Here is a 56449-nt window from a genome sequence, read left to right on the forward strand (position 1 = left end):
ATGACATCACCTGCCCAGCCCGACGTCCCGATCTGGACCACGGTGCAGGAGCTGCTGGCCGACGACGATCGCGTCACCCCCCAGCTGCAGGGCTTCCTCAGCCTCGCCGTCCCGGCCGGCGTCATGTCCGCGACGCTGTACCTCGAAGTCCCGAACGATCTGACCGCAGCGCAGATCAACAAGCGTCTCCGACTCCCGATCATGGAGGCCCTTTCGCACATCGGCGAAGAGGTCACGTCCTACCGCGTCGTCGTGAACCACGAACTGGCGGAGCAGCAGACGGCCCCCATCGCCGTCGGAGACTTCGGACGCACCGAGCAGAGCCGGGTCGAGTCTCCGATGGAGCAGCCCACACAGCTGCGTCACGAATCACGGCTGAACCCGAAGTACACCTTCGACAACTTCGTCATCGGCCAGTCCAACCGATTCGCCCACGCTGCGGCGGTCGCCGTGGCCGAGGCGCCGGCCAAGGCGTACAACCCGTTGTTCATCTACGGTGACTCCGGACTCGGCAAGACACACCTCCTCCACGCGATCGGTGACTACGCGCAGTCGCTCTACGCCGGAGTCAAAGTCCGCTACGTCTCGAGTGAGGAGTTCACGAACGACTTCATCAACTCGATCGCGAACAACCGCGGTGCCGCGTTCCAGGCCAGGTACCGCGACGTCGACATCCTCCTCATCGACGACATCCAGTTCCTGCAGGGTCGCGCCGAGACCCAGGAAGCGTTCTTCCACACGTTCAACACGCTGCACGATCACAACAAGCAGGTCGTCATCACCAGTGATGTCGCGCCGAAGCACTTGACGGGCTTCGAGGATCGGATGCGGAGCCGCTTCGAGTGGGGCCTCATCACAGATGTGCAGGCACCGGACCTCGAAACCCGCATCGCGATCCTCCGCAAGAAGGCGCAGAGCGAGGCGCTCCACATCCCCGACGAGGTGCTCGAGTACATCGCGACCGTCGTCTCCTCGAACATCCGCGAGCTGGAGGGTGCACTCATCCGCGTCTCCGCGTTCGCGAGCCTGAACCGCTCTGCCCTCGACATCTCCCTCGCGCAGACCGTGCTCCGCGACATCATCGACACGGCGGAGGACAACATCATCTCGCCGACCGACATCATCACGGCCACAGCGCAGTACTTCAAGCTCACCGTGGACGATCTCTACGGTTCGAGCAGATCGCAGCAGATCGCCACGTCACGACAGATCGCCATGTATCTGTGCAGGGAGCGAACGAGCCTGTCGCTGCCGAAGATCGGTCAGCTGTTCGGCAACCGCGACCACACCACGGTCATGTACGCCTACAAGAAGATCAGTGAGCTCATGAAGGAGCGTCGCTCCATCTACAACCAGGTCACCGAGATCACGACGCAGCTCGGCCGACGCTGACACGCCGCACCTCCGAAAAAGTGGAGGACCGCACCCGAACGGATGCGGTCCTCTACTTTTTTGTGTGCCTGACAGGGATTCTGATCTCTCGATAGATGCCTCTATGCACATGTGGATAACTTGTGGATGATCGTGGATTCCATCGGGACGAATGTGAGCTGAACACCCAAACCTGTGGATAACTCGGACAACACCTCGGTTGTCCCCAGGACCGGGATCCCGCGGATTCCTCAGGGTTTCCACAACTGACAAGCGTGTAGTTCCCTACTCGCTCCTGATATCCACCGACTTATCCACAGTATCCACAGCTGTTAACACCGTTAAGGAGTTAAGTCATTCAAGGCGCGATCCGATCACCAGACGGTGGGGAGAACCGGCGAACGGATGACAGGAAACCTCGGCGTAGGGATACGCAGGACTGTGGGGCTAGCATGGGAAGCCCTGCACCGGCAGGGCCGACGACGACGCGTCACAGTTCGACGACAAGGGAGCACCCGTGAGGTTTCAGGTCAACCGCGATGTCTTCAGCGAGGCTGTCTCGTTCGTCGTCAAGCTTCTGCCGCAGCGCAATCCGCAGCCGATCCTCGCCGGAGTGTTGATCGAAGCAGACGGATCCAGCCTCACGCTCTCCGCCTTCGATTACGAGGCCTCCGCTCGGACGACCATCGAAGCCACGGTCGAGACCCCCGGCACGATCCTCGTCCACGGCCGTCTTCTCTCCGACATCGCCAGCCGCCTCCCGAACGCTCCGATCGAGATCGCCGTCGAGGAAGACGGTGGGATCGCCGTCACCTGCGGTTCGGCCCGATTCACACTCGCCGCCATGCCGGTCGAGGAATATCCGTCCATCCCCGAGGTGAACGGATCCTCCGGCGTCGTTCCGGCTGAGGAATTCGGCACGGCGATCGCACAGGTCGGCTTCGCCGCATCACGCGACGACGTCACACCCGTCCTCACCGGTGTGCAGCTCGAAGTCTCCGGTCACACTCTGAGCCTGGTCGCCACGGACCGCTATCGGGTATCGCTCCGCGATGTGCCGTGGGACGGCGAGTCCGTCGAGGCGACAGCGCTGGTGCCGGCACGCACCCTGCTCGAGGTCGGGAAGACCTTCGGTCACGCCGGCAACATCCAGGTGGCCTTCTCCGGCGCGGGCGATCGCGAGATCATCGCCTTCACCGCCGGCAACAAGACCGTGACCTCGCTGCTCATCAAGGGCAACTTCCCCCCGGTCCGACGCCTTTTCCCCGAGCAGACCGATCACTACGCGGTCGTCAACACGGCCGACCTCGTCGAAGCCGTCCGCCGTGTCTCGCTCGTCCTCGATCGTGCGGCGCCGCTGCGATTCACGTTCTCGAGCGACAGCGTGACCATGGATGCCTCCGGTGGAGACCACGCGCGCGCATCCGAGTCGGTCGACGCGATCCTGTCCGGCGGCGACGAGGTCACGCTCGGCCTCAACCCCCAGTACCTGATCGAGGCTCTCGGAGCGGTCAAGAGCGAGTTCGTCCGCGTGACGTTCACGTCGAGCGACAACGCCAACAAGCTCAGCCCCGTGCTGATCACGAGCCAGACCTCGGTCGACCAGGCGGGCCTCGACTCCTTCAAGTACCTGCTGCAGCCGAACCTCCTCCTTCGCTGATCCCGCACCTCGCCCCGCATTCGTTGTCAGACCTCGAAGGTAGGCTGACTCCGTGATTGTGGAGCACCTGAGCCTGGTCGATTTCCGCAACTACGCGACCGCGGAACTCACTCTCCACCGGGGTCCGAACGTGCTCGTCGGACGAAACGGGCAGGGAAAGACGAACCTGGCGGAAGCGGTCGTGTTCCTGGCCACCCTCGGTTCACATCGCGTGTCGTCCGATGCACCCATGGTGCGTGACGGGCAGGAGTTCGCGGTCATCCGGGCGCGGCTCTCGCACGGCGAGCGTCGAGTGCTCGCCGAGGTGCAGGTCAACAGGCAGGGGTCGAACAAGGCACGCATCAACGGCTCTCCGTCCAAGCCGAACGAGCTGCCCCGCTACGCGCACGTCGTCCTCTTCGCGCCGGAGGACCTGCAGATCGTCCGGGGAGACCCGTCCGCTCGCCGCCGGTTCAGCGACCAGCTCCTCATCCAGCGCACTCCACGGATGGCGGGCGTGCTCGCCGACTACGACCGTGTGCTCAAGCAGCGCAATGCCCTGCTGAAGTCGGCGCGAGCCCGCGGCATCCGGGGCGAAGGTCTGAGCACCCTCGATGTGTGGGACGACAAGCTGGTCTCGCTGGGGTCCGAGATCATCACGGCTCGACAGCGGCTGGCCGTCGATCTCCAACAACCCGTCGCCGATGCATACGAAGCGATCGCCGGTGCAGATCATCGTCCGCAGTTGGAGTGGGCGCTCTCGGTCGGTGGCGGCGACCCCGAAGAGGGTGAGGGAGGACCCGAAGAGGTCTCCCCCGCCGACAGGCTCAGCGATCCGAACCGCATCGCGGACCTCTTCCGGGCCTCTCTCGCGGCGAAGCGTTCCAACGAACTCGACCGCGGCCTCACTCTCACCGGACCGCATCGGGACGATCTCGTGCTCCGTGTCCGCGACCTTCCGGTGAAGGGGTACGCCTCGCACGGGGAGTCCTGGTCGGTCGCGCTCGCGCTCCGGCTGGCATCGGCGGAGCTGTTGCGCAGTGAATCCCCCGCCGGCGATCCGGTCCTGATCCTCGACGACGTGTTCGCCGAGCTCGATGCGGACCGGCGTCGACGACTCGCAGCCCTGACCGCAGGGTACGAACAGGTCGTGGTGACCGCGGCGGTGGAGGAAGATATCCCTGAGGTGCTGCACGCGCATGTGGTGCGCATCAGCGCCGGGACGATCAGTGATGAACGGGAGGCAGCCGATGACTGACGCCGCACCGACTCCCGCTGCCGATGTCCCCGAGACGGTAGGCACCTACCTGCGTCTGCGCGGTCTGCAGCCGAGCTCGAAGAGCTGGGAGCGCAAGCGTCGCATCACGACCGATGACGACAACGCACCGTTCACACCCGGGCGGGACCCCGGGACCCTCGGCGCGGTCCTGGACAAGCTGAGCCGCGACTCGGGGTGGCAGATCACTCTGGCCAGGGAAGACCTCGTCCGTCAGTGGGCGGATCTCGCGGGCGCCGACACGGCGAAGCACTCCGAACCCGTCTCCCTGGAGCGAGGATTGCTCACCGTGAAGTGCGACTCGACGGCGTGGGCGAAGAACCTGCAGTTCATGCGCGCGACGATTCTCACCGAGATCGGCCGCCGCTATCCGGAGGCCGGCGTGGAGAACCTGCGCTTCATCGGACCGGACGTCCCCTCGTGGAAATGGGGTCCCAGAGCCGTTCCAGGGCGGGGCCCGCGCGATACCTACGGGTAGGACACCACGCAAGGGGTCCGAAACGCTCAGAGGGCCACACACGGCCGTAGAGCGGTGTTTCCCCACGAAACTCCGCTAGAATGGCAGTTCGTGATATCGATGTGGAGAATGCCCTCTGATGACGCCTGAATCCCCCGCTGACGAGACGGAATCGAACATCGGGGGAACCCCCGAGGCCCAGGGCACCATTGCACCCAAGGCGAAGCAGCCTGGGGACTACGGCGCCGACTCGATCCAGATTCTCGAAGGCCTCGAAGCCGTCCGCAAGCGTCCCGGTATGTACATCGGTTCCACGGGACCGCGCGGTCTGCACCACCTCGTCTACGAGATCGTCGACAACTCGGTCGATGAGGCCCTCGCCGGATACGCCGACACGATCTTCGTGACGATGCTCGCCGACGGTGGCGTGCGTGTGGTCGACAACGGTCGAGGCATCCCGGTGGACCCGCACTCTTCCGACCCGAACAAGTCGACGGTCGAGGTCGTGCTCACGATCCTGCACGCCGGCGGAAAGTTCGGAGGGGGCGCCTACGCCGTCTCCGGTGGTCTGCACGGTGTCGGATCCTCGGTCGTGAACGCGCTCTCGACGCGGTTCGACGTCGAGGTCAAGCAGAAGGGCTTCGTCTGGCGGCACAGCTTCGCCGACGGCGGCATCCCGCAGCAGAAGCTCGAGAAGGGCGAGGCGACCGAGGAGACCGGAACCAGCATCACGTTCTGGCCGGACGCCTCGATCTTCACCGAGACGATCGAGTTCGACTACGACACGCTGCGCACACGATTCCAGCAGATGGCGTTCCTCAACAAGGGACTGCGCATCGAGCTGCGTGACGAGCGGGAGTCGTCTGCGTACGAGGTCGAGGAAGACGGCGCGACCGTCACCAAGCAGCCCGGCGACGTGTTCTACTACGAGCGCGGACTCGTCGACTACGTCGAATACCTCAACAAGGTGCGTCACGCCGAAGTCGTGAACGACGAGATCATCGCCTTCGAATCGGAGGACACGGAGCGCAAGATCTCGCTCGAGGTCGCGATGCAGTGGACGACGTCCTACACCGAGAACGTCTTCACCTATGCGAACACGATCAACACCCACGAAGGTGGGACGCACGAGGAGGGCTTCCGGGCAGCTCTGACCACACTGGTCAACAAGTACGCCCGGGCGAACAACCTCCTCAAGGAGAAGGACGACAACCTCTCCGGTGACGACGTGCGTGAGGGACTGACCGCGGTCATCTCGATCAAGCTCGGCGAGCCGCAGTTCGAAGGTCAGACCAAGACCAAGCTCGGCAACACCGAGGCGAAGGCATTCGTGCAGAAGGTCGTCGGCGATCAGCTCGGCGACTGGCTCGAGCGCAACCCGAACCAGGCGAAGAACGTCGTCCGCAAGGCGATCGATGCCGCGACCGCTCGTCTCGCCGCTCGCAAGGCCCGCGAGACCGCTCGCCGCAAGAGCGTGTTCGAGTCTGCGGCCATGCCGGACAAGCTCAAGGACTGCACCAGCAAGGATCCCTCCATCAGCGAGATCTTCCTCGTCGAGGGTGACTCGGCCGGTGGTTCCGCGGTGCAGGGTCGCGACCCGCACACGCAGGCGATCCTGGCGCTCCGGGGGAAGATCCTCAACGTCGAGCGTGCACGTCTCGACAAGGCGCTGGGCAACAAGGAAGTCCAGGCGATGATCCAGGCCTTCGGCACGGGGATCGGCGAAGAGTTCGACATCGAGAAGGCTCGCTACCACAAGATCGTCCTGATGGCGGATGCCGATGTCGACGGCCAGCACATCACGACTCTGCTGCTCACCCTGCTGTTCCGCTACATGCGCGGACTCATCGAGGCCGGCTTCGTGTACCTCGCGATGCCGCCGCTGTACCGCCTGAAGTGGTCGAACTCCGCTCACGAGTACGTGTTCAGCGACGCCGAGCGCGACGCCCTGCTCGCGCACGGTCTCGAAAACGGCAAGCGGATCCCGAAGGATGCCGGCATCCAGCGCTACAAGGGTCTCGGAGAGATGAACCCCAAGGAGCTGTGGGAGACGACGATGGACCACACCACGCGCACCCTGCAGCAGATCACCATCGAGGATGCGGCCGCGGCCGACGAGATCTTCAGTGTGCTGATGGGCGAAGACGTCGAGTCCCGACGCAGCTTCATCCAGCGCAACGCCAAGGACGTCCGCTTCCTCGACATCTGATGCCCGCGGGCTCAGACCAGATGTGTGACAGAGAGATTGATTCATGACTGACGAAGAACGCACCGAACCGGAACACGATCACGGCAAGATCGACCAGGTCGACCTGCAGTCGGAGATGCAGCGCAGCTACCTCGACTACGCCATGGCCGTCATCGTGGGGCGCGCCCTCCCCGACGTGCGCGACGGACTCAAGCCGGTGCACCGCCGTGTGATCTACGGCATGTACGACGGAGGTTTCCGCCCGGACAAGTCGTTCTCGAAGTGCGCGCGTGTGGTCGGCGAGGTCATGGGCCAGTACCACCCGCACGGCGACTCGGCGATCTACGACGCCCTCGTGCGACTGGTTCAGCCGTGGTCCCTCCGCTATCCGCTCGCTCTCGGGCAGGGCAACTTCGGTTCCCCCGGGAACATGGGCGCCGCGGCTCCGCGATACACCGAGACGAAGATGGCTCCGCTCGCGCTCGAGATGGTGCGCGACATCGAAGAGGAGACCGTCGACTTCGCCGACAACTACGACGGCCAGACGCAGGAGCCGACGGTTCTCCCCGCCCGGTTCCCGAACCTCCTCGTCAACGGTTCCGTCGGTATCGCGGTCGGAATGGCCACCAACATCCCGCCGCACAACCTGCGCGAGGTGGCGGATGCGGCGCTCTGGGCGCTGGACAACCCCGGCATCCCCCGCGAGGAGCTGCTCGACGGTCTGATCCAGCGCGTTCCCGGCCCGGACTTCCCGACCGGCGCGCAGATCCTCGGGACGAAGGGCATCCACGAGGCGTATCGGACCGGTCGCGGCTCGATCACGATGCGCGCGGTCGTCAACGTCGAGGAGATCCAGGGTCGTACCTGCCTCGTCATCACCGAGCTGCCCTATCAGGTCAACCCCGACAACGTCGCGGTCAAAATCGGCGACCTGGCCCGTGACGGCAAGATCACCGGCATCGCCGACATCCGTGACGAATCCTCGGACCGCACGGGTCAGCGTCTGGTCGTCGTGCTCAAGCGCGACGCCGTCGCGAAGGTCGTGCTCAACAACCTGTACAAGCACACGCAGTTGCAGGAGAACTTCGGCGCGAACATGCTCGCGATCGTGGACGGTGTGCCGCGCACGCTCGCGATCGACGGGTTCATCACGCACTGGATCTCCCACCAGATCGATGTCATCGTGCGGCGCACCGAGTTCCGGCTGCGCGAGGCCGAGAAGCGGATGCACATCCTGCGCGGATATCTGAAGGCGCTCGACGCGCTCGACGAGGTGATCGCGCTCATCCGACGGTCGCAGACCACGGCGGATGCGAACGAGGGTCTCCAGAAGCTCCTCGACATCGACGAGATCCAGGCCGATGCGATCCTGCAGATGCAGCTGCGTCGCCTCGCAGCTCTCGAGCGTCAGCGGATCATCGATCAGGCGAACGAGCTCGAGGCCCAGATCGCGGACTACAAGGCGATCCTCGCCGACGAGGGTCGTCAGCGTGTGATCATCCGCGAAGAGCTGACCGGCATCGTCGACCGCTTCGGTGACGAGCGTCGCACGCACATCCTGCACGGCTTCGACGGCGATGTGTCGATGGAAGACCTCATCGCCGAAGAAGAGATGGTGGTGACCGTCACGCGCGAGGGCTACATCAAGCGCACGCGCAGTGACAACTACCGCTCCCAGCACCGTGGCGGCAAGGGCGTCAAGGGCGCTCAGTTGCGGGCGAACGACATCGTCGAGCACTTCTTCGTGACGACAACGCACCACTGGCTGCTGTTCTTCACCGACAAGGGCCGGGTCTACCGCGCGAAGACCTACGAGGTGCCGGAGGCCGGACGCGACGCCAAGGGCATGCACGTCGCGAACCTCCTCGCACTGCAGCCCGACGAGAGCATCGCCCAGGTGCTCGACATCCGTGACTACGGGGTGGCGGACTACCTCGTGCTCGCCACCCGAGAGGGCCTCGTCAAGAAGACCCGGCTCGACACGTACGACACCAACCGTCAGGGCGGCGTCATCGCGATCCGTCTGAACGACGAGGACGAGCTGGTCAGCGCGCTCCTCGTGAACGCGGAAGACGACATCCTCCTCATCAGCCGGCACGGGATGTCGGTGCGCTTCGAGGCCACCGATGAGGCGCTGCGTCCGATGGGTCGCGCGACGGCCGGTGTTCGGGGTATGAAGTTCAAGATCGACGACGACTCCCTGCTCTCGGCCTCCGTCGCCGCCCCGGGGAAGTTCGTCTTCGTCGTCACCGACGGCGGCTACGCGAAGCGCACCGCGATCGAGGAATACCGGGTCCAGGGACGCGGCGGGACAGGCATCAAGGTCGCCAAGTTGAACGACGATCGGGGCACTCTCGCGGGCGGTCTGATCGTCGCAGAGGACGACGAGGTCTTGGTGGTTCTGTCCAGCGGCAAGGTGGTACGCTCTGCCGTGGCCGAGGTCCCCGCCAAGGGTCGCGACACCATGGGAGTGGTGTTCGCCCGGACGACGGAGGCCGATCGCATCCTCGCCATCGCCCGTAACGGTGAGCGTGGCCTCGCCGAAGAAGAGGCCGAAGCGGAGGATGCCGAGATCCAGGCACCTGAGACGACAGAAACCCCCGAGGATACAGACGCATGAGTACAGTGGCCGACAAGCTGGCGAAGAAGTCGACACGCAAGACAGGCGGCAAGCAGGTCCGGCTTCGTCTGGTCTACGTCGACTTCTGGTCGGCGGTGAAGCTGTCGTTCCTCGGAGCCGTGGCCCTCGCGGTCGTCACGATGGTGTCGTTCTTCCTCATCTTCCTGGTGCTCCAGGCGACGAACGTCATGACGACGGCCGAGAGCTTCCTGGTCGGCATCACCGACAACGCTTTCGTGCTGTCCGAGGTGGTCGGACTGCCGCAGGTCATGGCCTTTGCAGCGGTCGTCGCCATCCTGAACCTCATCGTCTTCACGGTGCTCGGCGCCGTGGTCGCCGGCATCTACAACCTCGCCGTGAAGGTGACGGGCGGATTGCTCGTCGGGTTCATGTCGAACTGATCCCTCACACGGACATACGAAGGGCGGATGCTGCGGCATCCGTCCTTCGTCGTTCCATCGAGCGGTTGCTACACGACGCCGGTGGTGCCGAGCAGCGTGCCGCATGCGGGAGATCCGGAGCACGCGTTACGGAAAACCCGAAACAGAGTGTCCGGGTGACTCGGTGCCGCGCGCAACGGCCCCGCCGTACCTTGGAAGCATGACCACTCAGACTGCGACCCCGGCTTCCGCAACCGCGGTGAAGCCGCCGTTGCGCATCTTCCTCACGATCCTGCATCTGGCAGGCGTCGGCGTCCTCGGCGGCGTCATCTTCGGCATGCTCGGCGGCCTTCTCGGCACCGGCATCGGCCTCCTCTTCGCCGCCGGCATCGGCGTCGTCCTCTTGGTCGGACTCGTCTACGCCCTTTACGGACTCGGCTGGTTCGAAGTCGCTCGTGTCGGCGCGCTCTACCGCACGCCGATCGCGCCGCTGCGCGTACAGCCACGTGATCGTCCCGGATTCGGCGGGTGGTTGCGGTCCCTCGGACGGCAGGCCATCGACGGCCGGATGTGGCGGGCAGTGGCGAACTTCGCCATCTCCGCCGTGCTCGGTTTCGTCGTCCTCCGACTGTTCTGGGGACTGGTGTGGTCGATCATCATCTCGTTCGCCCCGCTCACGGCCGCGGACTCCGTGATCGGACCGTTCGGTGGCGGGGGAATCCCCGTGGCCTGGGCTCCGCTGATCGGCGTCCTCGGCCTCGCCGCCTGCGTCGTCGGGATGATCGGGTTGGCACTGCTGCATCGAACCCTCTCCCTCGCGATCGTGATCCGCAGCAAGGAGACCGAGCTCACCGAGCGCGTCCGCACGTCGACCGCCCAGCGTGAGGGTGCGGTGCGCGCCGCCGATGTGGAGCGCACCCGGATCGAGCGCGATCTGCACGACGGGGTACAGCCGCGGCTGGTCTCGGTCGGGATGACGCTCGGACTCGCGCAGCAGAAGATCGACAACGATCCGGAGGCCGCCAAGGAGCTGATCAACGAGGCTCACACCTCGACCAAGGCAGCGATCACCGAACTCCGCCAACTCGCTCGCGGCATTCACGCCTCGGTGCTCGATGACCGTGGCCTCGACGCCGCCCTTTCCGCTCTGGCCGGGAGATCGCACATTCCCGTGCACCTCGATGTCCGGATGGACGGCCGGTGCAGCCGCGAGGCCGAGGCCGCCGTGTACTTCTCGATCGCGGAGTCCCTGACAAACGCAGCCAAGCACTCGCGGGCCAGTGAAGCCCGGGTGACCGTGCGCGTGCGTGAGGGCAACACCCTCTGGGCCCGCGTGGAGGACAACGGCATCGGAGGCGCTCAGGTGCAGCCCGGTGGGGGTCTGGACGGCATCGCCAACCGCATCCTCGCCGCGGGAGGGACCTTCCGCCTCGACAGTCCGCAGGGCGGACCGACCAGCCTGGAGGTGAACGTACCGTGCGCATCCTGATCTGCGAGGATTCGGTCCTGCTGAGAGAAGGCCTCGTTCGCCTGTTGGAGGACGCAGGGCACGAGGTGGTCGCTGCTCTCGCCGACACGGTGGAGCTCGAGCAGACGGTGGCCGGTAGTGCACCGGATCTCTGCATCCTCGACGTGCGGTTGCCTCCCACCTTCACCGACGAGGGCATCCGCGCCGCGCTCGGTCTGCGGGCCTCGCGCCCGTCGCTCGCGATCCTCGTGCTCTCGCAGTACGTCGAGGAGCGATACGCCTCGGATCTGATCGCGGCGCAGGGCGGTCCGCTCGGATACCTGCTCAAGGACAGGGTCGCCGATGTCGAGGAGTTCCTCGGCTCGGTGGAGCGCATCTCGGAGGGAGCGACCGTTCTCGACCCCGAGGTCGTCGCTCAGCTCCTCACGCGCCGCAATCGCGACGACAAGATGATGCGACTCACCGAGCGGGAACGCACCGTGCTCGCGCTGATCGCCGAGGGGAAGTCGAACCAGGCGATCGCCGGTCTGCTGTTCCTCTCGGAGGCCAGCGTCGAGAAGCACATCACCTCCATCTTCCAGAAACTGGGCTTCGACCCGGACGAGTCCGGCAATCGCCGCGTGCTCGCCGCGCTCGCCCACATCGAGAACACGGGCGGCCCGACGCCGCCGACCGGCCAGACAGGAGTGGCACGATGACCACCGACAACAACGGCTTCCGGGGCGAGCACACCCCGCTCACCCCGCCGCCCGCTTCCCCGCCCGCCTCTCCGCCGCAGCCATCGGCGGCGCAGGGGGCACCGACACCTCCGCCGCCCAGCCCCACGGGAGGGCGTTCGTCCGGAGCCACGGCCGTCCTGGTCGTGACAGCGGTGGTGGGCGGGATCGCCCTTCTCGGAACCGGCGGCACAGCGGTCGCCGCTGCAGCAGGTTCCGTCATCTCCGCGAGCCGGCCGGATTCCGTGCAGACCGCGAACGCACAAGGCATCGAGGGCATCGACCTGGATGCGGATGCCAGCAGCATGCGCGTCGAATTCGGCGACGTGGATCAGGCAGAGCTGGCGATCACCAACGGGCGAGGACCCGCGTGGACGTTTGAACGTGACGGCGACGAACTGATCGTGCGGAGCCCGGACAGCGTGTTCGGGTGGTGGTTCGGCAGCTGGTTCGGGGACGAGCAGATCGCCGTGCTCACGTTGCCGGAGAGCCTGCGGGACGCGGAGCTCGATGCCGACCTCACACTGGATGCCGGCAGCCTCGACGTGGACGGCGACTTCGGGGTGCTCGACGCCACCGTGAGCGCCGGCGCACTCGACGTCACCGGCTCCGCCACGGAACTCGACGTGGAGATGAGCGCCGGTCGCGCCGACATTCTCCTCGATGGCGTGACCGTGGCCGATCTGGGTGTGTCCGCGGGTGACCTCACGGTCGAGCTGACCGGTACACCGCCGTCGCAGACCACGATCGATGTCAGTGCCGGGTCGCTCGATCTGACCCTGCCCGATGTCGAGTACGCCGTGAGCCAGGACATCAGCGCCGGCACCCTCAACTCGAAGGTGCAGGAGGCATCGAGCGCGCGGCGGACCATCGAGGTATCGCTCTCCGCGGGCACGGCGACGATCCGCCCGGGTCGCTGAACACGGTCGAGGGCGAGGACACTCCCGGGTCGTCGCCCTCGATTCGGAAATTCCGTCTTTCTCCGGTAAAGTCTTGGAGGTTGACGGGGCTATAGCTCAGGCGGTTAGAGCGCTTCACTGATAATGAAGAGGTCCCAGGTTCAAGTCCTGGTAGCCCCACTCCTCAACTCAAGAAATCCCTCACGGGGCCTTAGCTCAGTTGGTAGAGCGCCTGCTTTGCAAGCAGGATGTCAGGAGTTCGAATCTCCTAGGCTCCACACTTCGTGCTCGGTCTCCCGCATCGGAATGATCAGGACTGCTGGTCTTCGCGCTTTCGGGCACGGTAGGCGTGTGTCTTCTGGCGGTTGCCGCATTCCCTGATCCGAGGTCGAGGAATTCCGTCGCCGGCGAGCGCGTTCGTCCCGGAGAGGGTTCCCCGCATCGGTGCGGGAACCGACGAGGAGGCCGCATTAATGACCGTCTACTGGGTGAACACCTTCACCGCGATCCGCGATCCGCAGCGTGTGAGAGAATACGCGAGCCTCGCAGGGCCGGCCATGGAGGCGGCGGGCGGTGTCTTCCTCGCCAAGGGCGATCCCGTCGCGGTGCTCGAAGGTGCCGATCTCCGGTCCACCATCATTGCCTTCCCCGACCGGGATGCGGCGATCGCGGCCTATGCATCGCCGGCTTATCAGCGGGCGCTCGAGGTTCTGGGGGACGCTGCCGAACGCCAGATCCGGGTGCTCGCGGCGGTCGGCGATTCCGCGCGATGAGTGAGCCTCGCGAGACGATCCGGCGGCTGCGTGCGGATGAGCCGGGGCTGGTGCTGCGTCTGCTCGATGAAGCGGTGGAGTGGTTCGTATCGATCGGCAACACCGGCCAGTGGGGCGCGGAGCCTTTCTCCTCCCGGCCGGCCGCAGTGGAGCGCGCGCAGAAGTGGTGCGAGGAAGATGAAGGCTGGGTGCTCGAACGGGATGCCCGTGCCGTCGCGGTCCTCGTGCTCGGCGACCGGACCGACTATGTTCCTGCCGTCGACGAGCCCGAGCTCTATGTGCGGCTCCTGGTCGGGTCGCGACGTGCGCGCGGCGCCGGGGCGAGGCTTCTCCAGCACGCTGTCCTTCGCGCGGAGCAACGCGGCGTGCCGCTCCTGCGGGTCGACTGCTATGCCGGCGGAACGGGCGATCTCGTGCGGTACTACGAGGCGCACGGTTTCGTCAGGCAGGAGGAGTTGGATGTGCGGGGATGGCCGTGTCAGGTTCTGGGGCGGAGGCTGATGCCGGAGAGTGCATCCCGACGTTGATGACGCGACCGTCGGAGTCGCGGTAGAAGAAGCGTGTGACGCCCCAGGGCTCCTCGGTGACTGGATGCACGATGTCCAGGCCCGCAGCCCCGGCGCGGGCGAGAGCGACGTGGACGTCGTCGACGAACACCGACACGTCGGGATTGACCTCTGCCGTCGCGTCTCGGGTCAGCAGGCTGAGCTGGTGCCCCTCGTCGTCGCCGAGCGTCACGATCCACCCGTGGTCCATCAGCACCCGAAGACCGAGCACCGCGCGGTGCTCGGCGACCGCGGAAGGAAGATCGGTCACAGTGAGATTGGGAACCACTCTCTCGACGCGCATGCTTCTCATCATCGCCGCGTCAGGTCAGATCTATCTGGTAATGGATCATCCCCGACCGGGAGGCGACGCGATCGTAGAGCCCGCGTGCGGTGGCGTTCGATTCGGCGGTGAGCCAGTAGACCTTCGCCGAGCCGTGCTGTTCGGCCCACGCTCGCACATGCGCGATGAGTTCCCGCCCGACACCGCCTCCGCGGGCGTCTGGCGCGACGAACAGGTCTTCGAGGTAGCAGTAGTCCGTGGTCGTCCACGTCGCGGCATGCGTCAACCAGTGCACGATGCCCACGGCCGTGCCCGTCTCGTCGCGGGCGATGGCTCCCTGGATACCGCCATCAGGGTCGACCAGTCGCTCGAAGGTGGAAGCGGTGATCGTCTCGTCGAGGTCGGTCTCGTAGAAAGCGAGGTACCCCCGCCAGAGAGCGAGCCACTCGGGCTGGTCCGCGGCGGTGAGGGGCGCGATCGTCGTCATGAGTCGAGACTAGTGACTAGGGGAGCGCGGTGCCGTCCGCGGAGGGCCGCAAGGCGCGCAGGATGGTGGCATGACGGACGAGGAACGTCCGCTCATCGAGCTTCTTCCGTCGCAGCCACCCGGTCACCTCGTCATTGTGCTTACTGGCATTGCAGGACGCGCACGCCGGGACCACGTTCTCGAGGGTGTAGCGACCGCCCCGCGACACGGGCTGGATGCAGTCGCGCTGCAGAGCTGCGCCGTCACCGCCGCAGTAGGCGCATCCGCCCCAGGCTTCCATGAGGTCGTACCACTGCTCGTCGGTGAGGTCGTTGTCGACGCGGGCGAGTCGATTCTGGCGGCGTTTCGCGTACCGTGCTCGGGTCGCCGGTGATGCGGTGGCGGAAGAGACCTTGCGGCGGCGACGCATGCGCTGATCGTATCGCGGGAAGTGCGCGCGCTCGGTCAGCGCGCGAGGTCAGCGGAGGCCGACCGCGGTGAGACCGTGCGGCGCGACGTTGAGCCGCTCTCCACCCTCCGCCGTGACGACGACGATGTCCTCGATGCGGGCACCCCACTCGCCGGCGAAGTAGATGCCGGGCTCGATGCTGAACGCCATGCCTTCGCGCAGGACCAGGTCGTTGCCCGGAGCGATGTACGGCTCCTCGTGCACCGAGACGCCGATGCCGTGGCCGGTGCGATGCAGGAACGCCTCCCCCAGACCCGCGTCGGTGAGCACGCTCCGGGCGGCGGCATCCACCTCGGCCGCGGTGGCACCGGGACGCACGGCGTCGACCGCTGCCTGCTGCGCCCGCACGAGCACCGCGATCCGTTCGGCGGCTGCGGGGGCGGGAATCCCCACCACGTAGGTCCGCGTGCTGTCCGAGTTGTATCCGCTCGGGACCGCACCGCCGATGTCGACCACGACGATGTCGCCCTCCTCGATCACCCGATCCGACACCTCGTGGTGCGGGTCGGCGCCGTTCGGACCCGACCCGACGATCACGAACTCGACCGTGCGATGGCCCTCCGCGACGATGGCCTCGGCGATGTCGGCTGCCACTTCGCGCTCGGTGCGTCCTGCCCGAAGCCACTCGTGCACCCGTCGATGCACCGCGTCGATGGCTTCTCCGGCCCGGCGCAGTTCGGCGATCTCCTCGGCGTCCTTGATCATCCGCCCTTCGCGCAGCACCGGAGTCGCGAGCTCGAGGCGCACCCCGAGACGATCCCCGATCGGGAGGACGTGCAGTGCGGGGAGGGCATCGGAGACACCCACACGGGCGGCGTCGCCCACCGCCGAAGTCACCAGCGCATACGGGTCTTCTCCATCGACCCAGTCGGCGACCGCGAGACCCAGCTCGCCGACAGCCGTGCTGCGCACCTTTGCGAGTTCCATGCGCGGCACCACGACCGTCGGCGTCGCGCCGGGGTCGATCACGAGGGCCGTCAGCCGTTCGATCGTGTCGCCCTCCACTCCCACCAGATACTGCAGATCCGGCCCGGGACCGACCACGATGGCGTCGAGCCCCGCGTCGGCGGCGAGGGAAGCGGCGCGGCTGAGCCGGGCGGAGTAGACGGAGGCGGGGAACGGGAGTGTGCTCACGACATCCACGCTACTGCGCGGTCCCCGCCGGGTCGACGGTCAGCTGATCGCGACGCGGATGCGTTCCGCGAGGAACTCCAGATCGGCGTCGGTGAGTGCGGTCACGGCGTACGCGGTCGGCCAGACCGTGCCGTCGTCGAGGTTCGAGATCGGTTCGAAGCCGAAGGTGCCGTAGCGCACCTTGAACTTGCTCGCGGGCTGGAAGAAGCAGAGCACCTTCCCGTCACGACCCCACGCCGGCATCCCGTAGTACGTGCGCGGCACCAGCTCCGGGGCGACCTCCGACACGAGGGCATGCAGCTTCTTCGCCAGAGCCTGGTCCTCGGCGGTGAGCTTCTCGATGGCCTCCGTGATGTCGGCCTCCCCTGCTGCCCGCAGCTCTTCCGGTGACTTCTTCGCGCGGGAACGCCGGGTGCGGGCCTCCTTCGCGGCGGCCTGCATCGCCTCGCGTTCTTCGGCGCTGAAGTTCTTCTCTTTCTCGGCCATCTTCGGTCCTCTCGGTGTGCTGCCGGTATGGACTTCACACTACGGAGGAGAGACGCGGGCGTGCTTCTCGATTCCTGATCGATCCCCGCCGTGGCGTCGACGCCTGACAGACTGACGCCATGACGACAGTCTTCATCGGCCGCATACGTCCCTTCGCGCCGAGCACCGACATCCAGGCCGAAGCCATGGCCGTCGACGACGCCACCATCGTGGCCATCGGCTCGGCGGAAGAGGTTCGCCGCGACCACCCCGACGCCGACGTGGTCGCGCTGGACGGTTGGGTCATGCCCGGGCTGATCGAGCCGCACGGGCATCCCGGATTCGCGGCGATCCTGCTGTCCGACCTGGTCGTCGACCTCCGGCCCGTGGTCGTTCCCCAGGCCGAGGGCGTGCTGGCAGCTCTGCGCACGGCGGTCGCGGAGGCCGATGGGGAAGCCGTCTTCGCGAACGGCTGGGACGCGCTGCTGCAGCGCGGACTCCCTGATCCCGACATCCACTTCCTCGACGAGCTGGCCGGCGGCGTTCCTCTCGTCGTGATCCACAACTCCGGCCACTCCGTCTACTTCAACACCGCTGCGGCGCTCGCCGCAGGCATCGACCGGACCACCCCCGATCCCGCCGGTGCCTCGTTCGGACGGGACGCCGACGGGGAGCTCACCGGTGTCGCCCTCGAGGCTGCGGCGGTCGAGATGGTCGTCGCTCCGATGCTCGCGAAGGCACAGGAGCAGCTCCCCCGTATCCTTCCTGCACACCTGCGCGACCTGGCTTCGCGGGGCATCACCACCGTGGCCGACCTGTCGTGGAATCCCGGACTCGGTCCGCTCATCGACGCCCTGCGTGCGAAGGGTGAGATGCCGGTGCGCCTCCGGTGGTACGAGATGTCCCGTCCGGGCGGGATCCCCTCCGCACGAGGCGGCGACGACCCGTTCTTCCGGCAGACGGGCGTGAAGACGTGGTCGGACGGCTCTCCCTGGGTCGGCAACATCGCCACCTCCTTCCCGTACCTCGACACCCCGGCGACCCGTGCGCTCGGACTCGAGCCGCACCACATCGGCCGGGCGAACTACACCTCGGACGAGCTGTCGGCCATCGCCGAGCCCTATGCCGGTGCGGGGTGGCAGCTGGCGTGTCATGCGCACGGCGACCTCGCGATCGACGCGACCCTCGATGTCTTCGCGCAGATCATCGCGCGGCACGGGCTCACCGATCACCGGTTCCGGCTGGAGCACTGCGGCGCGATGACGTCGGTGCAGTTCGAGCGCGCCGCATCGCTGGGGGTCACGGTGAGCCTGTTCGTCGACCACATCACGTACTGGGGCGAAGTGCTCGTCGATGATCTCTTCGGTCCGGAGCACGGGGGTGCCTGGGCGGATGCCGGCGCCGCGTTCGCAGCCGGACATCGCGTGACGTTCCACAACGACGGGTGGGTCACCCCGAACGAGCCTTTCCGCAACATGGCGGTCGCCGAGACCCGCACCACCCGCAACGGGTATCGGATGCCCGGCGGCACACCGGTCACCAGGGATCAGGCGCTCCTCGCGCACACGGCGAACGCCGCCTGGCAGCTCTTCAGCGAGCGGGAGGTGGGCGTCCTCGCTCCCGGACTCCTCGCGGACTTCATCGTCGTGGATCGCGACCCGGTCACGGTTTCCGCTGAAGACCTCGCCGCGACGCAGGTGACGTCCACCTACTTGGCGGGTGTGCGGGTCGTCTGACACGCGGTCATCGACCGCCCTCGTCGGCGGATAGTGTGTGACGCATGGACCTGCGTGTCGCGGCGTATGCGGTCGTCACCGATGACGACGGCCGCCTGCTCCTGGCGCGCTGGACCGAAGGACGGCGGGTGGCGTGGACCATGCCCGGTGGCGGGCTCGAGCCCGGGGAGTCGCCGGAAGACGCGGTGCGGCGCGAACTCCGTGAGGAGACGGGCTACAGCATCAAAGTCGGCGAACTCCTGGGGATCCACTCCCGTGTGATCCCGGCCGGCCGGCGTGTGCACAAGGCCGCCGAGCCGCTGCACACCCTGCGCATCGTCTATCGCGGCGCGGTCACCGGCGGCAAGCTCCGCTTCGAGACCGACGGTTCGACCGACATGGCGGAGTGGTTCCCGCTGACCTCCGTCGCCGAGCTGCAGCGCGTCAAGCTGGTCGACATCGCGATGCGCATGGCCGGCCTCCTCTGAGCCGAGGCCGAGCGTCAGCGTGCGGCGTCAGCGCTCTTCGGGTACGGAGATGTCGGCGACGGTCGCCCCGTATGCGGCGATGAGGTCGTCGGCTTCGACGAACAGGCTGAATCCGTGCGTCCCCGCACCCATCGCGATGCGCTGTCCGACGATGGACTCGTCGGCGTAGACGGGCCAGTCGGTGGTGCTGCCGATCGGCACGATGGTGCCTCGTTCGTAACCGGTCGCCGCGAGGGCGAGTTCTGGTTCCGGGAGCCGTAGCTTGTTGACCCCGACCAGCGCACGCAGCTTCGGCCACGAGATCGAACGTCCGCCCGGCACGAGGGCGAACAGGAAGGTGTCGTCCGAGCGCTTCACCACGAGGGTCTTCACGATGCCGGACGCGGGGATGCCGAGCAGCTCCGCCGCCTCGAAGAGGCTGCCGGCGGCCGGACGCTCGCGGATCTCGATGTCGAGACCGCGGGCTTGCGCGGCCTCACGCACCCGCGCATGCGGACCGCCTCCGCCACCGGAGGCGACGGAGGCGGGAGCCGAAGTGTTCACGCGTCGGGGGCTGCGAGCGGGTCGTCCGCGACCCAGAGCTCGTCATCGGCACGCAGCGTCTGCCAGGCGGCGTAGAGGACACCGATGGCGGCAGCGGCACCGAGGACGATCGCGATGACCGATCCGAGGCCGGGGCCCGACTTCTGCTTCTTGCCGAAGGCGCCGCGCGGAGCGGGAGGCGTGACGCCGTAGCGCTTGGCGTTCGCGACGTCCCAGGCGGTCAGCGCGGATCCGACGACTCCACCCACGATCGGGACGACCTTGTCGTCGACGACGTGCCGACCCATCTTGACGCCACGGTCGACGACCGGTGCGACACGACGGTTGTACGTGTCCTGGATGACAGGCACGACCTGCTCGCGATTGATGCTGCCGAGCTGACGGCCGGCTTCGCGTGCGACCTCGGCGGCGTGGCCGACGAGCACCTGCTGGTTCTCCCAGAGCTGGTTCGCGTCTTTCTGAAGACGACGCAGTTCCTTCTTCCGCTTGCGGCTGAGGCTCACGATGCTCTCCTGTCCATTGGAGTACGGGTTCCCCATCTTGCCACGAGAGCCTGGATGCCGGGCGGGAATCACCGGACCCTTGCGCCATCATCGGATCCGCGGTACACCGGGCGAACTCACCGGAAGCTCTGCGAGAATAAGGACATGGCTCACGCTTCCCACGTCGCAACCCTGCACACCAACCACGGTGACATCGTCATCAACCTCTTCGGCGACCACGCCCCCAAGACGGTCAAGAACTTCGTCGGCCTCGCCGACGGCACTCAGGAGTGGACCGATCCCGCCACCGGCAAGCCCGGCGAGGGTCCTCTCTACAAGGACGTCATCTTCCACCGCATCATCCCGAACTTCATGATCCAGGGCGGCGACCCGCTCGGACAGGGCGTCGGAGGCCCCGGCTACAACTTCGACGACGAGATCAACATGGAGCTCAACTTCAACGAGCCCTACATCCTCGCGATGGCCAACGCCGGCCTCCGCCGCAACGCCATCACCGGCAAGCCGGAGGGCACCAACGGCTCGCAGTTCTTCATCACCACCGACCCGACGCCGTGGCTGCAGGGCAAGCACACGATCTTCGGCGAGGTCGCCGATGACGCCTCCAAGGCTGTCGTCGACGCGATCGGCGCCGTGCAGACGGGCCCCGGCGACCGCCCGGTCGAGCCGGTCGTGCTGCAGTCGATCGACATCGTCGCGGCCTGACGACAGCTGCGGCCGATCCGGATGACCACGCCTGAGTTCACGAGCAATCGCGACAACTTTTGCTATCGCCATCCGGATCGGCAGAGCTTCGTGCTCTGCCAGCGGTGCATGCGCACCATCTGTCCCGAGTGCCAGACCCAGGCACCCGTCGGCGTCATCTGCCCGGAGTGCATGAACGCCGAGCGGAAGAACAGGACGCCCGCGCAGAAGAAGGCTGAACGTCGTTGGCGCGGTAGTCGGGGCGGTGCCCTGGCCGTGACCCGCGGCGGGCGACCCGTCGTCACCTACGCGCTGCTCGCCATCACGTCTTTCATCGGGCTGGTGCAGCTGATCCCCGGGTTCAAAGACCCGCTCATCCAGGCTCTGGGGTTCTTCGCCCCCTTCCTGTACCCGAATCTCTTCGCCGTGCCCTTCGAGCCCTGGCGTCTTCTCACCGTGCTGCTCGTGCACGGGAGCTTCATCCACCTGGCACTCAACATGCTCGCGCTGTGGATGCTGGGGCAGAGCCTCGAGCCCATGCTCGGCCGCACCCGCTACCTCGCCCTGTATCTGATCAGCGGCCTCGGGGGATCGGTTATGGTCGCCATCCTCGCGCCCGGTTCGTGGACGGTCGGAGCATCCGGGGCGATCTTCGGGCTCCTGGCGTCGCTGCTGATCATCGGTCGCCACATCGGCGCCAACGTGACGGGAATCCTCGTCATCCTCGGAATCAACTTCGCGTTCGGTCTCTTCGTCGGGGGAATCTCCTGGCAGGCGCACCTCGGCGGTGCCGTCGTCGGAGCGCTGGTCGCTCTGATCTACGTCAAGACGAAGCGTCGAGAGCAGCGGACCCTGCAGATCATCCTGCTGTCCGCGCTGGTCGTGCTGTTGATCGTGGTCGTGGCTTTCGTACCACCGCTGATCCTTTTGTCCTGATCCGAAGTTGTTAACAGGGTTGTAACCCCTGTGAATAACACCGGTGTAATTCTCCCCAGGCTGTGGAGGGGGCTGTGGATAACTTTCGCTCTCGGTGACCCTTGTGGGGTCGGGGCGGGGTTGTTCCCTTCGCTCGCAGAACGGGTGCCCTCCCGCTTCGCGGGTCCCTCCCGATGCTCGCTCCGGGAACAACCCCGTCCCTCGCGGCACAGCTCGCCTTTCGCTCGCAGAACGGGTGCCCTCCCGCTTCGCGGGTCCCTCCCGATGCTTGCTCCGGGAACAACCCCGCCCCTCGCGACACAGCTCGCCTTTCGCTCGCAGAACGGGTGCCCTCCCGCTTCGCGGGTCCCTCCCGATGCTTGCTCCGGGAACAACCACGCCCCTCGCGGCACAGCTCGCCTTTCGCTCCGGACATGACGAAGGCCCCCTCGCGATGCGAGGGGGCCTTCGTCGAAAGTCGGGGCCGTCAGCGCCAGCGCGTGGTCATCAGGAAGCCGATGAGCGCGATGCCCAGACCGATCGCCAGGTTCCAGTTGTCGAGTCCCGGGATCGGGAACTGCATACCCGAGATGTAGAAGACCAGGATCCAGGCGAGACCGAGCAGCATGAAGCCGATCATCACCGGCTTGAACCAGACGGCGTTGGGAGCGGCTTCGCCTTCGGCGCGCTCGACGGCGGGTTCTTCGGTCTTGCGGTCACGTGCCATGCCGTCATTGTACCCGGGACACCCATGAGCTGCCGAGCCCACATCGCTCGATCACCGGCATGCGTTCAGCGATCCCGGATATGATCGCGCCATGACTGCTTCCGTCGTGCCTGGGGGGCGACGCCCGCGTCGCGCGAGACCACGTTCTCGCGCGACGTTCGCGAGTGTGCTCGGCGAGCTGCTGCTGACCGCAGGAGTCATCGTCCTGCTGTTCGTCGCCTGGCAGATGTGGATCGGCGACATCATCATCAGTGCGCAGAAGAACGAAGAGGGCGCGGAGATCTCGAGAGAGCTCGCGCAGGCCGAAGCCCCCGCGCTGCCCCCGGTCGTCGAGGCGGAGGACGGCACCACCACCTACGTTCCGCCGGTGCCGGCGGCGCCCGCCGACGCGGAGTGGTTCGGGCAGATGCACATCCCGCGATTCGGCGCCGACTACAACTTCGGAATCTACGGGGGCACGTCCCGTGCACGCACCCTCGACCAGAAGGGGATCGGCGTCTACACCGACTCCAAGATGCCGGGCGAGGTCGGCAACTTCTCGATGGCCGGGCACCGCACGACATGGGGCAAGCCCTTCAATCAGCTCGACAAGCTGCAGCTGAACGATGCGATCGTGGTCGAGACGCCCGACGGCTGGTACACCTACCGCTTCCGGACGCTGGAGTACGTCAAGCCGACGCAGACCGACGTGCTCGCCGACGTGCCGCAGATGCCCGAGCAGCAGACCGGAGAGCAGTACATCACGCTCACCGCTTGTTCCCCGCTGTACTCGCTCGCCGAGCGCATCGTCGCCTACGGGGTGTTCGAGAGCTTCCAGCCTCGCGCCGAGGGGCCTCCCCAGGCTCTGACCGACCCGCCGCCTCCGCCGGCCGCCCCGTCGGTGTGATCATGGACATCCACGAGGGAGAAGACTGATGTACGCCGCACTCTGGCGCCTGCTGCCCGGCCCGTGGTGGCTGCGCGTGCTCATCCTGCTCGTCGTCATCGCCGCCGTCCTGTACGGCCTGTTCTGGTACGTCTTCCCGTGGGTGAGCCCGATCGTCGCCCCCGGCGAGGTCGACGTCGAATGACCCGAGTGCTCGTGGTCGACAACCACGACAGCTTCGTGCACACCCTCGTCGGCTATCTGCACGAACTGGGGGCGGAGACCCTGATGGTCGAGTCCGATTCCCTGGACTCCGATGCCCTCGAGTCGATGCTCCTCTCGCACGACGCCCTGCTGCTCTCGCCAGGACCCGGAGCGCCGGCCGATGCCGGGGCATCGATCGCCGCGGTCCGCATCGCCGCTCGGCTCGGAGTACCGACGCTCGGCGTGTGTCTGGGGCACCAGGCGATCGGCGAAGCCCTCGGCACGACGGTCAGCGAGGCGCCGGAGCTCATGCACGGGATGGTCTCGGCCGTCAGGCACGACGGATCCGCCTTGTTCGCCGGCATCCCCTCACCGTTCTCCGCCGGCCGCTATCACTCGTTGACGCTCGCGGAGGCCGACCTTCCTCCGGAGGTCACGGTCACCGCATGGACCGAGGACGGCACCGTGATGGGGCTCGCACACCGCGAGCTGCCGCTGTATGGCGTGCAGTTCCACCCCGAGAGCGTGCTGACCGAAGGCGGCTACCGGCTTCTGGCGAACTGGCTGGAGCTGTGCGGTGCGACGAGCGCCGTCGCCCGATCGGAGCGCCTGCACCCGCTCTCACGCTGAGGTCGGCGCGCCGACGCCTCGGAACCAGATCAGCTGCCGCTGCAGTACCGCAGTTCGACGGTGGAGCCGACCGGGACATCGCCCGGAGCCGCCGACATCGAATTCACGGTCGTCGGGTCGGTGGCGGGACACTCCGCGTCTTCCACCGCCACCGGGTTGAGACCGAGGTCGGTGAGGTTCGTCGTGGCGGCGTCGACGGTCCAGCCGACGACATCGGTCAGCGTGACCTTCCCGCTCGCCACGACCAGGTTCACCACTGTGCCCGGAGAAACTTCAGTCTCGGCCTTCTCGCTGGCGGAAATGACGGTGCCCTCGGCCAAGGCCTTGTCGTTGCGCTGGACCACGGTACCGAGTTCGAGGCCCGCCGCCGTCAACGCCTTCGTGGCATCGTCCAATCCCATGCCCTCGATCTTCGGGACGGTGACCGTCTCGACGCCGGAGGACACGTGGAGGGTCACGGTGGTGCCCTCCTCCACCGAGACGCCGGCTTCGGGATCGGTGCGGATGACGTTGCCTTCGCCGATCTCGGGACTCGACTCGATCACGATCTTCGAGGTCAGGTCGAGTTTCGCCAGCTCATCCTGTGCGCGCTCCGCGGAGACGTTCTCGAGGTTGGGGATGATGCGCGAAGTGCTGGGCACCTCGGGCGGTCGCATGCTGATCGTGACGACCCAGAACAGCACGGACGCCAGCAGCACCGCGAGGAGGGCGACCCCCGCCCAGATCCACGCCACCGGAGGGCCGGACTGGGTACGGGTCATCGTGGTGTCGGAGCTGAGCTGGCGCAGGGACCGAGCCGTCTCCTGTGCCTGTCGCGGGCTCGGGCCGTACAGCTCACTCGTGAGCGCTCCGAGCTGCTTGCGCGTCGGTGCGTCTCCGGCGACGGCGGCGTCCAGGGCGGCGCGGAAGTGCGCGGCATCCGGGTAGCGCTGGTAGGGATCCTTCGCGAGGGCACGGAGGACGATCGGGTCGAGGGCGCCGGGGGCGTCTTCGTTCACCTCGGTCGGCGGGACCGGTGTCTCGCTGACGTGCTGGTAGGCGACCGCCACCGGCGACTCTCCGCGGAACGGCTGGCGTCCCGTGAGCAACTCGTACAGGACGACGCCGGTCGAGTAGAGGTCGGCACGCGCGTCGACGGGCTCGCCCTTGGCCTGCTCCGGCGAGAAGTAGGCGGCGGTCCCGATGATCTGGGTGGTCTCGGCCACGGTGGACGACGAGTCGGAGACGGCTCGGGCGATACCGAAGTCCATCACCTTGACCTGACCCTTGTCGGTCACCATCACATTGCCCGGCTTGATGTCGCGGTGGACGACTCCTGCTCGGTGCGAATAGTCCAGAGCTTCGAGGATGCCGTCGACGTAGCGGACCGCGTCCTCCACCGGCACGGGGCCTGCAGAGATGATGTCCTTGAGGAGGGTGCCCTTGACGAGTTCCATCACGATGTACGGCGGCTCGTCGGACGAGGAGTCGGTCGCGGACGGATCCCCGGCGTCGTACACGCGCACGATCGAGGGGTGGGACATCCGCGATGCCGCCTGCGCTTCCAGGCGGAACCGTGTGCGAAACGTGGTGTCGCGGGCCAGCTCGGCGTCGAGGATCTTGATCGCGACCTCGCGCCCGAGGGTGAGGTCATAGCCGCGGTAGACCTTGGCCATACCGCCATGCCCGATGAGCTCGTCGACGCGGTAACGTCCCGCGATGACTCGTGGCTCTGTGGACACGTACTACCCCCCTGGAAACGACTGCTACTGCGCTGAACTACAGATTACTCGGCGGAATCGCCGCCCTCATCACCGTCGCCCGGATCGGGTGCCGCGACGATCGGGACCGAGAGCGGGGGCGATGCGGCCGACGTGCGCTGGTCGCCGCCGGAGCACAACCCCTGGTACGTGACGATGAGCTGCTGGCCCACGGCGTCCGCGACCTTCACCTGGGTGTTGCGCTGCGTGGGCTGGAAGTTCGGCCCGCCCGACACGAACGTGCCGTTCTGCAGCGAGACCACGTAGCCCGAGAGCGTCGTGCCGCTGGGGCAGGTGAAGCCGGTGCCCCAGGCGATCGTCACGGTGCTGCCGGCGATCGGGTCACCGGTGATGGTGGGAGCGTCGGTCGGGGTCGGCAGGGCGGCGCGACCGGCGTAGATCGTGAGCGTGATCGGCTGCGTGGTCTCGACGTTCCCCCGGGGGGAGACGTCGTAGACCTTGCCGACCTCGGCGTCGGTGGGAGCCGCGTCGCCTTCCGGGCAGGTGATCTCGCTGTCGAAACCGGCCTCGGTGAGCGTGGACGTCGCCGTCGCGCAGTCCATGCCGACGAGGTTCAGTGCGGTCACGTTGACGCGCGTCACCTCGGGCGTCGGAGACTCCGACGGCGTGTTCGGCGGGGTGGAGCTCTGCGTCGGTGAGCCCGTGGGATCCGCCTCGCCCTGCTGATTCGCCAGCATCGCCCACACCGTGCCGCCGAGGACGATCACCAGCAGCGCGATCAGCGCGATCAGCGGCCAGGTCCAGGGGCTGCGCTTCTTCTTCTTCTCCTCCTCCGCGGCTTCCTCGGTGGGGAGCTGAGCGGTGGTGGGAAGGATGCGGGTGGTGCCGTCGTCGCCGGAAGCCGTCAGCATCCGGGTGGCGTCGTCGTCTCCGGCGATGCCACCGGTCGCGATGGCCGGGACGGCGATCGCCGCGGAGTTCAGGTCACCGCGACGCAGCGCCTGGGCGGCACGCGCCACCGTCGCGGAAGAGGACGGGCGGTCGCTGGGCTTCTTGGCGATCATCGCCATGACCAGGTTCTGCACCGGGATCGGAACGGTCGGCGGCAGCGGCGGAGGCTGCTCGTTGATCTGCGCCATGGCGATCGCCACCTGCGACTCACCCGTGAACGGACGCTTGCCCGCCAGGCACTCGTAGGCGACGATGCCCAGTGAATAGGTGTCGGTCGCCGGAGAGGCCGGGTGACCCGACGCCTGCTCGGGCGACAGGTACTGCACGGTGCCCATGACCTGGCCCGTCGCGGTGAGCGGGACCTGGTCGGCGATGCGCGCGATGCCGAAGTCGGTGATCTTGACGCGGCCGTCGGGCGTGATGAGCAGGTTTCCCGGCTTGATGTCACGGTGCACGAGGCCGGCCGCGTGGGCCGCCTGCAGAGCGGATGCCGTCTGGGCGACGATGTCGAGCGTCTTGTCGGCACTCAGCGCGCCGTCGCGTTCGAGCACGGTCGAGAGCGCCTCGCCGGGCACGAGCTCCATGACGAGGTAGGCGCTGCCGTTCTCCTCGCCGTAGTCGAAGACGCTGGCGATTCCCTCGTGGTTGACGAGGGCGGCATGCCGAGCCTCAGCGCGGAAGCGCTCGAGGAACCCGGGGTCCCCCATGTACTCGTCCTTGAGGATCTTGATGGCGACGGTACGTCCGATGACGTGATCCGTCGCTTCCCACACCTCGCCCATGCCACCGATCGCGATACGCGACTGCAGCTCGTAACGACCACCGAACGACACACCCTGCGTCGGCCTCATCTGCCCAGCACCGCCTCTATGACCTTCTTCGCAATCGGAGCGGCGATGGTGTCGCCACTTCCTGATTGTCCCTGTCCGCCGCCGTCTTCGACGACGACCGCTACTGCGACCGCGGGGTCGTTCGCCGGTGCGAAACCGGTGAACCACAACGTGTGCGGCCTGTTTCCGTTCTCTGCGGTGCCCGTCTTACCGGCCACGTCGATCCCGTCTATTCTTGCACCCTGGGCCGCGCCCGTAGCGACGCTCGCGACCATCGCCGCGGTGACGTCGTTCGCCACGTCGGCATCCATCGCCCGGCCGAACTCGCTGTTCTCGAACGCCTTGATGACCGACAGGTCGTTGCCGATGACGGCATCCACCATCCGCGGGTTCATCACGACGCCGTCGTTGGCGAGGCCGGCCGAGACCATCGCCATCTGGAGCGGCGTCGCGGTGACCTGGCCCTGGCCGAATCCGGTCAGCGCGGTCTGCGCGTCGTCGAGTGCTCGCGGGTAGCTCGACGGCGTCGACTCCAGCGGTGTCTCGAAGGACTTGTTGAACCCGAGCTTCTCCGCCATCTCGCGGATCGTGTCGTCGCCGAGCTCGACCGCGAGCTCCGCCATCGGGATGTTGCAGCTGAGTCGGATCGCCTCTGCGATCGTGACCGTCGTCCCCGGACCGCACTTGCCGCCCCACGCGTTGGACACGCGGTTCGAGGATCCGGGGAGTGTGTAGGCCACGGGGTTGGGCAGGGTCGAGGTCGGGGTCCAGTCCCCGCTGGCGTAGGCAGCCGCGGCGACGACGACCTTGAACGTCGAGCCGGGAGGATTGAGGTCGCCCGCGATGGCCCGGTTCGACAACGGCTTCGACGGGTCCGCCTTGAGCTGCTCGTACGTGGCGTTCGCCGCGTCCGCATCATGGGTCGCCATCAGGTTGGTGTCGAACCCCGGGCTCGAGACCATCGCGAGGATCCGGCCGGTCTTCGGCTCGATCGCGACGACGGCACCCTGGAGATCGCCCAGTGCGTCGAAAGCGGCCTTCTGTGCCGCCGTGTTCAGCGACAGCTCCACGCTGTAGCCGCGCTGCGGCTGGCCCGACAGGATGCGCTCGACCTCACCGAGGAATGCGTTCGCCCCGGTGCCGGAAAGGTCGGCGTTCATCGCCTGCTCGATGCCCGTTCGCGAATCGAGTGCCGCATTGAAGTAGCCGGTCACCGGCTCCCACATCGGCGCATCCGTGTAGACCCGCTGGAACTGGTACTGGTCGTCGCTGGGCACCGAGTTGGCGATGGTGGCGCCGTCGACGATGATCGCGCCCCGCTGGATCTCGTAGCTGTCGAGCCGGGTGCGCTTGTTGTGACTGTTCTGGGCGAGGCTGTCGGCCTCGACGACCTGGATCCAACTCGTCGCGGCGAACAGCGCGACGAACATGAACAGCATCAGGATGCTGAGTCGGCGCAGTTCCTTGGTCATCCGATCACCACCCTCGGCTGGCGGCGGACACCGTCGGAGATGCGCAGCAACAGCGCGACGATGAGCCAGTTGGCCACGAGCGAGGATCCGCCGGCAGCAAGGAACGGCGTGGTGAGGCCGGTCAGCGGGATGAGCCGGGTGACGCCGCCGACCATGATGAACACCTGCAGCGCGATCGTGAACGACAACCCGGTGGCGAGCAGCTTGCCGAAGTCGTCCTGGCCGGCGAGGCCGATGCGCATGCCCCGACTGACGAACACCATGTACAGGCAGAGGATCGCGAACAGCCCGATCAGGCCGAGCTCTTCACCCAGGCTGGTGATGATGTAGTCGCTGTGGGCGAGCGGAGTGACCTCGGGGCGTCCCTGCCCCCATCCGGTGCCGATGAGTCCACCGCGCGCGAGCCCGAACAGGCCCTGCATCGGCTGGTAGCCGGCACCGTCCGGGTCGACGCGGCCGGCATCGAAGAGGAACAGCCAGTTGGTGAAGCGGCCCTGGACGTAGCTGAGGATCTGCGTCGCGAGTGCGACGCCCGCGACCACCAGGCCGAGGCCGATGAGCACCCAGCTCGTCTTGCCGGTCGCGACGTAGAGCATCGCGACGAACATCCCGAAGATCAGGGTTCCGGTTCCGAGGTCACGCTGGAAGACGATGATGCCGAGCGAGATGAGCCAGACCACCAGGACCGGCCCGAGCTCGCGCATGCGGGGCCAGGTGATGCCGAGGACACGCTTGCCGACCGACGTCAGACTCTCGCGAGTGCGCACCAGGTACCCGGCGAAGAAGATCGCCAGGCAGATCTTGGCGAGCTCTCCGGGCTGGAAGGCGAAGATGCCGCCGAGCGAGACCCACACGGCCGCGTTGGCATCGGCGATCCGCAGCCCCGGGACGAACGGCAGCAGCAGGAGGAGGATTCCGGCCAGACCGAAGATATACGTGTACCGGAACAGGATCCGGTAGTTGCGCAGCAGGATCACGACCGCGATCGCGCCGGCGAGTGAGATCGCCGTCCACGCGAGCTGCTTGGTGGAGTAGGCGTCCCAGCCGGTGTTCTTGAACGCGATGTCGATCCGGTAGATCATCGCGATGCCGAGGCCGGTGAGGAGCGTGGCGATCGGGACCACGAACGGGTCGGCGTCCGAGGCCACGAAACGCAGCACGATGTGGAGCGCGAAGGCGAGGGCGGCGAGGCCACCGCCGATCGCGAGGATCATCGGGTCGATCACACCCAGGGCGCCCAGTTGCACGAGCGTCAGGGCGCCGCCGCTGATCGCGCAGGCGAAGAGCAGCAGCCAGAACTCGCGATTGCGTTGCGTCTGGGGCATGCGGAGGCGCTTGAGGGCCTTGATGACGGTGGTGTCCGCCTGGACGTCGGTGCTCATCCCTCACCTCCGGCGGGCGTCTCGCTCGGTGTGGGCATCGGTGTGGGCAGAGGGGTCTGCGGGATGACGTTCGCTTCGGCGCCCGTGCGGAGGCGGTCGACGATCGCCATGGCGTCGGACAGGGAGCGGGCGGTGATGGTGCGCTCGACCGAGGCGCGCTGGTAGGGCGGGAGGTCGGCGAGGAGGATGTCAGTGTCTTCGATCGGTGTCGACAGGGTGATCGGGCCGATGTTCTGCTGCACGCCCTGGAAGATCACGACGCTGTCTTCGTCGGCGCCGATGAAGTAGCGCGTCTGCGTCCAGCTGTAGGCCGCGAACGCAGCGAAGGCGAGCATCGCGACGACCAGCAGCGCGGCCGCGATCCATCCGACACGTCGACGTTTCGCGCGCCGACGGTCTTCTTCGATGAGTTCCTCGAGGTACTCCGGGGCCGGTTCGAAGTGGCTGGGCTCGTTCGCGGCCTGGCGCACCGGGTGCAGCCAGTTGCTGCGCGGAGGGCGTACCGGGGGCACATAGACGCCGTCGGGGTTCGACGCCGAGCCGACGATCGTGGGCGTGCCCGAGTGGATCGGATGCTGTCCGCCCACGTCGACCAGCACGATCGTGACGTTGTCGGGCGCGCCTCCGTCGAGGGCCTGCTTGAGGAGGTTGTCTGCGGTGCGACCGGGCGCGAGGCCGAGCTGCATCGCCTTGAGGATGTGGGGTTCGTCGACCACGCCGGAGAGTCCGTCGGAGCAGAGCAGCCAGCGGTCACCGGGCTGCGTGTGCATGACGAACATGTCGAGCTCGGGATCGGAGTCCATGTCGCTGAGCACCCGCATGAGGACCGAGCGACGCGGGTGGTAGCGCGCCTCCTCCGGCGTGATACGGCCCGAGTCGACGAGGCGCTGCACGAACGTGTGGTCTGCGGTGATCTGCGTGAGTGCGTCGTCGCGGTACAGATAGATGCGGGAGTCGCCGATGTGGCCGATGACCGCGTACTCGTCGACCATGATGATCGCGCTGAGGGTGGTGCCGAGGCCGGCCAGTTCCGGGCGATCCTTCGCGGCGCGGATCAGGTCGCCCGCCGCGGTGGTCGCAGCGGCCTGCAGCGAGGCCTGGGCGTCCTCGGTCGACTCGTACGGCTGGTCGAGGGGCTCCAGGCGTTGGATCGCGATGCTCGAGGCGACGTCTCCGCCCGCGTGGCCGCCCATGCCGTCGGCGACGACGAACAGGTTCGCCCCGGAGTATCCGGAGTCCTGGTTGTTGGAGCGGACCTTCCCGGTGTGGGAGATCGCGACGCTCGAGCCTTCGAAGACCATGCCGGCGTCAGGCTCGCAGCTCGAAGGTCGTGGCGCCCACCTTGATGGGTGTGCCGAGCGAGAGGGCGACGGGCGATCCGCTCACGCGCTGGCCCGCGACGTAGGTGCCGTTGGTGGAGTCGAGGTCCTGGATCGCCCAGGCGTCGCCGCGGAGCATGAGCCGGGCGTGGTGGCTGGACGTGTAGTCGTCGCGGATCACCAGGGCCGACTCGCTGGAACGACCGATCGTGAGGGAGTCGGCGCTCAGCGGAAGCTCGAGCCCCGCCTTCGGGCCAGACGTGATCACGAGGCGCTTGGCCGTCGCGACCGTGGCGGGACCGGTCGAGGGCCGCGACGATGCCGGCTTCGACGTGGGCGCCGGTGTCGGTGCGGGGGCGGATGCTCCCGCAGTCGCCTCGGCCGGGAGCTTGCGCACGCGCACCCCGAACAGGTCGGCCCGGAGCGAGTACACGACCCCGAACACGAAGAACCACATCAGGACCAGGAACCCGATGCGGAGGAGAAGGAGGATCAGTTCACTCAACCGAGGGCTCCGAACGCTCGGGTGGCGTCGTCACCGCGAGGCGCAGGGCGCGACGGGGCGGCCACGGGGACGATGCGGAACACCAGGTCGGTGCGTCCGATCGTGATGGTGGTGTCGGTGGGGAGGGCGGCCTCGCGCAGCTTCTGGCCGTTGACCTTCGTGCCGTTGGTGGACCCGAGGTCGCGCATCATGGCGCGCTCGCCGTCCCACAGGATCTCGACGTGCTTACGGCTCGACCCGGCATCCGCGATGGTGATGTCGGCATCCGAGCCGCGACCGATGACCGTCCGGGCGCGGGTGATCGCGTGGCGGCGACCATCGACGTCGATCACGGCCTGCCAGCTGACGCGTCCCTCGACCGAACCCGAGCTCACGCGCACGGTACCGGTGGCGACCTTCTCGTCGGCTTCGAGGTTGATCGCGAGCGGCCCGGCGAAGCTGTAACCCTGCGAGGTGGCGTGCTTGGTCAGCAGCGCGAGCAGCTCATCGGTCAGGGCGCCGCCGAGCCCGCGCATCCGCTCCGCATCGTCCGCGCTCAGGCGCACGACGTAGCTGTTGGGCGCGATGATGCGATCGCGGCTCACGACAGCCGCCTTCGTATCGGCTTCGCGCCGCAGCGCAGAAGCGATCTCCACGGGCTGAATGCCGCTGCGGAAGGTCTTCGCGAACGCGCTGTTCACTGCGCGCTCGAGACCCTTCTCAAAGCTGTCAAGTAGTCCCACTGGGCTCCTCTGGCATGCCGACCGGTAGGGACATCGTAGCCAGGTGTCCTGGGGGAACGCCGCCGACCGGCCTTTCGGGGTGTGCAACAGGGGGTGAAATCGCGTGATATCCTCGGGAAGTTGAGTTCTTCGGAACGAGACACTCGCGCGAGTGGCGGAATGGTAGACGCGCTGGCTTCAGGTGCCAGTGTCCGTAAGGACGTGGGGGTTCAAGTCCCCCCTCGCGCACAGTGTGTGATGTCTCAGGACATCGTGAACGGCTGAACCCCCGGTTTCGGGGGTTCAGCCGTTTTTGCGTTGGTAGTTCTAGGTGGGGTTGCTGCCGCACGACCCCTGGTGAGCCAATCGGTGCTGGGTTAGAGGTTCTGAACACAGCAAGAGGACCTCGAGCGTTGGAACGAACGCCACTCGCCCTCGTGGTGGGCAGTGAGCGGGTGAGCCCTCGCCAGCTGTCGCGGGCGTCGGTTGCAGTTACGCCTATCAAGAATGTGCAGACGATCCAGCACCCGGCCGCGGTGCCGTCGAGTACGGTCTTGACGGCGAGGGCGCAGGCAAGAGGTAGGAGCGACGACACCGCCGTTGCGGTCCAAGGCGGTTCAATTCTTCGGCTGTTGAAGTCGTCGTTCATGTTCGCCCGACGCGAGGCCACGTCGGTTCAGAACGTCCCGTCTCCAAAGTACGCCAGATTCGTCCCGTTCGTGAGGAACCTCTTGTAGGTAGTCCCGTGCGGCAGTGTGAATGTGCTCCACCCTGTTGGCGCGCAAGCGAGAGCGATCTCACGAAAGTCCCCGCCGAGGCTATCGAGGTTGGGCGCGGATGTGTGGTTCTCAACAAGCAAATCCATCGACCTGCCGTCAGCAAGGTGAAGACGAACGCTGAAGTTTAAGAGACGCTCTGGAGCCAGGTAGATCGCGTCAATCAATGGCCCCGAGGGCGCTCGAGGCGTGGGCACGAAAGCTACTAGGGCTTGCGGTAGTCCGCCCGCGGCAAGCAACACTCGCCCAGGCTGACGGTACCGAACCGACTCCTTAGAGAACATCACCGGCGCGACGCTGGCGCTGCGCGCGGCTTCCGCAACGTCGAACGCGCCAATGCATACGCCCGATGTGGGCGCTTGAGATCGCGCTACTGCGTCCATGAAGACGAAGGGAAACGACAGGACGTCTACTCGCGTAATCGGAAGGTCTGTCCCGCCCCCGTTCCAGATCGCGACTCGTTGTGATAACCAAATCCCGGGCATAGATTCGACGCCACCGACCAGCATGGCTCTTGGTCGCGCCTCCCGTTGTTCTCGTCTGGCGCGTCTGGCCGGGACGACGACGCCCGCGATTGTCACAACAAGCGTCGCAGCAGCTATGCCGACGCCTGCTATTAGTTGGATGAAGTCTCCCTCCATGCCCACCTCAAACGCCGCGGCGGTCGGACGAGCCAGACTCACCGCGCTCGGCCGTGGCTGCCCGCCAATAGCTTGAGCCATCAACGCTGCGATCCAGAACACCGTGCACGACGAGGTATCGCCGCAATGTCGGGATGTCGTCGGTGAGCGAGGCAAGCCGGTCGTTCAGCTCGGATTCCGAGATTCGCTCGCGAGTTCGGACCACCTGTACCCCGAGTTTCTCGAGGAACTCTGCTCGCTCGGCGGGGCGACGAGGAAACCGCTTGATGCGCCCGTTCTCATCGAGCCACGGCGAGGCGCCGTCTGACGTTGCGCTCCGTAGCGCTGCTAGTGCCGCCCGGATCTCGACGACGTTCAGTCGGCTTGCAGCGGAATCATCAGTAGTGATGAGACCGCTCTGTACGAGCGATCTCATGGCCTTCTCCTTGCGAGCGGGAGAGAGGCTTTGCTCTGGTCCATTGGCGAGCACGAGCGAGGCGAACAAGCGGGCAACTTCCTCGTTAGCCAGGCAGGCCAGCATTGCGCGAACGTCACTCATGATGCCCCAACCCTCTCAGACGCTTTCGTGCGAACTCGCATGGGGCCGACGTACGCGAGCGCGACGACGATCCCATAGAGGACGCAAGACGTGGCGATGGCCCACTCGATCCCCCACACGTCCCCGAGCACCATCGTTACTGGCGCAGTGGCCCGGTGGCCACACGCTATGGCGCAGTAGTGCGGTCCACGGATGAATCTCGACCCGTTGAGTGCCTGCGGGAGGAGCATTAGGTACCTGGAACGATGGCTCTGAGTGGCAGGAGAACTCGCCCGTGCATCACCAACTGGGAATGGTTGCGCCGAAAGTTGTGAAAGCAGCGGAAGGGGTGTTGGGGAAGTCCCACCAGTTCACTGGGGCGCTACCGCCGCTAGGCTTCTCGGATGCGCTGAGACGATTGGCGGACCAGTGACAGAGAGGACGCCGCTGATGGACTCCTCACCTGAACACCTCCGCGGAAGCGGGACCATGGTCTCGGAGTCCGGCCCCACCGCGGCGCTCCTCGGGTGCATCCTTGTCTCCGTGCACCTCGTGCTCGGCGGAACAGCGTCTCTTGCGCTTTCCGGGATCAACCCGTTGGCGGCGTGGCCATACATTGTCGGGTTCGCGCTCGCGGCGGCAGGTACCTTGCTCAGCGCGTCACAGCTTCGCACGTCGAAAAGCCGTGCCGCTATCACCGTTAGCGCGGGTGTGCTGGGCGTGTTGACGTTGCCCATCGCATGGTTGTACTTCGGTTTCGCAGGAATCGGGGTGGAGACGGACGCACAATTGGCAGGGCTCCTGGCAGCGTTCATCGCCGCTGTGGTTCCGCTCGTGATGGTTTTCGTCGGTGGCCTCGTCTCGTGGCGGAACGCGGAATGGACGCGTCGGACCCTACTACGGCTGACGACGGTGCTCGTTCTCGTCGCGGTCGCGGTAAGCATAGGATGCATCGTCTTGGCGCGAGTCTTGGTCTCTGGCTCCGGAGCAAGTTGATGGTGGCAGAGGGGAATGAGGGCCCTGTTTGATGAGCGTGAGTGAACTCCGGCCACATCCACAGCTCTCGAATGCGGAGCATGTCCTCACCGCGGGGGCGACCGTCGCCATCTTTGCGGGCGTGATCAGCCTCGTCAGCTGGGCGGCGGCCGGGGCCCCGTTGACCGCCTACTCGTCGGCAGCGACTGCGGCCATGTCCGCGTTCGCTGCCGGAGCAGGCATACGAGCATTGGGTGGGCTGATCACGCGATTTTCGCGTCGCGTCGCGGTCATTCTGCTCGGTGATGTGGGGGCGATCCTCATCGGCGCAGCGGTCGTGCTGGCGGTGGGCGCCATCCACGATTCGTCGGGATCCGGGCTGCTCACGGTCGTCACGACACTCGGGTTCCTCCTGCCGGCCGTCGTCGTTCTGTCGCCGTTCGTGACGCTTCTGGCCCGGAACGCAGCTGCTCGCCGTGTTCTGTTCACGCTGGCGGCATTGCTCTTCCTCGTCGCCTTGACGGGGTACGGTGCTTCGTTCTGGCGCTAGAGGTCACCGCGGTCTGGCGTACGCGTTCCAGATCCCCGCAGCCCACGGAACGTCAGCAGGTTGCAGAGGTCCCGGAATCGACATCACGCTCAGGCGAGCGGGCCCTCGAGCACGGTCAGCACATCCGCCTCCTCGAAGCCGAAGGAGCGATTGAGTGCGAGCATCGGTGTGTTCGTCGGCTCGGTGTAGGTCTGCAGGATCCGTGATCCGGCGCTTTCCGGAAGGCTCATGAGCAGACGGGCGTTGGCGACTTTCAACGCGCGTCCGACGCCGCGACCGCGAACCCGCTCTTCGACGAAGGTGTCGTCCTGATGCACGATCTCGGGATCAGAGCGGGAGAGCAGGATCTCCGTGTACCCGACGGCTTCCTCGCCCGCACGCGCCAGACTCCGCACCAGGATGTATCCCTGTTCGGACATACGTTGCTCGTTGCGGCGGACGGCTTGGACATCAGGGCGCATCGTCGAGCGGGTGAGAGTGCCCATCGGCACCTCGTCCGACATGCGTGATCGGAGTCGCGCCCACCCTTCGAGCAACTCATCGGGACAGGGCCCGGACCACGAGCGGATGTCGATGTCGTCAGGACGTTCGTCCTGTTCGGCAAGTGTTCCCTCGGATATCGGAAGGCCGACGATCTGCCGGCTCTCGCGGCTGCCGGCCCTCAGTCCAGCGGACAAGGCGAAAGAGACTCCGTCATCGGAATACGTCTCGGCGCGGATCACCGTGGCCGAGGATCGCAGCGCTTCGCTCACGGCGCGAAGCAGTGCCCGGCCGACCCCGCGCCGCCGGCGGTCATCGCGGACAGCGATCTCGACCTCGGCGGGATCGCCAGGGTGCACGTGCGCTTCGGCCGCGCCGACCGCGACCCCGTCGATGCCTGCGAGCAACAGCACCGATCGGCGGGTCGGATGCGGGTTCTGGAACTGCAGTCGCGTCGCATCGTCACTGCGGGACCACACGTGCCGACGGCCGCTCGCGTAGCCTTCGCGCAGGAGAGCGTTCCATCGGAGGAGTCGAGCGTCGTCCTGCGGATCGACCACTTCGATCTTCACTTCACCCACAGCCACCTCGTGTCGCTGACCCAGGATCGATCAAGCGACATCACCCGCGCGGGGCGTCGTTCCAGGACCAGATGTCGTCTCCGCGGAGCACGGCGTCGGCCCCGCCGTCGCAGTAGATCGTCTGTCCCGCCATGTGCGTGTTCGCCGGGCTCGTCAACCACACCAGGAGCTCGGCGATCGAGGAGGCCGGCTGGTGGTAGTTGAGCGGCATCGGCACCGCGGCGTCGACCTGAGCCAGGCCCTCCGGGCTCGCGAGCAGGCCCGCGGTCATCGCCGTGGTGACGGTGCCGGGTGCGACCGCGTTGAGGGGAATGCCGGCGCCGGCCCAGGCCTCCGACACGGACTCACGGCGAACCCAGCGGGAAAGGGCGCGCTTGCTCGAGGAGTAGTTGAGGAAGCCGGCCTCAGGAGTAGTCGCGAGCTGGCCGCCGATCTCCAGCGCCAGTGCCTCATCACCGCTGAGGGCGGCGTCGACGAGCTCGGCCGACACGGGCTGCAACGATGCCATCGAAGAGACCACCGCGGCGCGCGGCTGGTCGGCGAGGCTGAGTTTCGGCAGCAGCGCGGTGAGGAACTCGGTGACGCCGAAGTAGTTGATCGCCATGGTCTTCGCGATGGGAGCGGCGATTCCGGCACACGCGATGACCGCATCGATGCTGCCCCCGCTCTGATCGATGGCGGCTTCGGCCGCCGCGACACGGCCCTCGGGAGTCGACAGGTCGCCGGAGACCTCCACGCCGGCCAGGTCGACACCGACCACAGTGTGTCCGTGTGTGCGGAGCAGTTCGGCGGTCGCGGCGCCGATGCCGGATGCGGCGCCGGTGACGACATAGGTGCGGGTCATGATTCCTCCTATAGGGGTGAGACGGGCTCGGGCGGGGTAGGTGACGCGGCCGCGCGGGTCGCCCGGGGGAGAGCGGCGACGAAACGGCTCAGGTGCGTCTGGAACTGTGTGATCTCCTCCGGGGCCCAGCCGGAGAGGGCTCCGTCGACCATCTGCTGGCCCGCGGCGACGAGTCGCGCATAGGTTTCGGCGCCGGCGGCCGTCAGCAGCACCTCGACCGTGCGACCGGATCGGACCCGGTCCACCAGACCGTGCGCCGACAGGCGCGAGATCAGCTTCGACGTGGTCGGGTTGGACAGGGCGGCGCGCTCGGCGAGTTGGCCGAAGCCCAGCGCTCCGCCGTTCATGCCGACCAGGTACAGGGCGCGGGTCTCGGCGGCGTCGAGCGAATCGTCGACCGTCGCGGCGACCTTGACCTGCAGCTCGCCACTGGTCCATTCGGCGACCACACGTACGAGGGCGTCGCGGATGTCGTCGATCTCACTGTTCTCGTCGTCGACGGCCACAATTGCACGATATCAGTTCAGTTGCTTGAGGCAACTGTTTCTCGCGCTTCAAGGCGCCCTCACCCCTGCCGGGTGAGAGAGCGTCCACAACCTCTGGTAGAGAACCATCTCTGCTCCTAAACTCCAGACGACACGCACTCCTTCGTCGCCCCTGCGGGGCTTCCCCACGAATCGAGCACCATGTCCACGAAGTCTCGACCCGCTGAACACCGACTGCGCCGCCTCCTGCTCGCTCTCGTCGCGGTCTTCGGTCTCATCGGGGCCGGGCTCGCCGTTCCCCTCGCCGCACAGGCAGCGGAATCGTCCTTGCGGATCGACAAGCGCGTCGACGACCTGGAAACGCAGGACACTCTCCAACCAGGCGACGAGTTCACGTACACGGTCGACCTGGTCTGCGACGACGTGGACTGCCTCAATGTCGTCCTCACAGATACGCTCCCCGCCGAGTTCGCGGGGTTCGAATACGTCGGCTCTTCGTACACTCCCTCCACGCTCCCGTTGACCACTACGACGACCGGGTGCGTCGAAGAGGGTGGCGTGCCGGTCGAGGTCAGCGACGACTGCACGGTCCAGGTCGTCTTCGAGCAGCCGGTGGACGGCGGGATCGGGCTCGAAGCGGGCGGGACGCTGAAGCTGAGCGTCGTGCTGCGGGCGCCGCTGGACCTTCCCGCCGACTGGGCGTACAACGGCGACACCGTCACCAACACCGCGACGGCGGACTGGGACAACGGTCCAGGAGACCTCCCGGCGACGATCCAGGACAGCGCGGACGCCGTCGTCACGGTCGAGACCGTCATCGGTGTCGAAGCCAGCAAGAGCTGGTTGCCCGCGTCGCAGCAGTTCGACCCGGGCGCGACGTCGACCATCACGGTGGGTGCGCAGAATCAGTCGAACGTCGGGGCCGATTCGCTCGTGATCCAGGAGCCGACGAGCGCGGTCGACGGGGCGGCGACGCTCGGCACCGACAACCCGTTCCGCGTCGTCGACTTCCAGGGGTTCGGGTCCACGACACTCCCCCCGGATGCCACCACCGTCCAGGTCGACGCCTATGTCTATGACGAAGGAACCGGAACGTGGGGCTGGCAGACGGGCGCTCCGGGAGCGACCCCCGAGTTGCCCGCCGGGGTCGCGCCCGAGGACGTCGGCGGGATCCGGATGACCTATGCCGGCGGCACGATCGCATCCGATGCCGCCGCCTCGACCGGCTTCACCGTGGAACAGCGCGCGACCGACCGCAACGACGCGAGCTCGCTCGCCACCGGCGACACGGTCACGAACGACATCACCTCGACCGTGAACACCCCCGGCGGCGCGACGGCCAGCGACAACGCGACGGCTCCGTACGAGATCGGTCCCCTGACCGTGGACGTCGTCGCCGGGAAGGCGATCACCCCGGCCGAGCTCCCGGCAGGCGGAGAGGCTACGGCCCAACTCACCGCGACGAACACCTCGAACGGCCCGGTGCAGAGCATGACGATCTCGGACCTCGACTTCTTCGACGCCGACATGGTCTTCGGCGGCTTCCCCTCCGGTATCGACTATCCGACGGGCGCCACCGGGGCAACGATCGTCTGGTACATCGACGGCACGGCGCAGGCGCCCGTACCCTTCGCGGACGGCGAGACGCCCGCCCCACCGGCGGGAACCGTCACCGGCTTCGAGATCGAGTTCACGGGTCAGATCCCCGCCGACGCCGTGGCGACGGTCGACGTGGCGATCGAGCCGTCCCTGTCGCTCGTGAGCGAGGCGACGCCGACGAATCAGCGGACGAACACGATCGACGTCACCGCCTCGAACGACGTCGGAACAGCGGATGACGACGCCTCCGACGACATCACCGTCTACTATCCCCAGATCGACGTCATCCTCGACAAGCAGATCACTCCCGGCGGTGCGGTCGAACCGGGGAACAGCGTCGTCGCGGGCCTGACCGCGACCACGCAGACAGGGGTCGCCCAGGTCGACCCGACGCAGATCGTGGTCGAGGACACGTGGCGCGAGGGTCAGTCCGACGACTTCTGGAATGCTTTCGACATCGTCGCGATCGCGCCGACCCAGGTTCCGCCCAACACCACCGCCACGGTCGAGTATCAGCGTCCGGACGGCTCGTGGGTCACGCTCGCGACCGTGAGCACGGGCGCGACGGCGGAGACGTTCCAGATGAGTCGTGCCGAGTTCGCCGCCGCGCTCACCCCGCCCGATGTGCCGTCCGACGTCACGGGTATCCGCTTCACCTTCGACAATCCGGACGGTTTCCCCCAGGGGTTCAGCGTCGTGCCGAACATCGTGTTCGAGGCGCGAGCCGATCTCCGCGACGGCACCGGTCCCACGGACCTGCGCGACGATCCCGAGGACGAGCAGTCGGCGCAGGAGCCGACCGTCTACGAGAACGAGGCGAGCGCGCAGAGCCGGGGAGAGGTCGACGGCCTTCCGGACGGCATTGAAAGTGACGTCGTCACCGATCAGGACACGATCGGCGTGCAGATCCCCGCCACGGGTGAGGGAGAGGGCATCGACGTCCAGAAGCGGTGGGTCGAGAGCGGCGACAGGACCACCGACGTCGACTTCCTCGACGCCCAATCGGGGGCGATCGTCTCGACACGCAATGAATGGCGCACCGGCACTCCCGGCATCGAGAGCCTCACCCTGTCCGATCCGGCGACGGCCCCCGGCGATGACCCGCCCGGCGTGGCCACGACGGTATTCCAGGCTTTCGACCTGTTGAGCATCGACCCCGTCACCCTCGCCGACGACCCCCTGCTGGCCTGGGATGACATCACCGAGGTCTCCCTGTTCGTCGACGGCGTGTGGACCCCTATCGCCGCTCCTGGCGGATCGTGGATGGGGCCGGACGGCTTCCTCGGCTACACGCTCTCCCCCGAGCAGTCCGCCGGCACGACGGGAGTGCGCCTGGTCTATGCACCCGACGACGCCGCGCGCGCCGCGAGCACGGATCCGACGCGCCCCGAACCCGGCTCCGGACTGGCGACGTCGGCCGTCGGACAGTACCGGCCGACGTTCCTCACCTGGGAGCTGCGCAACGTCGTCCGCGACGAGACCGCGACGGCGGACCGGTGGGTCAGCGCCGATGAGACGTTCAACGACCCCGACCCCGGCATCGTCTGGAACAGCCTGCGTGGCGACTGGACGTCGGCGGCGGGGAACGGGAGCGACATCGAGCAGGACAACATCACCCTCATCGACCAGCCTCCCCTCGTCTCGGTGGACAAGACGGTCACCCCCGCGACGGTGACGATTCCCGAGTCCGCCGACGTGGATCCCGCGAACTATCCGAACGTGACCTTCGACATCGAGGCGAGGAACGACAGCACGGCGCGCGCCTCCTACCTGCGGGTGACCGACCCGATCCCCTGTGTCGCCGGTGCGGCGGACCAGTGTGTGAGCGCACCGGACGCCTGGGCGGACGATCCTTTCGACGGCGCGGACTACGACCCGGACACCAACCCGTACGAGCGGGTCGACGTGCAGTCGCTCTCCTTCACCTACCCGGCGGATCAGGTCGATCCGGACACGTCGACCGTCACCCTGTGGGACCGCGCGGCGGACGGGACGCTCAGCACCCGCACGCTCTCCCTCACCGACGCGGAAGCGCTCGCGACGGGTGCGCTCGCGACGGTGGTCGGGGTCAGTGTCGTCTTCCACGGCATCGATCCGGCGACCGAGGGCGGCAGCATCCGTGCCGGAGAGGATCTGGGTATCGAGATCGTCACCAAAGTGCGCCAGTACGAGCGCTCGGACGCGGATCAGCTCGTCGAGCCCGGCACCGTCGCCAACGACGTCATCGCCCAGTCCTACGACCCCGTGCTTACGCCTTCCGGCAACGCCTCGACTCCGAGCGACACGGCGAACGACACGGTGGTCCTCATCAGCGGTCTGCTCGACGCGACCCTGGCGAAGACCATCGATCCGGATGCGATCCTCGAGACCGAGCTCGACGACCCCGTCACCGTGGCGCTGGAGGCGACGGATGGCGCGTCGACCGCGGCCACCCAGCAGGTGACCATCACGGACGCCGACGCGGACTTCTGGAACGGCGTGCAGCTCGCGCCCGACCCGGCGCTGAGCACCGTGCTGCCCGCCGGCGCCGATCAGGTGCGGGTCGATGCGCTCGTGGGCGCCACCTGGGTGGAAGGGGCGTTCGCGGCGACCGCGGCACTCCCCGCGGGCACGGACCCGGCGCAGATCATCGGTCTCCGGGCGGTGTTCCGCAACGCCGCCGGCGAGGTCTTCTCACGAACGGCCCCTCCGGAGGACTGGACCGCGCAGCTCGCCTTCGACGTCGTCGTGCTGGCGACCCAGCGCGATGGATCCGCGCTGGTTCTCCCGTCCACGTTGCCGAACGACGCGACGGTCGTGAGCGAGAGGCTCGATGGGCTGTTCGCCGACGCAGATGCCGACGCCGACGCCGAACTGGCGATCGACCCCGGTACGCACCAGATCGACGTCGTCAAGTCGCAGCCCGGATCGAGTCACGTCGTCTCCATCGGCGCGAGCCTCCCGTGGACGCTGCAGTTCACGAACACCGGGACCGGGTTCCTCACGATCGACCAGCTCGAGGACACGCTCCCCGAGTACCTCGATTGGGACTTCTCCCCTCCGATCTACCAGACCTCGGCAGGCGGAACGCTGTCGACGGACGTGTCCGCGTTGATCGACGACACCGGGAAGAACGTGACGTTCACCTGGCCGGACGGCGGGAATCGGATGTCGCCCGGTGAGGTCTTCACCATCACCGTGAACCTCGTGCTCGCTCCGGGACTCGCTCTCGACGGTTTCACGACCAACACGTTCGTCGTCACCACCGAGGAAGAGCTCACCGCGTGCACCAACACGTCCGGGAACGGCGAGGGCACGGTGCCCGACCTGGACCCCGATCAGTGCGGCACGACCAACTACGTGCAGCCGTCGCCGGGCGGATCCCTCGCCGCGTACAAGTACGTCAAGGGTGAGATCTACGGTGATCTGGTCGACGGTCAGGTCAACCTGAACAACCCCGACGCGGCCTGCCCGCTGGACCCCGACGGATACACCCGCACGCCGTGCGCTGCCTACACGGCGGTCGGCGCGACCGACGACTGGCGGCTGTCCGTCGTGAACAGCGGGACCGTCGGCTTCGAGACCGTGTCGATCGTGGATCCCCTGCCGCGCATCGGCGACCGGATGCTCGCGACGGGTGGCGCACGCAACAGCACGTTCGACCCGGTGCTCCTTCCGGAGTCGCTCGCCGCGAACGTCCTCCCCAGCGGAGCGACCCTGACGCTCGACGTCACGACGTCCGCGTCGCCGTGCGTGGGGACCGGCTCGAGCTCTGCGTGGTTCGGCGATCTGCTCTGTGAGAGCACCGCCACCTGGGTGCCGGTGCTGTCGTACACGGGGGCGTGGGAGGAGGTCACCGGTATCCGGGTCACGATCGACTTCACCGACACCGCGCAGGGATCGTTCGCACCGGGCCAGGTGCTCGCGCTGCACTACGAGACCCAGAACGTGCCGGAGTCGACCGCATACCCGGACCTCGCTCCGATCACCGTTCCCGACGCCGGAGGCTTCGCGTGGAACCAGATGGGCGCCGTGGGGACGGATGCGGGCGGGCGCGAGTACTCCGTGGCCCCTGTGCAGGCCGGGGTGACGCTGTTGGACGGCGACCTCGCGGTGCAGAAGGTCGTGGCCGGTGATGCCGACCGCGCGCCGGATGTCTTCGAGTTCCTGGTCGAGTGCACGGTCGCCGGGGTCCCGCTGGTGCTGCCGGACGACGGCATCCTCAGCGTCTCGAGCGCGAGCGACCTGCGCACGCGTCTGGACGGACTTCCTCTCGGGTCGGTGTGTCAGGTCTCCGAGACCGGAGCGGTCGGCGCGTTCGGAGAGGGTTCCCGGATCAACGACGGACAGACCGTGACGATCACCACGCCCGCCACGGAGGGAGCGGAACCGCCGTTCTCGCAGATCGCCGCGATCACGAACGTGTATCCGGTCCTGCCTCCGGATCCGGATCAGGGAGGTGGCGGCGGCTTGCCGTCGACGGGTCTCGATGGGCCTTCCGCGTCTCTGTTCGCCGGGATCGGGCTGTTGCTCCTCCTCGCGGGCGGACTTCTGATCGGTTGGCGGCGCTTCGGTACCGCTCAGCCCGTGGGCGCGGTGAGTGGCCGGCGCGGGATCCAACAGGAGACCCGGTCGCGGTAGGCGCGGAACGCCGACCCGAATCGTTCCTCGAGGTCGGCCTCCTCGAGCGGGCGGACCAGCGCGTTCCACACGAGGGAGCCGCTGAGCGCATAGACGATCACCAGCCAGGAGCCGACCATCAGACCGATGGCCGCGCCCTGCGCGATCCCGCCGATCGCCATCGGATTGCGGACGAAGCGGTACGGGCCCGTGATCACGAGCCGGCGCGGCGTCGACGACGGCAACGGCGTGCCGGCCCCTTGCACGGCCATCGCGGTGGAGGACCAGGTCGAGAGCGCGAACGCCGCGACGAACAGGACGGCTCCGCCGACGCGGACGGCAGGGGGGAAGGCGAGATGCAGTCCCCAGCGCCACTCCAAACCGGCGATGATCGCGGGCAGAGCCACGAGGAACGTCCCCGAGAAGACCAGGGTCTGGAGCGTGGTCTTCGACACGAGCGTCCTGGCACTGGCCTCCGCCGCCGGACGGAACCGGAACGGCCCGATGAGCAGCCATTCCGAGGGCACGCGCCCCAGGAGGAGGATGACCGCGGCAGCTGACGATCCCGCCGCGGCCGCCACCATCAGGAGGGCACCCCAGCCCGCGGTCGCCGTCACCGTGGCATACCCGACCATTCCGATCGCGACCAGCACGGTCCACGGTGCAGCGATCCAGACGGCCTTCCGGACACCGCACGCGACCAGGGCCGACGCGATCACGAAGAACGGGATGTCCAGTGCGGCGACGATCCGGAAGTCGAGCGCGCCCAGCGTCGCGGTGCGGACGGCCGGAAGGGCGAACACCGCGACCCACCAGGCGGTGCCGGCGGCGGCTTGGACGGCGAAGTAGAGGCGTCCCCACGTCACAGCGTCGATCGTGGCAGACGCCGATGGTCGTTGGGTCGCCCTCACAGCGGCCAGTCTAGGTGGACGTTCCGTTCGATCGGTGGTCGACGCCTCAGCTGAACAGCACGACGAGGTAGACGGCGAACGTCACCAGGTGTGCGGCACCGTGCATCGCGGTCACGCGCCGGGCAGCGAAGGTCGTCACCGAGAGCAGCAGGGTGACGGCGAGCATCAGCAGGTTCGCCGGCGACTCAGCGAGGACTACGGTCTGGCCGGTGAACATGCCGATGATCAGCACCGCGGGGATGGTGAGTCCCACCGTCGACACCAGGGCGCCGTGGCAGAGGTTGTTCACCCGCTGGGCTTCACCGCCGAGGGCCGCTCGCACGGCGGTGATGGACTCGGGGAGGAAGACGATGCCCGCGATGAGCACTCCGGCGAGGGCGACTGGGGCGCCCAAGCGACCCAGACCGTCATCGAGGAGTGCCGCCATGTCGTGCGACAGCAGCACGATCGGGATGACGGTGACCACCAGCAGCGCGAGGCGGACGAGGACCTCGGTGCGGTGCTCGGCCACGACCTGTCGGATGCCCCCGCCGGCGTCGGACTCTTCCGGGTGCTGCGGGCTCTGCGGCAGGCGCGGGTCGACCTCGGTGAAGTCGCTCGCCTGCGCACCCATCTGCCGGTATAGGAAGAACGCGTACAGCAGGACGGTGAGGATGATGATCGGGATCTCCTGCGCGGTCGTGAACGACCCGTCCGTGCCGATGAGGGCCGGGAGGCCGAAGGCCAGCGCGATGAGGACGATGAGCATCGACAGGTACGCCGACGTGCCGGTGCGGTTGTGCGCCATGCCGCGGTGGCGGAGACCGCCGAGCAGGAGGGCGAGCCCGATCACGAGGTTCAGGATGATCATCGCGACGGCCATGACGGAGTCGCGCGCGATGGTTGCGTGCTCTCCCGGGCCGAGCATGACCGCCGAGATCAGGATGACTTCGATGAGGACGATCGACAGCGTCAGGACGAGCGAGCCGTAGGGGTCGCCGAGTCGATGGGCGAGGGCCTCGGCCTGCTTCACCACACCGAACGCGCACACGAGGATCACGGCGATGATCGCGCCGAGGGCGATCACGAGGACCGGGGCGGCCACGGGGGCGGCCAACACCGGGTGCAGCAGGAGGAGAGCCGCGAAGGCACCCCATCCGAGGACGATGCGGACGACGTCCGTGCCGCTGATCAACTGTCTGAGCTCTGTGCGTGACATCGCTGGACTCCTTCGAGGTGGGGTCGTCCCCGACTGGTGACCGCGGCCCGGGGTCGTCCCCGTCGCAGCGCTGTGTCCACGTCGTTCTCAGCGGTGTCCAGTGTAGCAAAAACAACCCGGTCAGAAAGTAATTTGACTTCCACAGGCAACGGGCTATGGTCAGAGGTTACGCCAGCCACAGAAGGGGAAGCGAGCAACCATGTCAGGCAAGTCCATCCAGGGTCGAGGAAGCAAGAAGGCGCCGCAGCTCACGCTCAAGGAGAAGCGTGCGGCCAAGCGCGAGAAGAATGCACCAGACGAGTTCCTGAAGCCCCGCAAAGGCGCGAAGGGCTGAGTGAACTCCCGTTCGGCGGGGGTGACGGGGCCGAGTCGCGTCGCCTCCGCCGGGCACTCACGGCGTGGACGAGTTCCCGAGGGCGAGATCGACCGCGGCGTCGACGTGCAGCGCCGTCGTCGGGAACACCGGAACAGGGGCGTCCGCGGCCGAGATGAGCAGTTCGATCTCGGTGCAGCCCAGGATGATGCCCTCGGCTCCCCGCGACACCAGACGCTCGATCACCTCGACGTAGCGTCGACGCGATTCCTCGCGGATCACGCCGTGCACGAGCTCGTCGTAGATGACCGAGTGCACGGCCGCCCGATCGTCCTCCTCCGGCACGACGGTGTGGATGCCGTGGGTCGCGAGGCGCTCGGCGTAGAACGGACGCTCCATCGTGAACGCCGTACCGAGCAGCCCGACCGTGTGTATCCCGGACGCGACGATCGCCTCGGCGGTGACATCGGCGATGTGGAGGAAGGGAATGGTCACCGCGTTCTGGATCCGATCCGCGACGAGGTGCATCGTGTTCGTGCACAGCACCAGTACCTCGGCGCCGGCGCCCTCGAGAGCGCGTGCGCGATCGGCGAGCAGAGCACCCGCCGCGTCCCAGTCGTCCCGCGCCTGCATCTCCTCGATCACGGCGAAGTCGAGCGAGTCCAGCAGGATGCGCGCCGAGTGGTGACCGCCGAGCCGCCCGTGCACGCGCTCGTTCGCGAGCCGATACCACTCGAGCGACGACTCCCAGCTCATTCCGCCGAGCACTCCGATGGTCTTCATCTCACCCTCACTCCCCCGAGCTCTGCCGGAACTGCCGTTCCCAGTCGCGCAACTCCGAGCGGCCGATGAGGGAATCCAACGACACTTGGAAGCGCAGACCCGTGCGGGCGTTGACCTGCTTGATGTTGTCGACGATCTGCGTGGTCACGCCTGTCAGTGCCTCGCGCACTTCGCCGATGCGCTCGTCCGGGGCGTCCCAGAGGTCGGGTCGCGTCAGCAGATCGAGCAGGTAGTCGGGTTCCAGCGCCGCGACGAGGCGTGCGAGCTTGTCGGAGTACTCGGCTTCCGCGAGCACGATCTGGTCGGCCTCCGCCTTGGCGTCGAGGCGGACGAAGAGTTGCTCGACGTGCGAGGCGAGGGTATCGATGCCGTGTGCCGTCTCCGCAGCGGTCGGGGAGTTCGGCAGATTCGCGTAGTCGCTGCGGAGTTCGCGCAGACGATTCACCCGAAGTCGGATGCCGGGAGGCACGGGATCCGCCGTCGCCACGGGTTCGGGCTTGCGACGTCTCCGGGCGAGCACCCCGATCGCCGTCCCCGCGGCGGCCACCAGCACAGCGCCGCCGATGATCACGGGGAGCAGCCAGTCCGCTCCTCCCCCACCGGCACCCGCTCCTGGCGCGGATGGCGTCTCGTCGACGATCTGCTGCACGGTCTCGATCAGCGCGGTCTGCGTGTCGCCGTCTGCGGCCGTCTCGTTCGTGTTCGCGATGAACAGGGCCTGCTCGCTCTCGATCGCCGTCGAGGCGGCCTGGAGGTCGTCTCCGATGGCGAGCACCACGGTCGGCTGATCGGTCGCACCGACGAGCTTCTCGAGGATGTAGGTGCTGTACGGGCTGTCGATGCCGGCGTCTTTCGGCAGCACCACGACCGCGACCGATCCGTCGGAGGGCACGACTCCCGTCAGCGCTTCGGTCAGCCCGGAGCTGTCGGAGACATCCGGCGATACGTACACGTCACCCGCGCCGAGACCAGCGATCGCGTCATCGATCCAGCCGGAACCGGATGTCGTGGTGCTGATCATGCCCACCTCAGAAGTTGTTGATCACGGAAGCGAAGACGAGGTCGATGCGTTCGGCGTCGGAGGCGTCGAACATCTGCCCTCCGGTGGCGTCGGCGATGCGCTGCAGGGCCGAGGTGTCGGCACCGGAGCCGTAGGCGATCGGGAAGATGCGCACCGGTGCGTCGGTGCCCCCCTCCTTCGTGCTCTTGCCGATCTTCGCGATCAGCGAGTCGAGGGACGTGGAGGAGTCGGTGTCCTCGCCGTCGGACAGGACGACGATCGCGTTGATGCGTCCGGGTTCTGCCCGCTCGCTCATGGCCTCGTACGCCGTGAGGACGGCGTCGTACAGGGGCGTCCCGTTGCGCTGCGCGTACCGGAGGTCATCGAGCGAGGAGTCGAGCTTCTCGCCGTCGGCGCCCAGCGGCGTGACACGGCGCAGCACCTGGATGCCCTCGCCCTCTGGGGAGTCGACATCCGTCGTGAAGGCCCAGACCCCGACCTCATCGGTCGAGCGGAAGTGGTCGAGGGTCGTCTGCGCGCCCTGGATCGCACCGTCGAGGCGCGAGCGTCCGTCGCCGATCGGCTCGTCCATCGAGCCCGAGATGTCGATGAGCTCCAACACCGACGAAGGCTTTCGCACCTGTGTCCACTGGTCGATCGCGGTCGAGATCACGTCGACCTCGGGCTTGGGCAGCGTCACGCGGGGCTGTGCCGGGTCGACCCCGAAGTTGGCGGTGAACAGGTCGCCCAGCGGGACCGACTCGTCGAGCGGGCGGAAGCCGTACTCGGGCAGGATCTCCTGAGCCGCCGTGGTCTGTAGGAAGGCGGCGAAGGCCTCACCCGCGGTGCGCTGCTCCGCTGTCACCCAGTCGGCACCGAGCACGGTGACGGGATTGTCGGACCACATCGAGCCCCCGGACGGGTAGACGGCGACGAGCTTCGTCTTCGGCGGGGTCAGCGTCTCGCCCGGCTGGACGGTGTGGGAGTCGGGGTTGCCCTTGTTGTAGTTGAGCAGGGACGTCTCCTCCAGCGCGACGGCCGACACGTACGCGGAGCCGTTGGCGCCGTTCTGCGTCTCGTCGTACAGGGTCGAGAGCACGTTTCCCGTGGTGTCGCCGTAGTGGATCACGCACTCCTCGAAGACGCGCGAGAAGTCGGCGGCGGCGTCGACGTCTGCCGACGTGAGCCCCTCCGCCTTGCCCGATGCCTCATAGGACTGCATCAGGATGGTCGAGAGTCCGGTGGTCGAGGTGTTCGGGTTCGTCTTCGAGATCTTGAACGCGCCCCAGATGTCTTTTCCGACGCTCCCCCACCCGTCGGGGTCCTGGCACAGGCCTTCGAGGTCGGTGATGCTGATCGGCTCGTCCGGCCAGCCGAGAGCCTTGGCCATCGGCTCGGGCATCCCGAACACGACCGGCGTGCGCGTGAACGATGCCGGCGAGCCGACGAGGTTCGCCGAGGCGGCAGCGCTCACGCGATCGGTCCAGACGGTCGACGCCGGCGACCACAGCGTCGGCCACAGGGCGCGGTCGTCGCTCGGCCAGTCCTCGCCCGAGGTGAGGTAGCGCGCGGCGTTTCCGGACGACACGTTCGTCGGGCGCACCGTGGCGCATGTGTCGAGCGCCTCGTGCTCCGGTGAGTCCTTGAAGGCGGTCGCGAGCTCGTCGAGCATGTTGACCTTCTCCGACGACGTCGCGATGGCGATGTGCGTGCACCCGTCATCGGGGAATCCTTGACTCCCGTCGGGCGTCGGCGTCGCTTCCCCGCCCGTGCAGGCTGCCAGCGTCAGGGTGATGACCGCTGCCGTGGCCAGGGCGGCGGTCGTCCGTCGGGGGAAGTCTCTTCGTACGGTGCGAGGCGCGCTCATGCGCCTAGGCTACCCAGGTATCGTCGCGGCGATCACGCCGTCCCCGCGCGCATGAACTCCTCCGCGGCCTGCACCTGCGCCGCGGTCGGGCGGATGCCGGTGTACAGGACGAACTGCTCGAGCGCCTGCAGGGTAGCCACTTCCGCACCCGTGATCACCGTCGCTCCCGCTGCTCGTCCCGCCCTGATCAGGGGCGTCTCCGCCGGGAGCGCGACGACGTCGAACACGACGGAAGCCGTCGAGACGGTCGTGTCGGAGAACGCCAGCGCGTGCTCGTCCGGTCCGCCGGTCATCCCGATCGGCGTGACGTTGACCAGGATGTCGGCGGTCGCGTCCGCGACGTCCGCACGCCAGCCGAAGCCGTACGACGCCGCGAGTCCGCGTCCGTTCGTCTCGTTCCTGGCGACGATCGTGACCTCGCCGAACCCGGCATCGCGGAAAGCCGCCGCGGTCGCCTTGGCCATGCCTCCCGAACCGCGGAGCAGGACCGACGCGGCCGGATCGAGCTCGTTGCGTGCGATCAACTGCGCGATCGCCGTGTAGTCGGTGTTGTGCGCCGTGAGCACGCCCTCGTCGTTGACGATGGTGTTGACGGAGTCGATCGCCGTGGCGGAGGGGTCCATCCGGTCGACCAGCGCGATGACGTCTTCCTTATAGGGCATCGAGATCGCACAGCCGCGGATACCGAGTCCCCGCACCCCGGCGATGGCCTGCGCGAGGTCGGTCGGCGCGAAGGCCTTATAGATCCAGTTCAGCCCGAGCGCTTCATAGAGGTGGTTGTGGAACCGTGTCCCGTTGTTGCTCGGCCGCGCCGACAGCGAGATGCACAGTGTCATGTCCTTGTTGAGCAGCGTCACCGCTTCAGGCTACTCGCGTGCTGTTCGCGCCATCTCCGCCCGGAGCCCATGATCGGCGCGGGACCCGCACTCCGGCCGTGTTCGAGCTCACCGGGGTGGCGTCCATGGCGGGATCGTGCCTCCTCCCCTATGGTGAAGGTGCATGCACACGGGGATTGATCGTCCCCGTCTCTCCCCAGGAGACGGAAGAGCCACCCCAGGGCCAAGACGATCCGTGCATGCGATTGGGCCCTCTCGAGTAGTTCAGTCCCCAATGGGCTACTCGAGGGGGCCGCTATCGTCGTCCTCACCGATTTTCGGATTTGTCCCCCAAAAGGGGGACAAGGCCTCCGAAAAGGAGCTAGGCTGTTTCTGACGCACCCTCCGGTCGTCTTCGGCCCTCATCGCTCCCCCCGCGGTGAGGGCCACACCATTTTCCGGGCGGCGTCCATGCCCCCTCCCACGCGCCCGCCTGCCGGATCACGGCCGTGTGCCGCTCATGCAACATTTGGATTACCTTCTTGCCGCGGCTATTCCTCTCCGGGCCTCCTCCACTAGCGTTAGCGGTGTCGGGGCATCCCTGCGTCGGCTTTTTACCCAGCAGAACAGGCAGTACATGAGCACCCAGGGCACGGTCAAGTGGTTCAACTCGGAGAAGGGCTTCGGCTTCATCTCCCCCGACGACGGAGGCGCTGACGTCTTCGCGCACTACTCCGCCATCCAGTCATCCGGCTACCGGTCTCTCGAAGAGAACCAGCGAGTCGAGTTCGATGTGGCGCAGGGCCCCAAGGGCCTGCAGGCAGAGAACATTCGCCCCGTCTGAGACGGGCGAGACACAGAACTCCCCGAACGGAGCGCGTCACGAGCGCACTCCGTCGGGGAGTTCTGTGCTTCTGCCGGGCGATGAGGTCGCACGGGCACGATGAGCGACGTGCCCGCTGACCGCCGGCTCGCGGTCAGCTGCCGATCAGCAGCGTGCGCAGTTCGGGGACGGAGCCGACGCGGAACGCGGCGTCGTCTCCTTCGTGGGGGTCGCTGAAGCCCCACTCGACGAAGATCACCGGCACGCCGTTGGCCGCGCCTCCCTCGACGTCGTGGTGCCGGTCGCCGACGAGAACCGGATTCGAGGTGTCGGCGCCCAGGTCGCGCAGGCGACGCAACGCCTCGGCGACGATGTCGGTCTTCGAGGCGAGGGTCGCCTCATCCGGCGTTGCGCCGACGGTGGTCAGGAATGCCGGGCGGAGGCCGAAATGGTCGACGAGTGCGTCCACCTGGTTCTCGGGCTTGGAGCTCGCCGTCGCCTGGGGGACACCCGCGGCATGGAGCTCGTTGATGAGCTCGGTCACGCCAGGATAGGTCGCGACGTCGGTCGTGTACCCGTCTGCCTTGCCGAGTGTGCGGTAGAAGGCGACCGCTTCGGCGGACTGCTCCGGCGTCATCCCGGCCTGGTCCTGGAACGACTGGAACATCGGAGGCCCGATCCAGTGCACCAGCTCCTCGCGTGTCGGCGCGGGGTGGCCGAAGTGCGTGAGCGCGGTGTTGAGCCGACGGAGGATGCCGACGGAGGCATCGACGATGGTGCCGTCGACGTCCCACAATACGCAGGAGTAGGGGGAGTGGGACATGCTCCCAGCCTAGGGTGCCGCGAGAGGATGACCGTGCTTCCTGCACAGGTGTGCACCTAAGGACCTTATGCACACCTTATGTGAACACGAAATGTCTCCATATAAGGTCGTGACAACGGCGGTTTCACGGGTGAGAATGGGGGCATGTACGTGTCGATGGAAATCATTACGATCTTGGCGACGGCGGCGACGACTCTGGTGGCCACCGTCAGCGGATTCGGCTGGATGATCAGTCGCATGGACGCACGGTTCGCGGCAGTGGACGCGAGGTTCGACGCGCAAGAGGCGAAGTTCGACGTGCGTTTCACACGCATCGAGCAGGAGGTTTTCGAGGTGAAAATCGCCATCGCGCGGCTGGAAGGACCGACGCCGCGGCTCATCGCCGCGCGCTGAAAGGGGACGACTCAGAACAGGCGGGGGATGCCCGACTCGATGCCCTTCATGTCGTCGTAGTCGAGCACCAGGCAGCGGATGCCCCGGTCTTCGGCGAGAACACGGGCTTGGGGTTTGATCTCCTGCGCGGCGAAGACACCCTGGACGGGGGAGAGGTGGGGGTCGCGGCCCAGCAGCTCGAGGTAGCGGGTCAGCTGCTCCACGCCGTCGATGTCGCCGCGTCGCTTGATCTCGACGGCGATCGCCGCCCCGTCGGCGTCCCGCACCAGAAGGTCGACCGGTCCTATCGCCGTGGGGTACTCGCGGCGCACCAGCGTCGCGCCCTCCGAGATGCGTTCGACCTGTTCGGCGAGGAGCCGCTGCAGGTCGGCCTCGACGCCGTCCTTCTGCAGTCCGGGATCGACGCCCAGCTCGTGGGACGTGTCGTGGATGATCTCGTAGATCTGCACGCGCAGTGCGTCACCGGTCTTCTTGTGCGTCACGCGCCACACCTCGACGACGCCGGCACTCGCTTCTTCCTCGCCGGGAACCTCGCTCGACAGCGAGCACGGCGGGCTCATCCAGTTCAGCGGCTTGTAGCTTCCGCCGTCGGAATGCACGAGCAGACTCCCGTCTCCCTTGTGCACGAGCAGACGCGTGGCGAGCGGGAGATGGGCATTGAGCCGACCGGTGTAGTCGACCGAGCAGCGGGCGATGACGAGACGCACCCGTCGAGCCTACTTCGTCGGGAAGGTGCCCCGCCGCACCGTCGACGGCGGCGGCCGGGAACGAGCGGATGGCTCAGAAGAGCCCGAGCTCGGTGGCGGCGGAACGCGCGATCAGGAATCCGATGATGCCGATGATCCAGGCGGTGTTCTCGGCGCCGGTGCGCTGCATCCACGCGGCGAAGCGCTCGAGCGGTCGCTGCACCAGAGGCGCGGCGACGAGGCGGAGGAGGAGCAGGACGATCGCGGGCAGGATCATCAGAGCGCAGTATCCGACGAGCGACATCACACGCAGCGGGGTGTCGATCCCCGCGTCCGCGAGCATCGTCATCGCGACGATGTAGGGGAGCATCGTGGCGATCTCCACGACACCCGCGGCGATCGCCACCGCCATCACCGCGGTCCCCCGGGTGCGCGGATCGAGCAGACGTTCCCGCCACCGCGTGATGCGTCCGGGGCGGGTGCCCGCCGTCGTCGTCGTGGTGGGTGTGTCGGGTGTCATCGGCGACCGGCCGCCGGCCTCCTCCTGTGCGGCGGGCACGCTCGGCCGAGCGATCGTCTCGGTGGACCCGCTCTTCGCCGTCTTCTCGCCCGTCGGCATCACGAACGCCGTGATCAGGAGCCCGCCTCCCACGAGGAGACGGATGATGAGCCCGGTCGGAGACGCGAGGAAGGCGGAAGCCACGTCGACGAGGTTCACCAATCCCCAGAGGAACAGGAGCCCCACGAGCAGATAGAACGCGGCGATCGTGGCGAGGTAGAGGAGGATGCGACCGGCACGGATTCGTCCCGGATGCAGCAGGAGGAAGACCGGGATGAGGAGAGTGCCGACACTCAACCCGTCGATCAGCGCCAGGAGCGCGAGGGAAAGGGGGAGCGGCAGCCCGCCGAAGAGTTCCATGGCTTCACGCTCGCCGATGTGCAGCCGTGACGGATCGGGCGAAAGTACCGTTCTCGACGCCCTCCTCATCCCTTCGTCGGATGCGCCGGCATGCGCACCGTGATTGCATGAGGGCATGCATGAGCAGGTCGACGGCGGATTCGGCGCCTGGTATCGCCGTCACCGCTGGTGGGCCGATCCGGTCGGCATGGCCCTTCTCGCGATCGTGATGGCCGCGCTCGGGTTCCGCGGTATCTGGGGGCCGTTCTCGATTCTCCCCGAGCCGTTCTCACCCTGGTGGTCTCTGGTGCTCGCGCTGCCGGCATGCGCGCTCGCGCTGGCCAAGAGGCGGATGCCGACGACGGTGCTCGTCCTGGTGACGCTGCTCTTCGTCATCGATCTGCTCACCGTCGGCGGCCTCGGCACCCTCGTCGTGCTGCTGGACGTGCTGTGGACGGCGGCGTTCCTCGCCGGACCGCACGGGCGCCGCGTACTGCTCGGGCTGCTGGGGGCATCGACGATCCTCCTCTTCCTGACCGCCTGGCTCTTCACCGACGTGCGATTCCCCGTCGCCTTCCTCATCGGCGTGCAGTTCGGCGCGATCTTCGGCAC

At 67.2% G+C, this 56449-nt stretch carries 54 protein-coding genes and 3 tRNA genes (1 of these 57 cut by a window edge); 29 read left to right on the top strand and 28 right to left on the bottom strand.

The features are described 5' to 3' along the window. Positions 1-123 precede the first annotated feature (123 nt). The 14 genes from dnaA to LRQ07_RS00070 all read left to right on the top strand — a co-directional run bounded on the left by dnaA (position 124) and on the right by LRQ07_RS00070 (position 14314). Positions 124-1392, top strand: a complete 1269-nt coding sequence (gene dnaA / locus LRQ07_RS00005; RefSeq protein WP_372491384.1) for a chromosomal replication initiator protein DnaA — start codon at positions 124-126, stop codon at positions 1390-1392. A gap of 496 nt (positions 1393-1888) precedes the next feature. Beyond that, a complete protein-coding gene (gene dnaN / locus LRQ07_RS00010; protein ID WP_047519758.1) occupies positions 1889-3031 on the top strand; it encodes a DNA polymerase III subunit beta in 1143 nt (380 codons plus the stop codon). Between the two features lie 52 nt (positions 3032-3083). Further along, on the top strand, positions 3084-4268 hold the full coding sequence (gene recF, locus LRQ07_RS00015; RefSeq protein ID WP_256535437.1) for a DNA replication/repair protein RecF: 1185 nt from the start codon (positions 3084-3086) through the stop codon (positions 4266-4268). Next, complete coding sequence (locus tag LRQ07_RS00020; RefSeq protein WP_256535438.1) at positions 4261-4764, top strand: DUF721 domain-containing protein; 504 nt, start codon at positions 4261-4263, stop codon at positions 4762-4764. Before recF ends, LRQ07_RS00020 begins: the two co-directional genes overlap by 8 nt. A gap of 118 nt (positions 4765-4882) precedes the next feature. Continuing rightward, positions 4883-6952, top strand: a complete 2070-nt coding sequence (gyrB, locus tag LRQ07_RS00025) for a DNA topoisomerase (ATP-hydrolyzing) subunit B (protein WP_248539255.1) — start codon at positions 4883-4885, stop codon at positions 6950-6952. Positions 6953-6995: 43 nt separating this feature from the next. Further along, positions 6996-9551, top strand: coding sequence for a DNA gyrase subunit A (gyrA, locus tag LRQ07_RS00030; protein ID WP_232763044.1), 2556 nt, complete (start codon positions 6996-6998; stop codon positions 9549-9551). Continuing rightward, positions 9548-9952, top strand: a complete 405-nt coding sequence (locus LRQ07_RS00035; protein ID WP_047519752.1) for a DUF3566 domain-containing protein — start codon at positions 9548-9550, stop codon at positions 9950-9952. The genes gyrA and LRQ07_RS00035 overlap by 4 nt, the downstream gene beginning before the upstream one ends. A gap of 199 nt (positions 9953-10151) precedes the next feature. Continuing rightward, the gene (locus LRQ07_RS00040) at positions 10152-11420 is read left to right on the top strand and encodes a sensor histidine kinase (RefSeq protein ID WP_256535439.1); all 1269 of its coding nucleotides are present in this window, start codon (positions 10152-10154) and stop codon (positions 11418-11420) included. Further along, on the top strand, positions 11408-12097 hold the full coding sequence (locus LRQ07_RS00045) for a LuxR C-terminal-related transcriptional regulator (RefSeq protein WP_256535440.1): 690 nt from the start codon (positions 11408-11410) through the stop codon (positions 12095-12097). Before LRQ07_RS00040 ends, LRQ07_RS00045 begins: the two co-directional genes overlap by 13 nt. Beyond that, positions 12094-13035, top strand: a complete 942-nt coding sequence (locus LRQ07_RS00050) for a DUF4097 family beta strand repeat-containing protein (RefSeq protein ID WP_256535441.1) — start codon at positions 12094-12096, stop codon at positions 13033-13035. Before LRQ07_RS00045 ends, LRQ07_RS00050 begins: the two co-directional genes overlap by 4 nt. Positions 13036-13120: 85 nt before the next feature. Further along, a tRNA-Ile gene (locus LRQ07_RS00055) sits at positions 13121-13194 on the top strand. A 25-nt stretch (positions 13195-13219) separates the two neighbouring features. After that, a tRNA-Ala gene (locus LRQ07_RS00060) sits at positions 13220-13292 on the top strand. Positions 13293-13487: 195 nt separating this feature from the next. Further along, a complete protein-coding gene (locus LRQ07_RS00065; protein WP_232763041.1) occupies positions 13488-13787 on the top strand; it encodes a DUF1330 domain-containing protein in 300 nt (99 codons plus the stop codon). Next, on the top strand, positions 13784-14314 hold the full coding sequence (locus tag LRQ07_RS00070) for a GNAT family N-acetyltransferase (RefSeq protein ID WP_256535442.1): 531 nt from the start codon (positions 13784-13786) through the stop codon (positions 14312-14314). Before LRQ07_RS00065 ends, LRQ07_RS00070 begins: the two co-directional genes overlap by 4 nt. Here LRQ07_RS00070 and LRQ07_RS00075 read toward each other — a convergent pair. Genes LRQ07_RS00075 through LRQ07_RS00095 form a run of 5 tightly spaced genes read right to left on the bottom strand, consistent with a single transcriptional unit; the run spans position 14229 to position 17170 of the window. Beyond that, positions 14229-14603, bottom strand: a complete 375-nt coding sequence (locus LRQ07_RS00075) for a glyoxalase (RefSeq protein ID WP_256535443.1) — start codon at positions 14601-14603, stop codon at positions 14229-14231. The two genes, LRQ07_RS00070 and LRQ07_RS00075, sit on opposite strands and share 86 nt — an antisense overlap. Before the next feature lie 52 nt (positions 14604-14655). Next, positions 14656-15102 (bottom strand): GNAT family N-acetyltransferase, encoded by a 447-nt coding sequence (locus LRQ07_RS00080; protein WP_256535444.1) that lies wholly within the window; start codon positions 15100-15102, stop codon positions 14656-14658. Positions 15103-15118: 16 nt separating this feature from the next. Further along, positions 15119-15511 (bottom strand): HNH endonuclease, encoded by a 393-nt coding sequence (locus LRQ07_RS00085; protein ID WP_256535445.1) that lies wholly within the window; start codon positions 15509-15511, stop codon positions 15119-15121. Positions 15512-15559: 48 nt separating this feature from the next. After that, positions 15560-16684 carry a M24 family metallopeptidase gene (locus LRQ07_RS00090; RefSeq protein WP_256535446.1) on the bottom strand — a complete coding sequence of 375 codons (1125 nt, stop codon included), beginning with the start codon at positions 16682-16684 and terminating at the stop codon, positions 15560-15562. Between the two features lie 39 nt (positions 16685-16723). Continuing rightward, complete coding sequence (locus LRQ07_RS00095; RefSeq protein ID WP_047519736.1) at positions 16724-17170, bottom strand: iron chaperone; 447 nt, start codon at positions 17168-17170, stop codon at positions 16724-16726. Between the two features lie 119 nt (positions 17171-17289). On the opposite strand from LRQ07_RS00095, the gene LRQ07_RS00100 reads away from it, so the two are divergent. Both LRQ07_RS00100 and LRQ07_RS00105 read left to right on the top strand, forming a co-directional pair. Continuing rightward, a complete protein-coding gene (locus LRQ07_RS00100) occupies positions 17290-18885 on the top strand; it encodes an amidohydrolase (RefSeq protein WP_256535447.1) in 1596 nt (531 codons plus the stop codon). 44 nt (positions 18886-18929) lie between these two features. Continuing rightward, a complete protein-coding gene (locus tag LRQ07_RS00105) occupies positions 18930-19352 on the top strand; it encodes an NUDIX hydrolase (protein ID WP_047519735.1) in 423 nt (140 codons plus the stop codon). 27 nt (positions 19353-19379) lie between these two features. Here LRQ07_RS00105 and LRQ07_RS00110 read toward each other — a convergent pair whose 3' ends face one another. Together LRQ07_RS00110 and LRQ07_RS00115 are read right to left on the bottom strand one after the other, a co-directional pair. Next, positions 19380-19835, bottom strand: a complete 456-nt coding sequence (locus LRQ07_RS00110; RefSeq protein ID WP_194239360.1) for an aminoacyl-tRNA deacylase — start codon at positions 19833-19835, stop codon at positions 19380-19382. A 56-nt stretch (positions 19836-19891) separates the two neighbouring features. After that, positions 19892-20398: a hypothetical protein gene (locus LRQ07_RS00115; RefSeq protein ID WP_047519770.1), complete on the bottom strand. Its 507-nt coding sequence runs from the start codon at positions 20396-20398 to the stop codon at positions 19892-19894. Between the two features lie 144 nt (positions 20399-20542). Between LRQ07_RS00115 and LRQ07_RS00120 the strand changes: the two genes are divergently transcribed. Further along, positions 20543-21100 (top strand): peptidylprolyl isomerase, encoded by a 558-nt coding sequence (locus LRQ07_RS00120; RefSeq protein WP_047519733.1) that lies wholly within the window; start codon positions 20543-20545, stop codon positions 21098-21100. A gap of 108 nt (positions 21101-21208) precedes the next feature. Then, positions 21209-22015 (top strand): rhomboid family intramembrane serine protease, encoded by an 807-nt coding sequence (locus LRQ07_RS00125; protein ID WP_413775525.1) that lies wholly within the window; start codon positions 21209-21211, stop codon positions 22013-22015. Between the two features lie 466 nt (positions 22016-22481). Here LRQ07_RS00125 and LRQ07_RS00130 read toward each other — a convergent pair whose 3' ends face one another. Beyond that, the gene (locus tag LRQ07_RS00130; RefSeq protein WP_047522075.1) at positions 22482-22721 is read right to left on the bottom strand and encodes a cell division protein CrgA; all 240 of its coding nucleotides are present in this window, start codon (positions 22719-22721) and stop codon (positions 22482-22484) included. A gap of 91 nt (positions 22722-22812) precedes the next feature. Here LRQ07_RS00130 and LRQ07_RS00135 point away from each other — a divergent pair, with 91 nt between their 5' ends. Genes LRQ07_RS00135 through LRQ07_RS00145 form a run of 3 tightly spaced genes read left to right on the top strand, consistent with a single transcriptional unit; the run spans position 22813 to position 24420 of the window. Further along, positions 22813-23607, top strand: a complete 795-nt coding sequence (locus LRQ07_RS00135; RefSeq protein WP_232763034.1) for a class E sortase — start codon at positions 22813-22815, stop codon at positions 23605-23607. A 28-nt stretch (positions 23608-23635) separates the two neighbouring features. After that, complete coding sequence (locus LRQ07_RS00140) at positions 23636-23791, top strand: hypothetical protein (protein WP_165875400.1); 156 nt, start codon at positions 23636-23638, stop codon at positions 23789-23791. Further along, a complete protein-coding gene (locus LRQ07_RS00145; protein WP_256535449.1) occupies positions 23788-24420 on the top strand; it encodes an anthranilate synthase component II in 633 nt (210 codons plus the stop codon). Before LRQ07_RS00140 ends, LRQ07_RS00145 begins: the two co-directional genes overlap by 4 nt. Before the next feature lie 29 nt (positions 24421-24449). Here LRQ07_RS00145 and pknB read toward each other — a convergent pair whose 3' ends face one another. From pknB to LRQ07_RS00180, 7 genes are read right to left on the bottom strand one after another with little or no spacing between them, the layout of a single operon-like run. Then, positions 24450-26141, bottom strand: a complete 1692-nt coding sequence (pknB, locus tag LRQ07_RS00150; RefSeq protein ID WP_256535450.1) for a Stk1 family PASTA domain-containing Ser/Thr kinase — start codon at positions 26139-26141, stop codon at positions 24450-24452. 44 nt (positions 26142-26185) lie between these two features. Next, complete coding sequence (locus tag LRQ07_RS00155; RefSeq protein ID WP_256535451.1) at positions 26186-27922, bottom strand: protein kinase domain-containing protein; 1737 nt, start codon at positions 27920-27922, stop codon at positions 26186-26188. Next, positions 27919-29373, bottom strand: a complete 1455-nt coding sequence (locus LRQ07_RS00160; protein WP_256535452.1) for a penicillin-binding transpeptidase domain-containing protein — start codon at positions 29371-29373, stop codon at positions 27919-27921. Before LRQ07_RS00160 ends, LRQ07_RS00155 begins: the two co-directional genes overlap by 4 nt. Further along, positions 29370-30755: an FtsW/RodA/SpoVE family cell cycle protein gene (locus tag LRQ07_RS00165; RefSeq protein ID WP_047522058.1), complete on the bottom strand. Its 1386-nt coding sequence runs from the start codon at positions 30753-30755 to the stop codon at positions 29370-29372. The genes LRQ07_RS00160 and LRQ07_RS00165 overlap by 4 nt, the downstream gene beginning before the upstream one ends. Beyond that, positions 30752-32056 carry a PP2C family protein-serine/threonine phosphatase gene (locus tag LRQ07_RS00170; RefSeq protein WP_134352597.1) on the bottom strand — a complete coding sequence of 435 codons (1305 nt, stop codon included), beginning with the start codon at positions 32054-32056 and terminating at the stop codon, positions 30752-30754. Before LRQ07_RS00170 ends, LRQ07_RS00165 begins: the two co-directional genes overlap by 4 nt. A 7-nt stretch (positions 32057-32063) precedes the next feature. After that, entirely contained in the window at positions 32064-32579 is a 516-nt protein-coding gene (locus tag LRQ07_RS00175) for an FHA domain-containing protein (RefSeq protein WP_153243233.1), read from the bottom strand. Further along, the gene (locus tag LRQ07_RS00180; RefSeq protein WP_256535453.1) at positions 32576-33301 is read right to left on the bottom strand and encodes an FhaA domain-containing protein; all 726 of its coding nucleotides are present in this window, start codon (positions 33299-33301) and stop codon (positions 32576-32578) included. Before LRQ07_RS00180 ends, LRQ07_RS00175 begins: the two co-directional genes overlap by 4 nt. A gap of 145 nt (positions 33302-33446) precedes the next feature. Here LRQ07_RS00180 and LRQ07_RS00185 point away from each other — a divergent pair. Beyond that, a tRNA-Leu gene (locus LRQ07_RS00185) sits at positions 33447-33529 on the top strand. 1175 nt (positions 33530-34704) lie between these two features. On the opposite strand, the gene LRQ07_RS00190 is transcribed toward LRQ07_RS00185, so the two are convergent. After that, positions 34705-35235 carry a DUF2087 domain-containing protein gene (locus tag LRQ07_RS00190; RefSeq protein WP_256535454.1) on the bottom strand — a complete coding sequence of 177 codons (531 nt, stop codon included), beginning with the start codon at positions 35233-35235 and terminating at the stop codon, positions 34705-34707. 429 nt (positions 35236-35664) lie between these two features. Here LRQ07_RS00190 and LRQ07_RS00195 point away from each other — a divergent pair, with 429 nt between their 5' ends. Then, positions 35665-36210, top strand: a complete 546-nt coding sequence (locus LRQ07_RS00195; protein ID WP_256535455.1) for a hypothetical protein — start codon at positions 35665-35667, stop codon at positions 36208-36210. 31 nt (positions 36211-36241) lie between these two features. Then, a complete protein-coding gene (locus tag LRQ07_RS00200) occupies positions 36242-36739 on the top strand; it encodes a hypothetical protein (protein ID WP_256535456.1) in 498 nt (165 codons plus the stop codon). Positions 36740-36828: 89 nt separating this feature from the next. Here LRQ07_RS00200 and LRQ07_RS00205 read toward each other — a convergent pair whose 3' ends face one another. Genes LRQ07_RS00205 through LRQ07_RS00215 form a run of 3 tightly spaced genes read right to left on the bottom strand, consistent with a single transcriptional unit; the run spans position 36829 to position 39150 of the window. Then, positions 36829-37800: a GNAT family N-acetyltransferase gene (locus LRQ07_RS00205; RefSeq protein ID WP_256535457.1), complete on the bottom strand. Its 972-nt coding sequence runs from the start codon at positions 37798-37800 to the stop codon at positions 36829-36831. A 40-nt stretch (positions 37801-37840) separates the two neighbouring features. Beyond that, the gene (locus LRQ07_RS00210; protein WP_256535458.1) at positions 37841-38644 is read right to left on the bottom strand and encodes an SDR family oxidoreductase; all 804 of its coding nucleotides are present in this window, start codon (positions 38642-38644) and stop codon (positions 37841-37843) included. 8 nt (positions 38645-38652) lie between these two features. After that, positions 38653-39150 carry a MarR family winged helix-turn-helix transcriptional regulator gene (locus tag LRQ07_RS00215; protein ID WP_256535459.1) on the bottom strand — a complete coding sequence of 166 codons (498 nt, stop codon included), beginning with the start codon at positions 39148-39150 and terminating at the stop codon, positions 38653-38655. 180 nt (positions 39151-39330) lie between these two features. On the opposite strand from LRQ07_RS00215, the gene LRQ07_RS00220 reads away from it, so the two are divergent. Then, on the top strand, positions 39331-45348 hold the full coding sequence (locus LRQ07_RS00220) for a hypothetical protein (RefSeq protein WP_256535460.1): 6018 nt from the start codon (positions 39331-39333) through the stop codon (positions 45346-45348). On the opposite strand, the gene LRQ07_RS00225 is transcribed toward LRQ07_RS00220, so the two are convergent. Further along, entirely contained in the window at positions 45288-46238 is a 951-nt protein-coding gene (locus tag LRQ07_RS00225; RefSeq protein ID WP_256535461.1) for a methyltransferase family protein, read from the bottom strand. The genes LRQ07_RS00220 and LRQ07_RS00225 overlap by 61 nt on opposite strands. Positions 46239-46284: 46 nt before the next feature. Further along, complete coding sequence (locus tag LRQ07_RS00230) at positions 46285-47436, bottom strand: calcium:proton antiporter (protein ID WP_256535462.1); 1152 nt, start codon at positions 47434-47436, stop codon at positions 46285-46287. Positions 47437-47635: 199 nt separating this feature from the next. Here LRQ07_RS00230 and LRQ07_RS00235 point away from each other — a divergent pair, with 199 nt between their 5' ends. Further along, positions 47636-47770 carry a hypothetical protein gene (locus LRQ07_RS00235; protein WP_256535463.1) on the top strand — a complete coding sequence of 45 codons (135 nt, stop codon included), beginning with the start codon at positions 47636-47638 and terminating at the stop codon, positions 47768-47770. A 57-nt stretch (positions 47771-47827) separates the two neighbouring features. Here LRQ07_RS00235 and LRQ07_RS00240 read toward each other — a convergent pair whose 3' ends face one another. The 4 genes from LRQ07_RS00240 to LRQ07_RS00255 are packed head-to-tail and all read right to left on the bottom strand — an operon-like array spanning position 47828 to position 52256. Further along, a complete protein-coding gene (locus tag LRQ07_RS00240) occupies positions 47828-48532 on the bottom strand; it encodes an aspartate/glutamate racemase family protein (protein WP_256535464.1) in 705 nt (234 codons plus the stop codon). A gap of 7 nt (positions 48533-48539) precedes the next feature. After that, positions 48540-49553, bottom strand: a complete 1014-nt coding sequence (locus LRQ07_RS00245; RefSeq protein ID WP_256535465.1) for a hypothetical protein — start codon at positions 49551-49553, stop codon at positions 48540-48542. A gap of 7 nt (positions 49554-49560) precedes the next feature. After that, on the bottom strand, positions 49561-51399 hold the full coding sequence (locus LRQ07_RS00250) for a substrate-binding and vWA domain-containing protein (RefSeq protein WP_256535466.1): 1839 nt from the start codon (positions 51397-51399) through the stop codon (positions 49561-49563). A gap of 32 nt (positions 51400-51431) precedes the next feature. Beyond that, on the bottom strand, positions 51432-52256 hold the full coding sequence (locus LRQ07_RS00255; RefSeq protein WP_256535467.1) for a shikimate 5-dehydrogenase: 825 nt from the start codon (positions 52254-52256) through the stop codon (positions 51432-51434). 595 nt (positions 52257-52851) lie between these two features. Here LRQ07_RS00255 and LRQ07_RS00260 point away from each other — a divergent pair. Then, positions 52852-53058 carry a cold-shock protein gene (locus LRQ07_RS00260; protein WP_017203899.1) on the top strand — a complete coding sequence of 69 codons (207 nt, stop codon included), beginning with the start codon at positions 52852-52854 and terminating at the stop codon, positions 53056-53058. 133 nt (positions 53059-53191) lie between these two features. Here LRQ07_RS00260 and LRQ07_RS00265 read toward each other — a convergent pair whose 3' ends face one another. Then, positions 53192-53860 carry an HAD hydrolase-like protein gene (locus tag LRQ07_RS00265; RefSeq protein ID WP_134352609.1) on the bottom strand — a complete coding sequence of 223 codons (669 nt, stop codon included), beginning with the start codon at positions 53858-53860 and terminating at the stop codon, positions 53192-53194. Between the two features lie 144 nt (positions 53861-54004). Here LRQ07_RS00265 and LRQ07_RS00270 point away from each other — a divergent pair, with 144 nt between their 5' ends. Continuing rightward, positions 54005-54253 carry a response regulator gene (locus tag LRQ07_RS00270; RefSeq protein WP_256535468.1) on the top strand — a complete coding sequence of 83 codons (249 nt, stop codon included), beginning with the start codon at positions 54005-54007 and terminating at the stop codon, positions 54251-54253. An 11-nt stretch (positions 54254-54264) separates the two neighbouring features. Here the strand turns inward: LRQ07_RS00270 and nucS are convergent, their stop codons facing one another. Further along, complete coding sequence (nucS, locus tag LRQ07_RS00275; RefSeq protein ID WP_047522024.1) at positions 54265-54960, bottom strand: endonuclease NucS; 696 nt, start codon at positions 54958-54960, stop codon at positions 54265-54267. A gap of 73 nt (positions 54961-55033) precedes the next feature. Then, positions 55034-55858, bottom strand: coding sequence for a GAP family protein (locus LRQ07_RS00280; RefSeq protein WP_256535469.1), 825 nt, complete (start codon positions 55856-55858; stop codon positions 55034-55036). A gap of 115 nt (positions 55859-55973) precedes the next feature. On the opposite strand from LRQ07_RS00280, the gene LRQ07_RS00285 reads away from it, so the two are divergent. Further along, positions 55974-56449 carry the start of a sensor histidine kinase gene (locus tag LRQ07_RS00285; RefSeq protein WP_256535470.1) on the top strand. 721 nt of this gene lie beyond the right edge of the window, so the window shows 476 of its 1197 coding nt (coding positions 1-476); it begins with the start codon at positions 55974-55976; its stop codon lies off the right edge, out of view.

Source organism: Microbacterium sp. J1-1 (genome assembly GCF_024498615.1).
Classification (GTDB): Bacteria; Actinomycetota; Actinomycetes; order Actinomycetales; family Microbacteriaceae; genus Microbacterium; species Microbacterium aurugineum.

Bases quoted from the DNA above. Each gene is read 5' to 3' on its own strand.
- LRQ07_RS00100 (WP_256535447.1), top strand. From the start codon at position 17,290: ATGACGACAGTCTTCATCGGCCGCATACGTCCCTTCGCGCCGAGCACC.
- LRQ07_RS00210 (WP_256535458.1), bottom strand. From the start codon at position 38,644: ATGACCCGCACCTATGTCGTCACCGGCGCCGCATCCGGCATCGGCGCC.
- LRQ07_RS00050 (WP_256535441.1), top strand. From the start codon at position 12,094: ATGACCACCGACAACAACGGCTTCCGGGGCGAGCACACCCCGCTCACC.
- LRQ07_RS00165 (WP_047522058.1), bottom strand. From the start codon at position 30,755: ATGAGCACCGACGTCCAGGCGGACACCACCGTCATCAAGGCCCTCAAG.
- LRQ07_RS00265 (WP_134352609.1), bottom strand. From the start codon at position 53,860: ATGTCCCACTCCCCCTACTCCTGCGTATTGTGGGACGTCGACGGCACC.
- LRQ07_RS00190 (WP_256535454.1), bottom strand. From the start codon at position 35,235: ATGAGTGACGTTCGCGCAATGCTGGCCTGCCTGGCTAACGAGGAAGTT.
- LRQ07_RS00155 (WP_256535451.1), bottom strand. From the start codon at position 27,922: ATGAGGCCGACGCAGGGTGTGTCGTTCGGTGGTCGTTACGAGCTGCAG.
- LRQ07_RS00235 (WP_256535463.1), top strand. From the start codon at position 47,636: ATGTCAGGCAAGTCCATCCAGGGTCGAGGAAGCAAGAAGGCGCCGCAG.
- LRQ07_RS00280 (WP_256535469.1), bottom strand. From the start codon at position 55,858: ATGGAACTCTTCGGCGGGCTGCCGCTCCCCCTTTCCCTCGCGCTCCTG.
- LRQ07_RS00220 (WP_256535460.1), top strand. From the start codon at position 39,331: ATGTCCACGAAGTCTCGACCCGCTGAACACCGACTGCGCCGCCTCCTG.
- LRQ07_RS00140 (WP_165875400.1), top strand. From the start codon at position 23,636: ATGTACGCCGCACTCTGGCGCCTGCTGCCCGGCCCGTGGTGGCTGCGC.
- LRQ07_RS00170 (WP_134352597.1), bottom strand. From the start codon at position 32,056: ATGGTCTTCGAAGGCTCGAGCGTCGCGATCTCCCACACCGGGAAGGTC.
- LRQ07_RS00080 (WP_256535444.1), bottom strand. From the start codon at position 15,102: ATGACGACGATCGCGCCCCTCACCGCCGCGGACCAGCCCGAGTGGCTC.
- LRQ07_RS00095 (WP_047519736.1), bottom strand. From the start codon at position 17,170: ATGGCCGAGAAAGAGAAGAACTTCAGCGCCGAAGAACGCGAGGCGATG.
- LRQ07_RS00085 (WP_256535445.1), bottom strand. From the start codon at position 15,511: ATGCGTCGCCGCCGCAAGGTCTCTTCCGCCACCGCATCACCGGCGACC.
- LRQ07_RS00240 (WP_256535464.1), bottom strand. From the start codon at position 48,532: ATGAAGACCATCGGAGTGCTCGGCGGAATGAGCTGGGAGTCGTCGCTC.
- LRQ07_RS00040 (WP_256535439.1), top strand. From the start codon at position 10,152: ATGACCACTCAGACTGCGACCCCGGCTTCCGCAACCGCGGTGAAGCCG.
- LRQ07_RS00020 (WP_256535438.1), top strand. From the start codon at position 4,261: ATGACTGACGCCGCACCGACTCCCGCTGCCGATGTCCCCGAGACGGTA.
- LRQ07_RS00070 (WP_256535442.1), top strand. From the start codon at position 13,784: ATGAGTGAGCCTCGCGAGACGATCCGGCGGCTGCGTGCGGATGAGCCG.
- LRQ07_RS00145 (WP_256535449.1), top strand. From the start codon at position 23,788: ATGACCCGAGTGCTCGTGGTCGACAACCACGACAGCTTCGTGCACACC.
- gyrB (WP_248539255.1), top strand. From the start codon at position 4,883: ATGACGCCTGAATCCCCCGCTGACGAGACGGAATCGAACATCGGGGGA.
- LRQ07_RS00160 (WP_256535452.1), bottom strand. From the start codon at position 29,373: ATGACCAAGGAACTGCGCCGACTCAGCATCCTGATGCTGTTCATGTTC.
- LRQ07_RS00065 (WP_232763041.1), top strand. From the start codon at position 13,488: ATGACCGTCTACTGGGTGAACACCTTCACCGCGATCCGCGATCCGCAG.
- LRQ07_RS00135 (WP_232763034.1), top strand. From the start codon at position 22,813: ATGACTGCTTCCGTCGTGCCTGGGGGGCGACGCCCGCGTCGCGCGAGA.
- LRQ07_RS00200 (WP_256535456.1), top strand. From the start codon at position 36,242: ATGAGCGTGAGTGAACTCCGGCCACATCCACAGCTCTCGAATGCGGAG.
- LRQ07_RS00105 (WP_047519735.1), top strand. From the start codon at position 18,930: ATGGACCTGCGTGTCGCGGCGTATGCGGTCGTCACCGATGACGACGGC.
- LRQ07_RS00270 (WP_256535468.1), top strand. From the start codon at position 54,005: ATGTACGTGTCGATGGAAATCATTACGATCTTGGCGACGGCGGCGACG.
- LRQ07_RS00120 (WP_047519733.1), top strand. From the start codon at position 20,543: ATGGCTCACGCTTCCCACGTCGCAACCCTGCACACCAACCACGGTGAC.
- LRQ07_RS00130 (WP_047522075.1), bottom strand. From the start codon at position 22,721: ATGGCACGTGACCGCAAGACCGAAGAACCCGCCGTCGAGCGCGCCGAA.
- LRQ07_RS00260 (WP_017203899.1), top strand. From the start codon at position 52,852: ATGAGCACCCAGGGCACGGTCAAGTGGTTCAACTCGGAGAAGGGCTTC.
- gyrA (WP_232763044.1), top strand. From the start codon at position 6,996: ATGACTGACGAAGAACGCACCGAACCGGAACACGATCACGGCAAGATC.
- LRQ07_RS00230 (WP_256535462.1), bottom strand. From the start codon at position 47,436: ATGTCACGCACAGAGCTCAGACAGTTGATCAGCGGCACGGACGTCGTC.
- LRQ07_RS00035 (WP_047519752.1), top strand. From the start codon at position 9,548: ATGAGTACAGTGGCCGACAAGCTGGCGAAGAAGTCGACACGCAAGACA.
- LRQ07_RS00245 (WP_256535465.1), bottom strand. From the start codon at position 49,553: ATGATCAGCACCACGACATCCGGTTCCGGCTGGATCGATGACGCGATC.
- LRQ07_RS00195 (WP_256535455.1), top strand. From the start codon at position 35,665: ATGGACTCCTCACCTGAACACCTCCGCGGAAGCGGGACCATGGTCTCG.
- dnaA (WP_372491384.1), top strand. From the start codon at position 124: ATGTCCGCGACGCTGTACCTCGAAGTCCCGAACGATCTGACCGCAGCG.
- LRQ07_RS00125 (WP_413775525.1), top strand. From the start codon at position 21,209: ATGCGCACCATCTGTCCCGAGTGCCAGACCCAGGCACCCGTCGGCGTC.
- LRQ07_RS00250 (WP_256535466.1), bottom strand. From the start codon at position 51,399: ATGAGCGCGCCTCGCACCGTACGAAGAGACTTCCCCCGACGGACGACC.